Origin of the sequence: Anaeromassilibacillus sp. An172 (assembly GCF_002160515.1) — a bacterium.
GTDB classification, from domain to species: Bacteria; Bacillota; Clostridia; order Oscillospirales; family Acutalibacteraceae; genus Limousia; species Limousia pullorum.
The window spans coordinates 1-57,671 of the sequence record NZ_NFKS01000011.1 but is presented as its reverse complement, the minus strand read 5'-3'; the positions used below and the strand labels follow the sequence as shown (position 1 = coordinate 57,671).

Annotated in this window: 54 protein-coding genes, 3 tRNA genes, 1 other RNA gene and 1 other annotated feature (1 of these 59 running past the window's edge); of the genes, 41 read left to right on the top strand and 17 right to left on the bottom strand. The window is 39.7% G+C overall.

Annotation, left to right across the window (positions count from 1 at the left end; all coding sequences use genetic code 11):
* The 15 genes from B5F08_RS06950 to rplL all read left to right on the top strand — a co-directional run.
* A protein-coding gene (locus B5F08_RS06950) for a PASTA domain-containing protein (protein WP_087377735.1) crosses the window boundary here: on the top strand, positions 1-504 show its final stretch. Its footprint begins 1,134 nt before the window's first position; the window shows 504 of its 1,638 coding nt (coding positions 1,135-1,638); its start codon lies off the left edge, out of view; the stop codon is at positions 502-504.
* 125 nt (positions 505-629) lie between these two features.
* Positions 630-1,727: a 2-aminoethylphosphonate--pyruvate transaminase gene (locus B5F08_RS06945; protein ID WP_087377733.1), complete on the top strand. Its 1,098-nt coding sequence runs from the start codon at positions 630-632 to the stop codon at positions 1,725-1,727.
* Entirely contained in the window at positions 1,724-2,869 is a 1,146-nt protein-coding gene (aepY, locus tag B5F08_RS06940) for a phosphonopyruvate decarboxylase (protein ID WP_087377731.1), read from the top strand. The genes B5F08_RS06945 and aepY overlap by 4 nt, the downstream gene beginning before the upstream one ends.
* Before the next feature lie 71 nt (positions 2,870-2,940).
* Complete coding sequence (aepX, locus tag B5F08_RS06935; protein WP_087377729.1) at positions 2,941-4,245, top strand: phosphoenolpyruvate mutase; 1,305 nt, start codon at positions 2,941-2,943, stop codon at positions 4,243-4,245.
* A 205-nt stretch (positions 4,246-4,450) separates the two neighbouring features.
* Positions 4,451-5,263 carry a glutamate racemase gene (murI, locus tag B5F08_RS06930; RefSeq protein ID WP_087377727.1) on the top strand — a complete coding sequence of 271 codons (813 nt, stop codon included), beginning with the start codon at positions 4,451-4,453 and terminating at the stop codon, positions 5,261-5,263.
* Between the two features lie 21 nt (positions 5,264-5,284).
* Positions 5,285-5,734 (top strand): DUF1934 domain-containing protein, encoded by a 450-nt coding sequence (locus tag B5F08_RS06925; protein ID WP_158096243.1) that lies wholly within the window; start codon positions 5,285-5,287, stop codon positions 5,732-5,734.
* Between the two features lie 35 nt (positions 5,735-5,769).
* On the top strand, positions 5,770-7,509 hold the full coding sequence (gene argS / locus B5F08_RS06920) for an arginine--tRNA ligase (protein ID WP_087377723.1): 1,740 nt from the start codon (positions 5,770-5,772) through the stop codon (positions 7,507-7,509).
* Between the two features lie 149 nt (positions 7,510-7,658).
* Entirely contained in the window at positions 7,659-8,453 is a 795-nt protein-coding gene (locus tag B5F08_RS06915) for a DUF7674 family protein (protein ID WP_087377721.1), read from the top strand.
* Between the two features lie 199 nt (positions 8,454-8,652).
* Positions 8,653-8,802 carry a 50S ribosomal protein L33 gene (gene rpmG, locus B5F08_RS06910; RefSeq protein WP_021912267.1) on the top strand — a complete coding sequence of 50 codons (150 nt, stop codon included), beginning with the start codon at positions 8,653-8,655 and terminating at the stop codon, positions 8,800-8,802.
* A gap of 18 nt (positions 8,803-8,820) precedes the next feature.
* Positions 8,821-9,090, top strand: coding sequence for a preprotein translocase subunit SecE (gene secE / locus B5F08_RS06905; RefSeq protein WP_087377719.1), 270 nt, complete (start codon positions 8,821-8,823; stop codon positions 9,088-9,090).
* Between the two features lie 49 nt (positions 9,091-9,139).
* The gene (gene nusG / locus B5F08_RS06900; protein ID WP_087377717.1) at positions 9,140-9,664 is read left to right on the top strand and encodes a transcription termination/antitermination protein NusG; all 525 of its coding nucleotides are present in this window, start codon (positions 9,140-9,142) and stop codon (positions 9,662-9,664) included.
* 118 nt (positions 9,665-9,782) lie between these two features.
* The gene (gene rplK / locus B5F08_RS06895) at positions 9,783-10,208 is read left to right on the top strand and encodes a 50S ribosomal protein L11 (RefSeq protein WP_087377715.1); all 426 of its coding nucleotides are present in this window, start codon (positions 9,783-9,785) and stop codon (positions 10,206-10,208) included.
* A 63-nt stretch (positions 10,209-10,271) separates the two neighbouring features.
* A complete protein-coding gene (rplA, locus tag B5F08_RS06890) occupies positions 10,272-10,967 on the top strand; it encodes a 50S ribosomal protein L1 (protein ID WP_087377713.1) in 696 nt (231 codons plus the stop codon).
* A gap of 149 nt (positions 10,968-11,116) precedes the next feature.
* Positions 11,117-11,269, top strand: a sequence feature (ribosomal protein L10 leader region).
* Positions 11,270-11,300: 31 nt separating this feature from the next.
* Positions 11,301-11,819, top strand: coding sequence for a 50S ribosomal protein L10 (gene rplJ, locus B5F08_RS06885; protein WP_087377711.1), 519 nt, complete (start codon positions 11,301-11,303; stop codon positions 11,817-11,819).
* A 111-nt stretch (positions 11,820-11,930) separates the two neighbouring features.
* Positions 11,931-12,305 (top strand): 50S ribosomal protein L7/L12, encoded by a 375-nt coding sequence (gene rplL, locus B5F08_RS06880; RefSeq protein ID WP_087377709.1) that lies wholly within the window; start codon positions 11,931-11,933, stop codon positions 12,303-12,305.
* A gap of 135 nt (positions 12,306-12,440) precedes the next feature.
* Here the strand turns inward: rplL and B5F08_RS06875 are convergent, their stop codons facing one another.
* Positions 12,441-13,268, bottom strand: coding sequence for a YdcF family protein (locus B5F08_RS06875; protein WP_087377707.1), 828 nt, complete (start codon positions 13,266-13,268; stop codon positions 12,441-12,443).
* Positions 13,269-13,447: 179 nt separating this feature from the next.
* Here B5F08_RS06875 and B5F08_RS06870 point away from each other — a divergent pair, with 179 nt between their 5' ends.
* Genes B5F08_RS06870 through B5F08_RS06855 form a run of 4 tightly spaced genes read left to right on the top strand, consistent with a single transcriptional unit; the run spans position 13,448 to position 15,484 of the window.
* The gene (locus B5F08_RS06870; RefSeq protein WP_087377705.1) at positions 13,448-14,332 is read left to right on the top strand and encodes a hypothetical protein; all 885 of its coding nucleotides are present in this window, start codon (positions 13,448-13,450) and stop codon (positions 14,330-14,332) included.
* A 9-nt stretch (positions 14,333-14,341) separates the two neighbouring features.
* Positions 14,342-14,971: a GOLPH3/VPS74 family protein gene (locus B5F08_RS06865; RefSeq protein WP_087377703.1), complete on the top strand. Its 630-nt coding sequence runs from the start codon at positions 14,342-14,344 to the stop codon at positions 14,969-14,971.
* A 1-nt stretch (position 14,972) separates the two neighbouring features.
* Positions 14,973-15,239: a helix-turn-helix domain-containing protein gene (locus tag B5F08_RS06860; protein WP_087377701.1), complete on the top strand. Its 267-nt coding sequence runs from the start codon at positions 14,973-14,975 to the stop codon at positions 15,237-15,239.
* 14 nt (positions 15,240-15,253) lie between these two features.
* Positions 15,254-15,484, top strand: a complete 231-nt coding sequence (locus B5F08_RS06855; protein ID WP_242968331.1) for a DUF4318 domain-containing protein — start codon at positions 15,254-15,256, stop codon at positions 15,482-15,484.
* Positions 15,485-15,648: 164 nt separating this feature from the next.
* Here the strand turns inward: B5F08_RS06855 and B5F08_RS06850 are convergent, their stop codons facing one another.
* On the bottom strand, positions 15,649-15,996 hold the full coding sequence (locus B5F08_RS06850) for a helix-turn-helix domain-containing protein (RefSeq protein ID WP_087377699.1): 348 nt from the start codon (positions 15,994-15,996) through the stop codon (positions 15,649-15,651).
* Positions 15,997-16,381: 385 nt separating this feature from the next.
* Between B5F08_RS06850 and B5F08_RS06845 the strand changes: the two genes are divergently transcribed.
* Entirely contained in the window at positions 16,382-17,077 is a 696-nt protein-coding gene (locus B5F08_RS06845; protein WP_087377697.1) for a helix-turn-helix domain-containing protein, read from the top strand.
* Positions 17,078-17,369: 292 nt separating this feature from the next.
* On the top strand, positions 17,370-19,226 hold the full coding sequence (locus B5F08_RS06840; RefSeq protein ID WP_087377695.1) for a DUF2079 domain-containing protein: 1,857 nt from the start codon (positions 17,370-17,372) through the stop codon (positions 19,224-19,226).
* 62 nt (positions 19,227-19,288) lie between these two features.
* Here B5F08_RS06840 and B5F08_RS06835 read toward each other — a convergent pair whose 3' ends face one another.
* The 3 genes from B5F08_RS06835 to B5F08_RS06825 all read right to left on the bottom strand — a co-directional run bounded on the left by B5F08_RS06835 (position 19,289) and on the right by B5F08_RS06825 (position 21,589).
* The gene (locus B5F08_RS06835; protein WP_087377693.1) at positions 19,289-20,008 is read right to left on the bottom strand and encodes a hypothetical protein; all 720 of its coding nucleotides are present in this window, start codon (positions 20,006-20,008) and stop codon (positions 19,289-19,291) included.
* A gap of 30 nt (positions 20,009-20,038) precedes the next feature.
* Positions 20,039-21,208 (bottom strand): NAD(P)-dependent malic enzyme, encoded by a 1,170-nt coding sequence (locus B5F08_RS06830; protein WP_087377691.1) that lies wholly within the window; start codon positions 21,206-21,208, stop codon positions 20,039-20,041.
* Between the two features lie 135 nt (positions 21,209-21,343).
* Positions 21,344-21,589, bottom strand: coding sequence for a helix-turn-helix domain-containing protein (locus B5F08_RS06825; protein ID WP_087377689.1), 246 nt, complete (start codon positions 21,587-21,589; stop codon positions 21,344-21,346).
* A 360-nt stretch (positions 21,590-21,949) separates the two neighbouring features.
* Between B5F08_RS06825 and B5F08_RS06820 the strand changes: the two genes are divergently transcribed.
* The gene (locus B5F08_RS06820) at positions 21,950-22,600 is read left to right on the top strand and encodes an isochorismatase family cysteine hydrolase (RefSeq protein WP_158096242.1); all 651 of its coding nucleotides are present in this window, start codon (positions 21,950-21,952) and stop codon (positions 22,598-22,600) included.
* A 15-nt stretch (positions 22,601-22,615) separates the two neighbouring features.
* Positions 22,616-24,070: a nicotinate phosphoribosyltransferase gene (locus B5F08_RS06815; protein WP_087377684.1), complete on the top strand. Its 1,455-nt coding sequence runs from the start codon at positions 22,616-22,618 to the stop codon at positions 24,068-24,070.
* A gap of 411 nt (positions 24,071-24,481) precedes the next feature.
* Here B5F08_RS06815 and trpB read toward each other — a convergent pair whose 3' ends face one another.
* The 3 genes from trpB to rnpB all read right to left on the bottom strand — a co-directional run bounded on the left by trpB (position 24,482) and on the right by rnpB (position 26,758).
* Positions 24,482-25,738 carry a tryptophan synthase subunit beta gene (gene trpB, locus B5F08_RS06810; protein ID WP_087377682.1) on the bottom strand — a complete coding sequence of 419 codons (1,257 nt, stop codon included), beginning with the start codon at positions 25,736-25,738 and terminating at the stop codon, positions 24,482-24,484.
* A 41-nt stretch (positions 25,739-25,779) separates the two neighbouring features.
* Positions 25,780-26,301: a peptidylprolyl isomerase gene (locus B5F08_RS06805; protein WP_087377680.1), complete on the bottom strand. Its 522-nt coding sequence runs from the start codon at positions 26,299-26,301 to the stop codon at positions 25,780-25,782.
* A gap of 96 nt (positions 26,302-26,397) precedes the next feature.
* An RNA gene (rnpB, locus tag B5F08_RS06800) (RNase P RNA component class A) lies at positions 26,398-26,758 on the bottom strand.
* A gap of 106 nt (positions 26,759-26,864) precedes the next feature.
* Between rnpB and B5F08_RS06795 the strand changes: the two genes are divergently transcribed.
* Entirely contained in the window at positions 26,865-27,959 is a 1,095-nt protein-coding gene (locus B5F08_RS06795) for an AI-2E family transporter (RefSeq protein ID WP_087377678.1), read from the top strand.
* Here the strand turns inward: B5F08_RS06795 and pdxR are convergent.
* A complete protein-coding gene (gene pdxR, locus B5F08_RS06790; RefSeq protein WP_087377676.1) occupies positions 27,932-29,305 on the bottom strand; it encodes a MocR-like pyridoxine biosynthesis transcription factor PdxR in 1,374 nt (457 codons plus the stop codon). The genes B5F08_RS06795 and pdxR overlap by 28 nt on opposite strands.
* A gap of 156 nt (positions 29,306-29,461) precedes the next feature.
* On the opposite strand from pdxR, the gene murD reads away from it, so the two are divergent.
* The 7 genes from murD (at position 29,462) to spo0A (ending at position 37,419) form a co-directional block, all read left to right on the top strand.
* Positions 29,462-30,850, top strand: a complete 1,389-nt coding sequence (murD, locus tag B5F08_RS06785) for a UDP-N-acetylmuramoyl-L-alanine--D-glutamate ligase (RefSeq protein WP_087377674.1) — start codon at positions 29,462-29,464, stop codon at positions 30,848-30,850.
* A gap of 11 nt (positions 30,851-30,861) precedes the next feature.
* Complete coding sequence (locus B5F08_RS06780) at positions 30,862-31,905, top strand: M20/M25/M40 family metallo-hydrolase (RefSeq protein WP_087377672.1); 1,044 nt, start codon at positions 30,862-30,864, stop codon at positions 31,903-31,905.
* The gene (locus tag B5F08_RS06775) at positions 31,898-32,956 is read left to right on the top strand and encodes a M42 family metallopeptidase (protein WP_087377670.1); all 1,059 of its coding nucleotides are present in this window, start codon (positions 31,898-31,900) and stop codon (positions 32,954-32,956) included. Before B5F08_RS06780 ends, B5F08_RS06775 begins: the two co-directional genes overlap by 8 nt.
* Complete coding sequence (locus B5F08_RS06770) at positions 32,953-33,726, top strand: GNAT family N-acetyltransferase (protein WP_158096241.1); 774 nt, start codon at positions 32,953-32,955, stop codon at positions 33,724-33,726. Before B5F08_RS06775 ends, B5F08_RS06770 begins: the two co-directional genes overlap by 4 nt.
* 122 nt (positions 33,727-33,848) lie before the next feature.
* The gene (locus B5F08_RS06765; protein WP_087377666.1) at positions 33,849-35,105 is read left to right on the top strand and encodes a methionine gamma-lyase family protein; all 1,257 of its coding nucleotides are present in this window, start codon (positions 33,849-33,851) and stop codon (positions 35,103-35,105) included.
* Positions 35,106-35,175: 70 nt separating this feature from the next.
* Complete coding sequence (locus B5F08_RS06760; RefSeq protein ID WP_087377664.1) at positions 35,176-36,399, top strand: aminopeptidase; 1,224 nt, start codon at positions 35,176-35,178, stop codon at positions 36,397-36,399.
* A 252-nt stretch (positions 36,400-36,651) separates the two neighbouring features.
* Entirely contained in the window at positions 36,652-37,419 is a 768-nt protein-coding gene (spo0A, locus tag B5F08_RS06755) for a sporulation transcription factor Spo0A (protein ID WP_087377662.1), read from the top strand.
* A gap of 477 nt (positions 37,420-37,896) precedes the next feature.
* Here spo0A and B5F08_RS06750 read toward each other — a convergent pair whose 3' ends face one another.
* Both B5F08_RS06750 and B5F08_RS06745 read right to left on the bottom strand, forming a co-directional pair.
* The gene (locus B5F08_RS06750) at positions 37,897-38,814 is read right to left on the bottom strand and encodes a cation diffusion facilitator family transporter (RefSeq protein WP_087377660.1); all 918 of its coding nucleotides are present in this window, start codon (positions 38,812-38,814) and stop codon (positions 37,897-37,899) included.
* A gap of 33 nt (positions 38,815-38,847) precedes the next feature.
* Positions 38,848-40,197: a uracil-xanthine permease family protein gene (locus B5F08_RS06745; RefSeq protein ID WP_087377658.1), complete on the bottom strand. Its 1,350-nt coding sequence runs from the start codon at positions 40,195-40,197 to the stop codon at positions 38,848-38,850.
* A gap of 252 nt (positions 40,198-40,449) precedes the next feature.
* Between B5F08_RS06745 and B5F08_RS06740 the strand changes: the two genes are divergently transcribed.
* Positions 40,450-41,823 (top strand): CCA tRNA nucleotidyltransferase, encoded by a 1,374-nt coding sequence (locus tag B5F08_RS06740; protein WP_087377656.1) that lies wholly within the window; start codon positions 40,450-40,452, stop codon positions 41,821-41,823.
* Between the two features lie 61 nt (positions 41,824-41,884).
* On the opposite strand, the gene B5F08_RS06735 is transcribed toward B5F08_RS06740, so the two are convergent.
* The 4 genes from B5F08_RS06735 to B5F08_RS06720 form a co-directional block, all read right to left on the bottom strand.
* Positions 41,885-42,952, bottom strand: a complete 1,068-nt coding sequence (locus tag B5F08_RS06735) for a lipid II:glycine glycyltransferase FemX (protein WP_087377654.1) — start codon at positions 42,950-42,952, stop codon at positions 41,885-41,887.
* Positions 42,953-43,071: 119 nt separating this feature from the next.
* A complete protein-coding gene (locus tag B5F08_RS06730) occupies positions 43,072-43,848 on the bottom strand; it encodes a hypothetical protein (protein ID WP_087377652.1) in 777 nt (258 codons plus the stop codon).
* The gene (locus tag B5F08_RS06725; RefSeq protein WP_087377650.1) at positions 43,835-45,265 is read right to left on the bottom strand and encodes a sensor histidine kinase; all 1,431 of its coding nucleotides are present in this window, start codon (positions 45,263-45,265) and stop codon (positions 43,835-43,837) included. Before B5F08_RS06725 ends, B5F08_RS06730 begins: the two co-directional genes overlap by 14 nt.
* A complete protein-coding gene (locus B5F08_RS06720; protein WP_087377648.1) occupies positions 45,262-45,924 on the bottom strand; it encodes a response regulator transcription factor in 663 nt (220 codons plus the stop codon). The genes B5F08_RS06725 and B5F08_RS06720 overlap by 4 nt, the downstream gene beginning before the upstream one ends.
* A gap of 249 nt (positions 45,925-46,173) precedes the next feature.
* Between B5F08_RS06720 and B5F08_RS06715 the strand changes: the two genes are divergently transcribed.
* Together B5F08_RS06715 and B5F08_RS06710 are read left to right on the top strand one after the other, a co-directional pair.
* Positions 46,174-46,247: transfer RNA gene (locus tag B5F08_RS06715), tRNA-Gln, on the top strand.
* A 34-nt stretch (positions 46,248-46,281) separates the two neighbouring features.
* Positions 46,282-46,358, top strand: a tRNA-Pro gene (locus B5F08_RS06710).
* A 92-nt stretch (positions 46,359-46,450) separates the two neighbouring features.
* Here the strand turns inward: B5F08_RS06710 and B5F08_RS06705 are convergent.
* The gene (locus B5F08_RS06705; protein ID WP_204245164.1) at positions 46,451-46,696 is read right to left on the bottom strand and encodes a DUF378 domain-containing protein; all 246 of its coding nucleotides are present in this window, start codon (positions 46,694-46,696) and stop codon (positions 46,451-46,453) included.
* A gap of 77 nt (positions 46,697-46,773) precedes the next feature.
* Complete coding sequence (locus tag B5F08_RS06700; protein WP_087377646.1) at positions 46,774-48,234, bottom strand: helix-turn-helix domain-containing protein; 1,461 nt, start codon at positions 48,232-48,234, stop codon at positions 46,774-46,776.
* A gap of 463 nt (positions 48,235-48,697) precedes the next feature.
* On the opposite strand from B5F08_RS06700, the gene B5F08_RS06695 reads away from it, so the two are divergent.
* The 7 genes from B5F08_RS06695 to B5F08_RS06665 form a co-directional block, all read left to right on the top strand.
* Positions 48,698-48,781, top strand: a tRNA-Leu gene (locus tag B5F08_RS06695).
* 124 nt (positions 48,782-48,905) lie between these two features.
* Positions 48,906-49,790 carry a dockerin type I repeat-containing protein gene (locus B5F08_RS06690; RefSeq protein WP_087377644.1) on the top strand — a complete coding sequence of 295 codons (885 nt, stop codon included), beginning with the start codon at positions 48,906-48,908 and terminating at the stop codon, positions 49,788-49,790.
* A gap of 299 nt (positions 49,791-50,089) precedes the next feature.
* A complete protein-coding gene (locus B5F08_RS06685; protein ID WP_087377642.1) occupies positions 50,090-50,560 on the top strand; it encodes a YbaK/EbsC family protein in 471 nt (156 codons plus the stop codon).
* 60 nt (positions 50,561-50,620) lie between these two features.
* Positions 50,621-52,273 (top strand): putative polysaccharide biosynthesis protein, encoded by a 1,653-nt coding sequence (locus B5F08_RS06680; RefSeq protein ID WP_087377640.1) that lies wholly within the window; start codon positions 50,621-50,623, stop codon positions 52,271-52,273.
* Positions 52,274-52,573: 300 nt separating this feature from the next.
* Positions 52,574-53,629 (top strand): hypothetical protein, encoded by a 1,056-nt coding sequence (locus B5F08_RS06675; RefSeq protein WP_087377638.1) that lies wholly within the window; start codon positions 52,574-52,576, stop codon positions 53,627-53,629.
* A gap of 22 nt (positions 53,630-53,651) precedes the next feature.
* Entirely contained in the window at positions 53,652-56,084 is a 2,433-nt protein-coding gene (locus B5F08_RS06670) for a discoidin domain-containing protein (RefSeq protein WP_087377636.1), read from the top strand.
* A gap of 19 nt (positions 56,085-56,103) precedes the next feature.
* Positions 56,104-57,671, top strand: a 1,568-nt coding sequence (locus tag B5F08_RS06665) for a DUF5123 domain-containing protein (RefSeq protein ID WP_242968329.1), incomplete at its 3' end; no start/stop codon positions are given.

The window sequence follows — 57,671 nt, the reverse complement described above, 5'->3', positions numbered from 1 at the left end:
CACAATAACGAGATATCCGTGTCCACAAAAAACACCGCTCTTATGGAGCAGCTTACTGTCACAGATTCTGCTGCGTCAACAGAGGCGGGAGAGGTCGCTTTGAGCAATTTTGTAGGACTTGATTATGAAAGTGCGTCGGACGAAGCGGAAAACACCGGAGTAATCCTGTATAAGTCCTCAGAGCCGGTATATAACGATGAAGTTCCTATGGGAAAAATAATTTCTCAATACCCTGTGCAGGGTACTTTGGTTGACAGTAAATCGGGAAATGTAGCGGTTTACGTAGAGGTTAGCAGCGGTTCTCTTATGAGGGAGCTTCCCGATATTGAAAACCTCACCTTAGAAGAAGCGGCGCAGAAAATTGCGGATGCAGGATTGCTGGCAACAGCCAAAAGAGTTGAAGACAGCGAATATGAGTCCGGTACGGTTTTAGGTTATGACGGATATAAGTCAAAAGATAAAATCGAGGTTGGCTCTACAGTTACCATAATTGTTGCCCAATGATATGTTTTTTTACATAAAAATTACTTTTTCGCAAAGTTGTAAGCTGATTTATTTACTTTAATTAAGATATGTGATATTATAAACATCAGAACGACTGTCTTTAAATTTTTTAGGGGTGATAAGAAATGAAATATTCACAGAAGCTTTTGTTTACTCCCGGTCCTTTGTCCACCACAATGTCTGTAAAAGAGGCAATGCTCGTGGATTTGGGAACAAGAGATATTGAATATCAGAATGTTACAAAGAGTGTAAGGGAAAAGCTCCTTAAAATAGCATTGGCAAGCAAAGAAGAATTTTCTGTTGTTTTGCTTCAGGGAAGCGGTACATATGCGGTTGAGTCTGTACTTAATTCATTTGTTTCAGCAAATGATAAGCTTCTTATTTTGGCAAACGGTGCTTACGGCGACAGAATGGCTCAGATTGCCACAATGTCCGGTCTTAATTTTGAGAAAAAAGATTACAGCATGATAAGAAGCCTTGACCTTGCAGAGGTTGAAAAGGCTGTTTCCGAAAGCGACGCTACAATAGTTTCTTTTGTGCACGATGAAACTACAGCGGGCGTTTTAAACGATATAAAGGGAATCTGCGATATTTGCAGAAGATACAATAAGAAGATAATCTGCGACGCAATGAGCAGCTTCGGCGGTATAGAGATAAATCTCGAAGAAGTAAAGCCTGATTTCCTTGTTACAAGCTCAAATAAGTGCATACAGGGTGTTCCTGGTTTCGGTATAATCTACGGAAGAAGAGAAGCTTTTGAAGCCTGCAAGGGCAACTCAAAGTCACTTGCTCTTGATTTGTACGACCAGTGGAAATACATGGAGGACACAGACGGCGGTTTCCGCTTTACATCTCCTACTCATGTGCTTTTGGCTTTTGACCAGGCTCTTGATGAGCTTGAAGCAGAGGGCGGAATACCTGCAAGAGCAAAGAGATACAGAGAAAATCAGAAGCTTATAGCTGAGAAGATGACAGAGCTTGGCTTTGAACTTCTTGTAGACCCAGATGAGCAGGCTCCTATGATTACAACACTGCTTGTTCCGGAGGGCTTGGACTTTGCAGATATGTATGAAAAACTCAAGGCAAAGGGATTTTTGCTTTACTCAGGAAAGCTTCCAAAATACAATGCTTTCAGAATAGGAAATATAGGTGACCTGCATGCTCAGGATTTCATCGATTTGGCTCAGGCTGTTAAGGAATATCTTGAGGAGGCAAAGAAATGAGAGCAAGCTATTTTTGTAAAAAGCTCAGCGAGCTTGGAATAGATACAGTTTCAGGCGTGCCTGATTCACTCTTGAAGAATTTTTGTGAATATCTTGATAAATCTCAGAACGGTGAAACCGACGACGGTATAAGGTTTAAGCATTTTACCGCTGAAAACGAGGGCGGAGCCGCCGGCATATGCGCAGGCGCTTACCTTGCCACAGGCAGACCTGCATGTCTTTATATGCAGAACAGCGGAATAGGAAATGTTGTAAACCCTATTTGCTCACTGTTTCACCGTGATGTTTATGATATACCTTTACTTATGCTGGTAGGCTGGAGAGGCGAGCCGGGTGTTAAGGACGAGCCTCAGCACGTTTTCCAGGGAAAAGCCACCATTAAGCTTTTGGAGGATATGGATATAGAAACCTTTGTTGTATCAAAGGATACCACAGACGAAGAGGTAAACGAACTTTTTGAAACACTGGGAAAACTCTTGAAGGACAACAGACAGTGTGCTGTAGTTGTAAAGAAAGGAACCTTTGTTGACGAGAAGTCAAGAGCAAAAACCAACGGCAGAGATTATGTGAGAGAAGAAGCAATAGGCGATATTTTGAAGCTTATCGGAGAAAACGACCCTGTATTCTCCACAACAGGAAAAATCTCCCGTGAGGTTTACGAGCAGAGCGACAAAATTTACGGAAACCACAGCAGATGCTTCCTGACAGTTGGCTCAATGGGTCACACATCAATGATTGCTTTCGGATACAAGGCAAATCATCCGGAAAAGAGAGTTTTCTGCATTGACGGAGACGGCGCAGTGCTTATGCATATGGGCTCAATGGCATTTATTGCAGAGCAGCAGCCGGAAAACTTTGTCCATATAGTTATCAATAACAACGCCCATGAATCCGTCGGCGGTATGGATACAGCCGCAAAGCACGCTGATTTTGCAGCTATTGCAAAGGACTGCGGATATAAAAACGTTTACATTGCAGAGAATAAGGAAGAGCTTGAAAAGGCTTTTGCAGCAATCGAAAATAATACAGAACTTACCTTGATAGAGGTTCGTGTGGCTTTGGGTGCAAGGGATGACCTTGGCAGACCAAAGGAGACACCGAGAGAGAATAAGGCTGTATTTATGGGAAAAGTAAACGGCTGATTTGAATATAAGAGATTTTATAATAAATATGTTGAAATAAATGGCTGATGTATGCAGAAAGGAGAGCGGTCATGAGCGAAAATAAAGTGGTTTATACATGCTTTTCCACCGATGTTATCCATAAAGGACACCTGAACATTGTCAACAAGGCAAAAGAGCTGGGAAAAGTTATTATAGGCGTAATGTCCGACGAAGCTGCTGTTAAGTATGACAGATTTCCAACTATAAGCTTTGAAGAAAGACTTAATATGATTAAAAATATAGATGGTGTCAGCGAGGCAGTTCCTCAGGAAACTGTAAGCTATAAGGACAACCTTCTTAAATATAAACCTGACTATGTGGTTCACGGAGACGAGTGGAAGTATAACTACATGGCTCCAATCCGCCAGGAGGTTATAGATGTTATATCCCAGTGGGGCGGCCGGCTTGTGGAAGTTCCATACACAAGGGATGACGAGGTTAGAAAAATAGACAGACAGACAATGGAGAAGCTCTCCATGTCCGAGTTCCGCAGAGGCAGACTGAGAAAGCTTTTAAAGCTCAGACCGGTTGTAAAGGCTATTGAGGTACACAGCGGTCTTACAGGACTTATTGCGGAAAAGACAGTTGTGGAGAACAACGGCGAGGTTGACCAGTTTGATGCAATGTGGATATCAAGCCTTTGCGACAGTACAGCAAAGGGTAAGCCGGATATCGAATTGGTTGATATGTCCTCAAGAATAAGAACCATTGAGGATGTTCTCGATGTTACCACAAAGCCAATTATCTTCGACGGAGATACAGGCGGAAAGACAGAGCACTTTGTTTATAATGTGAGAACCCTTGAAAGAATAGGTGTTTCCGCAGTTATTATCGAAGATAAAGTCGGACTTAAAAAGAATTCTCTTTTCGGAACAGAGGTTGAACAGACTCAGGACACAATAGAGAATTTCTGCAATAAAATCAAAGCAGGAAAGAATGCTCTTCTCACAGATGATTTCATGATTATCGCCAGAATTGAGAGCCTTATCCTTGAAAAGGGAATGGAAGACGCTTTGGAGCGTGCAAAGGCTTTTGTTGGAGCCGGCGCAGACGGTATTATGATTCATTCAAGAAGAAAAGAGCCTGACGAAATCTTTGAATTTGTTGATAAGTTCAGAGAGTTTGACAAGGAAACTCCGATTGTTGTAGTTCCAACATCCTTCAATACCGTAACAGAAGAGGAATTTGCAAAGCACGGTGTAAATATCGTTATTTATGCAAACCAGCTTACAAGAACAGCTTTCCCGGCAATGAAAAACGCCGCAGAGCTTATTTTGAAGAACCACAGAGCAAAGGAAGCGGACGATATCTGTATGCCGTTTAAGGATATAATCACACTTATCGACAGCATTTGATTTTTCTCACAGTAATTAGTAAAGCTATTAGACTGCCTCAGGTTGTCTAATAGCTTTTATTTTGGTTTTTCAAAATTTATATAGGCGGCAAAAAACTTGACTGTAGCAAAGTCTTTGTGGTATTATAAAATATATGTGTAGAAGGGAATTTTTACCCTATATATCTGAAAATATGTGTCACAGAATGAAAGTGGAGGCGCAGAGTATGTCTAATTCCGCAATCGGTATCTTTGATTCAGGCTTGGGCGGTCTTACTGCCGTAAAACAGCTCAAAAAAGTAATGCCCAAAGAGAACATAGTGTATTTTGGCGACACGGGAAGAGTTCCTTACGGAAACAGAAGCCGTGATACAATAATAAAATACGCCAGACAGGATGCATCTTTTCTTTTGACCCATAATGTAAAGATTGTAATAGCAGCCTGCGGAACAGTGAGTTCTGTGGCGGAGTGTTTGAAAGAGGAGCTTCCGGTGCTTTATACCGGCGTTGTAAGACCTACGGCATTTGCGGCGGTTGCAGCTACAAAATGTAAAAAAATAGGCGTAATAGGAACAACAGCCACAATAGGAAGTCACAGCTATAAAAAGGAGATTATGAGATTTAATCCTGATATTGAAGTTGTAGAACAGGATTGCCCGCTTTTTGTTTCTTTGGTGGAAAGCGGATTTATCTCAAAGGATGACCCCATTGTTTCCCTTACCGTTGAAAGATATTTAAAGCCGGTAAAGGAAGCGGGAGTAGATACCCTTATTTTGGGATGTACTCACTATCCTATTTTAAGCGAGGCTATTTCAGAATATATGGGCGACCATGTAGCTTTGATAGATTCCGGAAAGGAAACCGCCATATACGCCGCAAAGATTTTAAAGGAACATTCACTTTTAAATACAGATGACGACGGGCACACCTGTGAGTTTTATGTAAGCGATACGCCTGACGGATTTTCAAAGGTTGCGGGACTTTTCCTGGGAGAAGACGTTGGCGACTGCGTAAAGCAGATAGATATAGGCTGTTATTAATTTTTTATGAAGGGAAAAAATATGGAAAGCAATTACCTGATTTCTATAGTGGGAAAACAGAAAATAGACGGTGAAACCGATACGGTGGAGGTAGTCACAGAGGGGAGCTATGTTTTCCGCAACGGAAAATATTTTATCACCTATGAAGAATACGACAAGGAAAATCCCAGCGAACACTATACATCCGTTGTAAAGGCTGAGGGGGAGAAGATGGTAACCATTATGCGTGCCGGCGGAATTTCCTCAAGACTTACCCTTGAAAAAGACCGCAGACATTACTGTCATTACAGCGTTCCCGTAGGGGAAATGATGATAGGTATTTATACATCCCAGATAAATTCCACATTAAGTGAAGAGGGCGGGGAGCTTTTTGTAAAATATACAATAGACTTTAATGCGTCCCTTGCCAGTGAAAACGAGTTTCACATCACCGTTAAACATAAAAACGATAGTGCCGAATTGGTATTGTAATATAAAAGAAGAGAAAGAACAAAAGGGGAATAGATATGTCACAGACAGCAATAAACACAGAATTGCAGCTTAAAGAAATTATCGTAAAGGCAATAAAGCAGGCTCAGGAAAAAGGCGAACTTCCAGCGGCAGAGCTTTATGATTTTATAATAGAAACACCGGCAGACAGAACAAACGGCGACTTGGCAACAAACGCCGCAATGGCAGGCGCAAAGTCTTTCAGAATGCCGCCTTTCAAAATTGCAAAGGCAATTACAGATAACATCGACCTTACAGGTTCTGTTATAGAGAGATGCGAAACTGCCGGCCCCGGATTTATAAACTTTTTCTATTCTCCAATGTACTATGCAAATGTTTTGAAAGAGATAGAGGAAAAGGGCGCAGACTACGGTAAAAGCAATTACGGTCAGGGCAAAAAGTATATGGTTGAATTTGTTTCAGCCAACCCTACAGGCCCTATGCACATGGGAAACGCCAGAGGCGGAGCTTTAGGCGACTGCCTTGCTTCCGTGCTTGACGCCGCAGGCTTTGACGCATACAGAGAGTTCTATGTAAACGACGCAGGAAACCAGATTGAAAAGTTTGCCTGCTCTTTGGAGGCAAGATATCTCCAGATATATAAGGGCGACGAGATTATTTTCCCTGAGGACGGATATCAGGGCGCAGATATTATCGACCTTGCAAAGGAATATGCTGACCTTAACGGCGACTGCCTTGTAAATCTCGATTCAAGAGAGAGAAAGGATAAGCTTGTAGAATACGCTCTTCCAAAGAACATAAAGAAAATGCAGAGCGATATCGGCAAATACGGTATTGTTTACGACAACTGGTTCTTTGAAAGCACACTCCACGAAAGCGGAGCGGTAAAGGCAGTTGTAGACCTGCTCACTGAAAAAGGTCTTACCTATGAAAGCGATGGCGCACTGTGGTATAAAAACGCCCAGGTTGTAACAGAAAGACTTTTGAAAAAAGGCAAGAAGCAGGCTAATATTGATAAGCTTGAGCTTAAAGACGACGTTATCATCCGTAAAAACGGAACACCAACCTATTTTGCGGCTGATATCGCATATCACAAGAATAAATTTGACAGAGGCTTCGACACATGTATCGATATTTGGGGAGCCGACCACCACGGCCACGTTATGCGTATGCAGGGCGCAATGGACGCTATTGGCTATGACGGCGACAAGCTTGACGTTGTTTTGATGCAGCTTGTAAAGCTTGTTAGAAACGGTGTTCCTGTAAGAATGAGTAAGAGAACAGGTAAGGCTATACAGCTTGCCGACCTTTTGGATGAAGTACCTCTCGACAGCGCAAGATTCCTTTTTAACACAAGAGAGGCAAACACTCAGATGGACTTTGACCTTGACCTTGCAGTTGCTCACGACAATCAGAACCCTGTATATTATGTTCAGTATGCCCATGCAAGAATTTGCAGTATCCTCAAAACCCTTGAAAACGAGGGAATAAAGCTGAGAAGCTGCACAGATGAAGAGCTTTGTCTCCTTTCATCACCGGAGGAAAAAGAGCTTATAAATCATCTTGCCGAGTACACAAGGGAGATTATCGAGTCAGCAAAGAGCTACGACCCAACAAGAATTACAAAGTATGTAACCACATTGGCTACACTGTTCCATAAGTTCTACAACGCCTGCCGTGTTAAGGGCGACGACGAACACCTTACACAGGCAAGACTTAACCTTTGCATGGCTGTAAAGACCGTTATTGCAAATGTTTTGGGAATGTTTAAAATTTCATGCCCCGACCATATGTAATATTTTGTGAGTAAATTGTGAAAATAATTGACAAGGTATAACCTTTAATATATAATTAAGTGGTATAATTTTGACTTTATGAGTTTTGGCTTATCCTGCCAAAGAAAAATATAAAATCTGCACGGCAGATTTGAGAGGATGTTAATTTGATGGTAAAGTTGGAAACAGCGTTTGAGTCAATATCTAATAAACTTCAGAAAGTTCTGGAAGGACAGGGCTTTAAAAAGCAGAAGATTGCGGCTTCAACATCAGAAGAGATGGCTGCTCTTTTCACCGGCGAAGGTGTTGCATATTCCGTGGTTTACTTCACCGATAAAAAGCACATGGTTTTGAGAAGCTGTGCTATGACAGATGAAGGCCCGGACAACAAGTGGAGAGTTTTGGCTACATGGATGTTTGACCCTGAAACAGATACAATGAAAGAGGCGGACAGCATCGCAAACGACTTTGTTGAGATGGTTACAGCGGCAAAGGTTGTAAAGAGAGTTGCTCAGACAAAGAGAAAGAAAAGCGAGGACGAGGGCAACGCAGACCCAAAATTCTTTGCAAAAAGACTTGTGGGACTTTTCCCGGAGCTGAGAGAGGAAATTAAAGAGGAAGAGAACTCATACTATCCATTCAGAGGCGTTACATTTACAGAGGAAAAAATTCTTCCGAAAATCAACAGACTTTTGGAAACAGGTTCAAAGCCTGAAATCACAAAGCTTGTTTCAATTCTCGGCGCTCAGTACGGAAACGGAAATAAGGACACACGTTCAATAATTACAATCGTAATACTCAATGCTCTGGATGATAAATACAGAGAAATCCTTGAGGAGACAATGTCCGATAACCTTAAAAAGTCATGGGAGGGCGCAAGACACTACAAAGGTAAAAAAGTAAAGCCTGAAAAGATTAAGAAAAAGAAGAAAGGTTCAGACGAGGGATACACTCTCAACGACTGATAAAACTATTAAAATTCAAGTGCGGAGCGAAAAAAATCGCTTCGCATTTTAATTTTCCTGTCAATAAAAACAACAAAAAAGTGTTGACTTGAAAAGATTATTATGATATACTTGAAATACCTCAGAAAAAGGGGTTTATTTTTTTGTGCCCTTTAGAGGGAGGCTAAATTATTCCGAAAAATACCGGGAGGTGCCGTCAATGAGAGTAAAAATCACACTAGCCTGCACAGAGTGCAAACAGCGTAACTACAACACAATGAAGAACAAGAAGAATGACCCTGACAGGCTCGAAATGAACAAGTACTGCAGATTCTGCAAAAAGCATACTCTGCACAAGGAAACAAAGTAATTGGTGGAGGATTAGGCTATGGCTGACAAGAATATCGACAAAAAAGTCGAAGGCAAAAAAGAGAAGAAGGACTCAAAAGGCAAAGTTGGCTTCTTTTCCAAAACAGCTAAGTTCTTCCGCGAATGCAAAGGCGAGTTGAAAAAAATCACATGGCCTACACCAAAGGCAACAACAAAGAACTTCTTGGTTGTTATTGCAGTAATTGCAATTATGGGCGTATTTATTTTCGCACTCGACCGAGGACTCTATGCTTTGTTGAACTTGGTTATGGAAACAGCAGCCACATAATTAACTTTAGGGTTCAGCTTTTACTTTTTAAGAGAGGATGAAAGTTTAAATGCCCGATGAAGCAAAGTGGTATGTTATTCATACCTATTCAGGTTACGAAAACAAAGTAGCGTCCAATTTAAGAACCACAGTTGAGAACAGAAATCTTCAGGACCTTATCCTTGAGGTAAAAGTTCCCACAGAAACAGTTACAGAGGTTAAAGACGACAAGACCAAAGAGGTTGAAAGAAAGCTTTACCCCGGTTATGTTTTTGTAAAGATGGTTTATACCGATGAAACATGGTACGTTGTAAGAAATATCAGAGGATGTACCGGATTTGTCGGCCCATCGTCAAAGCCTGTGCCTCTTTCAGACGCAGAGGTTGTACGTATGGGAGTAGAAACCCGCAGCGTTGAGGTTTCATATTCGGAAGGCGACACAGTGCGCATTACAGAAGGACCACTTGAGGACTTTGTAGGCGTAGTTGAAGAGCTTATAACCGATAAAAATTATGTCCGAGTAACAGTATCAATGTTCGGACGAGAAACACCGGTTGAACTTGAATTGCATCAGGTTGAACCTATTGAAGAATAAGGAATAATTAGCAAAAGCTATTATTTGAGGGATTAAAATTTTTTCAGTAATCCCTTGTGGGAGGGAACCCAATAGTTGTTTCCCGCAACTGACCACGAATTTTGGAGGTGCAAACACAATGGCTCAAAAGGTAACAGGTTTTATTAAACTGCAGATACCTGCCGGAAAAGCTACTCCGGCACCACCAGTTGGACCGGCTCTCGGTCAGCATGGTGTTAACATTGTTGCGTTCACAAAGGAATTCAATGAGCGCACAAAGAACGATGTAGGACTTATCATTCCGGTAGTTATTACAGTATACGCAGACCGTTCATTTACATTTGTAACAAAGACTCCACCAGCAGCTGTTCTTATTAAGAAGGCTTGCGGAATCGAAAGCGGCTCAGGCGTACCAAACAAGACAAAGGTTGCCAAAATTACCCGTGAGCAGGTTAAGGCTATCGCAGAGCAGAAGATGCCAGACCTCAATGCTTCATCAGTAGAGACAGCAATGAGCATGATCGCCGGTACTGCAAGAAGCATGGGTATTGAAGTTGTTGATTAAAATGTAATCCGGGTGGGAGGAAGTTTTGATTTCCGTATGACCACCTAAAATGGAGGAAAAGCGATGAAACATGGTAAGAAGTATGTTGACAGCGTAAAGCTTGTTGACAACACCAAATATTACGATTCTAACGAAGCACTCGATCTTTGCGTAAAAACTGCAAAAGCTAAGTTTGATGAAACAGTAGAGCTTCATGTTAAGCTGGGCGTTGACAGCCGTCACGCTGATCAGCAGGTTAGAGGCGCTATTGTTCTTCCTAACGGTACAGGTAAAAACGTAAGAATTCTCGCAATCTGCAAAGGCGAAAACGAGAATATTGCTAAAGAAGCAGGCGCAGACTATGTTGGTGCAGAGGACATGACACAGAAGATTCAGTCTGAAGGCTGGATGGACTTCGACGTTCTCATCACAACACCAGACTGCATGGGTCTTGTTGGACGTCTCGGTAAGATTCTCGGACCGAGAGGCCTTATGCCAAACCCAAAGGCCGGTACTGTTACTCCTGATATTGCTAAGGCTATCAAGGAAGCTAAGGCTGGTAAGATTGAGTATCGTCTTGATAAAACAAATATCATTCACTGCCCAATCGGCAAGGTAAGCTTCGGCGTAGAGAAGCTTGGCGAGAACCTGGATGCTCTTATGGGAGCAATCGTTAAGGCAAAGCCAGCTGCTGCAAAGGGTCAGTACATCAAGTCCTGCACAGTAACATCTACTATGGGACCTGGCGTGAAGATTAACCCAAACAAGTTTGGCGCTTAATTTTCTGATTACTTTATATTTGTATTTAAAGCCCGACATTTCGTCGGGTTTTTTAATTTATTTTTAAAATATAATTAAAAAAGTCTTGACATAGATATTAGTGTATGGTAAAATATAAAAGCTCGATAAATCGAGCTGTTTTTCTGTATGAAAAACAAATCGCTGTTCTAAAGACAGCAGGCGTTTTACGTAAAGGCCTTGTGCCTGCCTGCCGAGGAAGAAGCATGATACAATTTCAGTAATTATTTTATGATTGTATAATACCGCCTCTTCCGATTGGGAGAGGCTGCTTTTTTTGAACTGCGTTATGAAAAATTAACGGAGGTGAATATCTTGCCAAGTGAGAAGATTTTAGAGCAAAAGAAGGCTGTTGTTGCTGAACTTTCTGACAGACTTAAAAATTCAGTAGCAGGTGTTATCGTAAACTATAAGGGTATCACAGTTGCCGAGGATACAAAGCTCAGAAAAGAGCTTAGAGAAGCTGGCGTTAAGTACACTGTAGTTAAGAACACACTCCTTAAGAGAGCTTGCGAAGAGGTTGGTCTTGAGGGACTTACTCCTGTTCTCGAGGATACAACAGCTATCGCTACAAGTGCAGAAGATTATGTAGCAGCTGCAAGAATTCTTTGCGGTTTTGCAGAGAAAAACAAGAAGTTCGAAGTTAAGAGCGGTTACCTTGACGGTGAAGTTATTGACATGGATAAGATTATTGGTCTTTCCAAGCTCCCATCAAGAGAAGTTCTTCTTGCAAACGTATTGGGCGCATTCCAGGCACCTATCGCAAGTTTTGCAAGAGCTGTACAGGCTATCGTGGACAAGCAGGAGGCTCCTGCAGAGGCAGCAGCAGAATAATTTTAATTTCTGTATGTGCGTTTAGTGTCATAGGACACACTTTAAAAGGTCAAGAGAAAATTAAGACCGAAGTTAAAATCTAAATTCAACAAAATATTGGAGGTTATTAAAATGGCATCTGAGAAGATTACTGCTATTATTGAAGAATTGAAGACTCTCACAGTTCTCGAGCTTTCTGAGCTTGTACACGCTGTTGAGGATGAGTTTGGTGTATCCGCAGCTGCTGCTGTTGCAGTTGCTGGTCCTGTTGCAGCTGCTGCAGCAGAGGAAGAGAAGACAGAGTTCGACGTTATCCTTAAGGCTGCTGGCGGCAACAAGATTGCTGTTATCAAGGCAGTTAGAGAGGCAACAGGTCTTGGTCTTAAAGAGGCTAAGGAAGTTGTTGACAACGCTCCTAAGGCTCTCAAAGAGGGTATCTCTAAGGACGACGCTGAGGCTCTCAAGTCCAAGCTCGAGGCTGCAGGCGCAGAAGTTGAGGTTAAATAATTTAGGCTTTAGCCCGATTATTTCATTTTCAATAATTAGAAACATAGAAGCTGCCTTTCCTGGAAAGGCAGCTTTTTTATATTAAATTTTTAACTAAAAAAGACATCCATTTTCGGATGTCTTTTTGTATTTATATTAAAATATAAGTTCCTTCATTATAGCAAACCATTCACGAACTATGTATGTTGGTGCGAATAGAATGTTTGTATTGGCGTTTACAGAGCCTATGCTGCCATGATAATCATTTTTCTGTAGAATAAGTCTTGCTCTTAACTGATGGAAAAAGTCGGTGACTATTGCTACATTTGGCTCAAGTCCGTAATTGTCAATTATTCCAATGGAGTTTTCAATGTTTTCTGAAGTATTGCTTGAGTTGTCTTCGAGGTACATTCTAAGTCTTTTTATATTGTCTTTCTCAAGCTCTGTAATGATACATTCGGCTTCGCTGATATCCTCGCCTTCGCCTTTTCCGCCTGAAGCTATAAGTCGGGCGGCGGTATTATCTATCATATAATCCGAGGCGGCGTTAATTCGTTCTTGAAGCATTAAACTTGGTTCTCTGCCTCTTACCTGACAACCCAGAACAATAGCCGTTGAATTTTGAGCAGGAGGGATGAAGCTGACTATCATCATAAAAGCAGTAATAACTATAGCATAAATCAGAAAAAAGGTTATTGCAATTTTGCCGCAGTGCCAGCATACGGAAAGAACTCCGTGTTGGCTGAAATAGTGCTTTATTCTCAAAAAGGTTCTGCGAAATCCATAGGTGAAGATAAAAAACAGACATAAAAATATGCCAAAAATATTTCCGAAATTTAAAATACCAAAACCGATTGGGATTATAAACCATATCAAAAATATAAAAGAAAGCATCAGTGTTATTATTCTGGCAATACGTGTGAATTTGCTGATATGTTCAATTTTATAAAGGGTATTGATATCTATAGGTTCAGGCAGCCTCATTGAATTCCTCCTTTTCTCATCAATTTATATATTCATTATACATATATATATGCTTTTTTTCAAGCATTTTATTTTTTATGAACAGTCTATTGACTTTTGTATATTGTATGCTATAATTAAATCGTAAGTAATAAGTAGTAAGTAGTAAGTAGATAAAATTCACATAAGGAGGTATACGTATGTCAGAATTGAGTTTGCATGAGCGATTTGCTATAATAGCCTTAAACGGGTTGCAGGTAGAAACAATGACTGTGGCAAAAAAGCTTGCGGTTCGTGGTATAATGGCGGCAGAGATTTTGGAAAAATATCTCAATGAAGAGAGTCTTTCAAAACAGGTTGATATGGATTTTAGAAAAATCCTGATAAGCTCAAAAAGAAAATTAAAATCCTCAGAGGAAAGATTTACAAAAGAGCTGAAAGAAAAAGGACTTTTAAGCGTTATTCCCTCTATTTTAAACTGTGATATGTACTATGTCACCTCGGGAGTGGAGGTATCTGAGTATCTCTGTGACGGCGCTGAATACACACGTCAGACAGAGGGAATAAGAGCAGAGCTTTTGGAGGACGGAGAGATTTCCTCAGAGATAATTTTTCTTTGGTGGCTTATGAGGGAGAGCAGTTGTTTTTATGATTTGTTTTCACCTTTAGAGATTGATAAAATAACACAAAGACTCAATGAAATTCATCTCAATTCAAAAATCGCAAAAGAGCTTTTTAATTTAAAACTTCAAAGAAAAACAGAGCAGATTTATGCAAAATATTTAAAAAAGAAACACGAAATATTCACTACAGCTTTGGGAACAGGATTTCTGTTTATAGTTCCTTTTTTTGAGAGAAAAGAGTCGGTTTTTATCGATGTTGAGCAATGGTTTTCCGATAAGGATAAGCGCCTTTCAAGCGTGCTTGATAGATTTGCATTAAAGGGACATGTTGTTTCAGTTATAAGAACAGGTCAGACGCCATTGATTAAGGTTGATAATATTTATTATGAATGTATTCCTACACAGGTAGTTGTAAAGGTCCCGATTCAGGGAGTAAGGCTGAGAAGATATGTTATGACATGAGGTGATTTTATGAAGGATTTGACCATTTCTGAAAAATACTTGATTGTTTCTTTGACCGACAGGGGAAAGCTTCCGTTATTGGGAGTAGAAGTTCCATCATGCCTTGTAGTAGCCGGACTTTTTGATATGGTTTTTGATGGCGTAGTGGAAATAGGAGTTAAGAAAAGACTGAAAGCCGTAAAAGAGCTTCCGGATAATCTTAGTTTTTTAAGATGTTTATATGATATGATAGTGGAAAAGGAAAAACTTACGCCTGATAAATTGGTTTCGGAGTTTGTTTTGACTTTTACGGGAAAGCGTCTTACAAACTATCTTAAAGCAGTTGCGGGAAGCCTTGCGGAAAAAGGCTTGGCAGATTTGGAGAAAGACGGAGAGGTTTGTTTTCCTAAAGAGGGAGAGAAAGATAAAATAATCCAGGAGATACGTGCGGAGCTTCTGGAGGACGGAGTGGTTTCAAAGGAAATAGTGCTTCTTACAGCCCTTATGTATAAGGGACAGCAGATAAAAAAATACTTTTCAAAATATGAGGCTGATTGTCTGAAAAAGCGAATTAAAGAAATAAAAGAGACAGAGGTAGGAGAGCTTGTTTCCGAAGCCGTCGATTATATAACCTGTCTGATAGTGGTTGCGGCGACTTAATATGTCAAGACAAAGAAGTATAGAAAAGATAATGGCCTCTGAATACGTGACTATAGGCGAGCTTGTGAGGATTACAGCTAGCCGTTACAGCACGTTAAAATTTTATACGGAAGAGGGAATGCTCCCCTTTGAGCAGGAGGAGGAAAACCTTACGAGAAGATACAAAAGGGAAGAAACCGTAAAACGCATAGAAGAAATTAAAAGATTGAAAAGTGAAGGGAAATCAATTCCACAGATAAAAGAAATATTATCTAATGAAAAATACTGAGGAGGAATTTGCTTATGCTAAAGATGTTTAGAAAATCTTTTTGGGTTCCATATGAAGACGGAACATCATATCCAACAGTGTCCAAAGCGAAAGAGGCGATTTCAAAGTATTGTGAAGAAAGCGGAGAAACCTGTGTTTTTATAAGTGATGAAGAAGTAAAAATAGGTGAAAAGCTTTACGAAATTTACAGAGGATATGAAAGTGGAAGCAGGGGAAACTACGGAATAAAGTGTACGGAAAAGTAATAATACAAATCAAAAAGACTTGCACCCTAAAATCAGGAGCAAGTCTTTTTTGTATTGATTGTAGATAGTTAGAGAGCCTATCGTTCAATGATACTGTGTGAATCGTGTTATTTTTTAAGTTGTGAATTAAAAAATCGAAAAATCATGTGTACTCAAAACTAATGTCATTCCTTGGAGTTGCTTTTATTTTCACCGAAAGACTGAGCTAAGAATAATTTTCCCTGAGCTAAATAAAAATCCTTTTGCTGATCGCTTAGGGCACGAAATATTCTCAGCAGTTCGTCTTCTCTATGATTTTCAGCTATGACTTCTTCACAGTGATAATCAAGGAGATAATCGGTAGATACGTTAAAATACGATGCTATTTGTTTTAATGTCTGGTAGTCTGGCTCTCTTAAATTACGTACATAGTTTCCGATTGTTGATGGTGCAATATTAAGCTGATTTCCAAGTTCTTTTTGGGTTATGCATTTTTCTTCAATAAGATTCCTTAAAATGTCACCAAAAACCATTTTGTTCATCCTTTTCTTACTAATGTGTGAATCTACAATTGTGTAAGTATTATTTTAGCAAAAATAGCCTTTTTTTTGATAAAAAACAACAAAATGAATTTACGATTTTTACTAAAAAATTTACAATAAACTATACGGACAAAATTTTATAAAATAATAAGGTTTATTTGTTGAAATATTTCTATTTAAACACTGTATGATCTGCCATGTTTTAGATAATATGTAACAATATAGATGTAAATGTTATATTTGTTAAACAAAACAATAAAAACGCTATTGACACATGGCAATAAATATTTTATAGTATCTATAATGCGAATAAAAGTAAGTACTATTTAATATGATAAGGTTTTATAAGCCCGTGTGTTGTTTGGGGGTTTTTTGAATGAAAAAGGGATTTGGAAGAATTATAACAATGCTTCGTAAAGAAAAAGGTATAAGTCAGTGCCAGGCAGCAAAAGACCTTGGTGTTTCCCAGGCTTTGATGTCACACTATGAAAACGGCATAAGAGAATGCAGCCTTGAATTTGTGGTTAAAATTGCCGACTATTATTCCGTTTCCTGCGATTATCTTTTGGGAAGAAGCGCCAACAGAAACGGAGGTGCGGTATATCAGGAAGAACCTGATGAAAAAGATTCTTTCCAGGATTCAAAACCGAAAATCTCTGTTATTCATGCGCTGAACCGAAAGATTATAACAGATTCAGTGAGCATTTTGTATGAGGCTTTACCTCAGTTAAATTCAAAAGCTGTGTCAGCAGATGTAACATCCTACTTTACCGCATCTGTTTACAAGATTTACAGAATGTTGTATGAGCTTTATGTACCCGGAACAGGAAAGACATTTTCAATTCCTTCGGAAATATTTGAAGGATACTGCAATTCAATTATGGAGATGTCATGTGCAAAGATAAAATACGAATCAAAATTTTATCAAAAAAAAGGTCAGGAAAACGGAGGAAAAAAGCATCAGAATTTACTTAATCCTGAGTCGATTTCTGAAGTTTATCCGGAACAATACACCTCACTTTCTAACTTAATACAGAATGCAGAGAGAAAAATGAATTATAAAATAAAATAAATTGTTTAGAGATCGGCTTTTCAAAGGAAAAATGCCGGTCTTGTTTTTTCTGTTACATTTTATCTATAAATAAATTTATATTATAATTATAACACATTTTAGAAGTAATATAAATATGTTAATTGTTATTTTATATCTATATAAATAAAAAACGGTATAGTAAAATAGAACTGAATTGTGTATCATAGTTCGACAAAAAAGCCTTTTATTGACTATATGTTTTTGATATAGTATAATCAAATATAACTCTTAAGGTTAATGACTGTTTTTGACTGAAAGGAGAGATTATACTATGGATATGAACGATAATGAAAATAAAACGTTCATGAGAGAGGAGGAGAACGCTAATAGTAAAGAAGGCAGAAGAATTTTACGAAATAGAGCTGTGGAATTAAAACCGAATTCCATACAGAACCTGTTGCTTAGATTGCTTTCAGCCTGGCTTTTTGCTTCAGGAATCATGGCTTTTACAGTCAGCGGTCAATCCTTGCTGACTGTGAAGTATTCTTCACGTGTAAATGTGCTTGTCATGATTATGGTAATGGCACTGGTATTTTTTGTTGTCACAGCAGTGGTAATATATTTAAAAAGCAGATATTTTGACAGCGGATTTCTTTTGCTTTCTCTTCTTGTGTATACAATAATTGTTGTTGCAGGTTACAATAACAAAACCGAACTGCTTGCGGGAGTTTTGGTATTTTGGGCGTTTGTGCTTTATTTCACGGTGAAATATCGTGTAAAGATGTTTGAATTATTAAGCATAAGCGACAGTATGTTAAAAGTGTATATAGCATTAGGGGCAGCTGCCTTTGTGGCGTTTGTGGGAGGATTTGGAGTATTCAGATATCTCACATACAGCGCTCCCAACTATGACTTCGGTTTGTTTTCTCAGATGTTTTACTATATGAAGGAAACATTCATGCCTTTGACAACCTCAGAGAGAGGAACGCTTTTATCCCATTTCGCAATACATGTTTCACCGATTTTCTATCTGTTGCTTCCGGGATATTTGATTTTCCCGAATCCAATGTATCTGCAAATTATGCAGGCGGTGATTTTGGCAAGCGGAGTAATTCCCTTGTATTTGCTTTGCAGACATTATCAGCTTTCCAATAAATACACAATTTGCATTGCCACAGCGTTTTTGTTTTTCCCGGCAATTTCAGGCGGATGTTTTTATGATATACATGAAAACTGTTTTCTGCTGCCGTTGCTGCTTTGGTTTTTCTATGCGGCGGAAAAGAGGAAAGTTCCGCTTTTCTATCTGTTCGGAATTTTAGTTCTGATGGTAAAAGAGGACGCTTTTATTTACCTGTTCTTTGTCTGTGTATATTTTATAATAACAGGAAAGATGCGCTTTCACAGTTCGCTGATGATGGCAATATCAATATTCTACTTTGGTTTTGCTTTGATGCTTTTGTATTTTCAGGGATACGGAGCAATGACGAACCGTTTCAGTAATTTTATGACCAACAAAAACGGAAGTCTGCTGGAGGTTGTGAAAAACGTTCTTGTAAACCCGGCGCTTGTTATTTTCGAGTCTTTTGAGATTGAAAAACTGCTGTATGCGATAATGATGCTTGCGCCCTTGGGATTTTTGCCTGTATTTTGTAAAAAGCCCCAGCAGCTGATTTTAATTATGCCCTTTGTGCTGATAAATTTGATGCCTGACTACAATTATCAACATTCTATTTACTTCCAGTACAATTTCGGCGTTATAGCTATTTTCTTCTATCTGGTTGTTATAAATCTCAAAAGGTTAAAAGGCAGATTTAAAAAGTTTATGGCGTTGTTTATTGTGGCGGGAACTGTTGCAGGATTTTTCTGTACAAGCGCAGGATTTGCATCCTACTTTGTAAAGTATTTTGACAATCAGGAAACTATAAATACAATAAACATGTACCTTGACGATATCCCGTCGGATGCTTCTGTGATTTCCGATACAATGTTTGTAGCCAGATTATCTCAGAGAGATGAAATATATGAGAGAAATTACACTGACGTTACAGATGTTGATTATTATATCTACGATATGAGAAATGCTTCTCAAAGAGATAAAAAGCAAGAGGAAATAGAGCAGCTGATAAATGAAGGATATGTAAAAGTGGTTGATGAGGAAAACATAATCGTTATTCTCTCGGCTAAATAGAATTTAAAATTTACAATAAAAATCCCCGATGACAACTTCCCATTGTCATCGGGGATTGATTTTTAATTTTGATTGTCTGTGGAATTGTTATTTGGATATCCTTCATTTGGTTCGGAGTTAGACTGTGTATAATTTGCATTGCTGTAATTATAATTCTGGTTTTCTCCGTTTCCATAATTTGGGTTTGGATTATAACCGCCGTTATATCCGTTGTTTTCGTATCCGTTAGGCGGATAGTAACCGTTGTTGTTATAACCTTCGTTTGGATTGTAATAGTTGTTGTATGGAACGTATCCGTAATTTGTACTTGTGCTGATAGGTTTTCCCTGTTTCATAGTGTAAGCTCCGATTAGATGAAGAACAGGAGCTACCATTTGGAAAATAAACCATACAAACAAAAACGGAATAAGAGGCAAAACACCTACAGCCAACAGAACAAAGCCGATTACTGTGATGATAATTGAGGAGATGGCAAAAATCATATTTTTACCTGCTTTTTCCTGAACCTTCCAATTTTTCAATCCGTAAGCACCGCCGCATATTCCCACAATAGCTGCTATAATATTTATAACCGAACCTGAAATAGCCGCTGCCAAATTAAACATTATAGACATAGATGAGGAAGAGTGGTAGGAATAGGATGAAAAATAGTAAGTGGCGTGGGAAGTAGCCAAAGAAGATACCATTGCAATGATAAAAAATACCAATGAAAAGAATATCATAATGGCGCTGAACACAATCATCAGAATAGAAGTGATTTGTAGAAATCTTGACTTTACCATATTAAATCCTCCTTAAAGACTATTAAATTTTTATTTTGCGGCACCTGATTTCTTGGCGGCTTCTGTTACTGCCTGAGCAACAGCCTTTCCGATTCTCTTATCAAGTGCGTTAGGGAGTATGTACTCGCTGGAAATATCCTCGTCGCTTACAAGTCCTGCTATTGCGTAGGAAGCGGCAATTTTCATTTCTTCGTTTATTTCCTTAGCACGGCAGTCCAGTGCTCCTCTGAAAATACCGGGGAAAGCCAAAACGTTGTTTATCTGATTTGGGAAATCGCTTCTGCCAGTTCCCACAACAGCGGCTCCTGCTTCCTTGGCAAGGTCAGGCATAATTTCAGGAGTTGGGTTTGCCATAGCAAATACGATTGGTTTTTCAGCCATGGAAGCTACCATCTCTTTTGTTACAATATTCGGAGCGGAAACGCCCAGGAACATGTCAGCGCCTTTCATAGCGTCCGCAAGAGTTCCTTTCATGTGCTCTTTATTTGTAATTGTTGCCATATAAGCCTGCTCTGAGTTAAGCTCTTCCATACCCTCGCAGATAATGCCGAAACGGTCAACCATGATTACATTCTTAACACCAAGGTTTAAAAGATGCTTTGTGATTGCAATTCCTGCGGAACCTGCGCCGTTTACAACAACCTTAATGCTGTCCATAGTTTTGCCAACAACTTTGAGAGCGTTGATAAGAGCTGCGGCAACTACAACAGCTGTGCCGTGCTGGTCATCGTGGAAAACAGGAATATCGCAGATTTCCTTGAGCTTTCTTTCAATCTCGAAGCATCTTGGAGCGGAAATATCCTCAAGGTTAATTCCTCCGAAGCTTCCGCTGATGAGATAAATAGTTCTTACAATCTCGTCAACGTCCTTGCTTCTTACGCAGATTGGGAAAGCGTCAACGTCTGCAAATTCCTTAAAGAGAGCGCATTTACCCTCCATAACAGGCATACCTGCTTCAGGGCCGATATCTCCAAGACCTAAAACAGCTGTACCGTCTGTTACAACAGCTACAAGGTTGTTTCTTCTTGTAAGCTCAAAGGATTTCTCGTAATCTTTGTTTATCTCAAGGCATGGTTCAGCAACGCCCGGGGTGTAGGCGAGGGACAAGTCCTCGGATGTGTTTACTTTAACACGGGAAATTACCTCAATTTTGCCGTTCCATTCGTAGTGCTTTTTAAGTGATTCTTCTCTGATATTCATTTACAACACCTCAAAATTTGATTATTGTCTTTGAAAATTATAATACTTATTCCTCTTTGTGTCAAACAGATTATAATTATTTACAAAATAAAAACGGACACCAATGTGTCCGCAAATTTTTAAAATATAGTTCGATTATTCTCTGCCCAAAAGGTAATCTACAGAAACCTCAAGTATATCAGCTAAAGCGACAAGTTCAATATCTGTGACAAATCTGATTTGACCTTCAAGCTTTGAAAGACCGGAAGCGTTCATATCGACACCGTTAACCTGAAGCTGAGCTAAAAGTTCTTTTTGTTTCATACCCTTTTTCTTTCTGGCTGCTTCTACCCTTGCTCCCACAAGATTTCTGTCGCCTAAAGACTGTTTCCTTAATCTCATTTTTTGCACTCCCTGTAAGCGGATTTACCGCCTATTTTTTGGTATTGTAAAATAAAAACAGGAATCGTCAAGCCGATACCCCGAGAAAACTGCTATTAAGAAAGTATATAATCACGATAATTCTTTCTAAGAAAATAAATAGCGAGTAAATACATTATAATACTCTTAACGAAAAAAAACAAGTGTTTTTCGATAAAAAATTTAAAATTTTGATACAGTTTCCCTTTAATATTTACAATATTTTAATTTTTTTATGACATTTCGTTTTATTTAGGTTCATTTACAACTGAATATTGGAATATATTATTATTGCTATAAAGAAAGGGGCAATTTCATATGTTTAAAGATTTTTCGGAGGTTATGAAAGAAAACACAGCTTCCGTACTTACAGATATGTTTAAAGAGCTTGGCTTACAAGCTTCGATACAGCTAAGCTCTTTTGAAAATGAAAAAACCGCCTTGATAATAGTTGATATGGTCAACGGTTTTGTAAAGGAAGGAGCGTTGTCAAGCCCGAGAGTTCTGGCTATAAATGAAAGAACCGCCGAGCTTGTAAAAGCCTGCAATGAAAATAAAATTGAAATGCTGGCTTTTTGCGACAGCCATAATAAAGACTGTCAGGAGTTTGCTTCCTATCCGCCACACTGTATCTGCGAGACCCAGGAGGAAAAAATTACCTCAGAAATCCGGAAACATTTTGTGGGCACAGAGATAAAGAAAAATTCCACCAACGGATTTATCGAGCCGGAGTTTCAAAAATGGCTTGAAAACCATAATAATATTGAAAACTTTATCATATGCGGATGCTGTACCGACCTTTGTGTTTTGCAGTTTGCTTTAAGCCTTAAAACAGATTTCAACAGAAGAAATCTCAATAAAAGGGTGATTGTAATTCAAAGCCTTTGCGAAACCTATGACGGCGGTTCACACGGCGGAGATATTTCAAACCTGTTTGCTTTTTATAATATGAAAACAAACGGAATAGAAGTTCCGAAGGATATAGTTTTTTAAAAGGAGACGAATTAAGTGTATAATCTTGATAAACAGAGAAATTTAACATTGCTTACAGACTTTTACGAGCTGACAATGGCAAACGGATATTTTAACAACGGAATAGGTGACAGAATAGCCTATTTTGACATGTTTTACAGAAAAAATCCAGACAAGGGCGGCTTTGCTATAATGGCAGGCGTTGAACAGGTGGTTGAGTATCTGAAAAACCTGAAATTTGACGATGAGGATATAGAGTATCTGAGAAGCAAAAAGATGTTTTCAGAGGATTTTATTAAATATCTCCGTGACTTTGAGTTTAAATGCGACGTGTGGGCAGTTCCCGAAGGAACACCGATTTTCCCGGGTGAGCCTATTGTAACGGTGAGAGGTCCTGTTATTCAGGCACAGTTTGTTGAAACCATGATTTTGCTTTCAATAAACCACCAGACCCTTATTGCCACAAAGACAAACAGAATTGTGAGAGCCGCAGGGGAAAGAGCGGTAATGGAATTTGGTTCACGCCGTGCCCAAAGCTACGACGGCGCTATTTACGGAGCAAGAGCCGCATATATCGGCGGAGCCATAGGAACAGCATGTACCTGCGCAGACAGAGATTTCGGTATCCCTGCACTGGGAACAATGGCACATAGCTGGATACAGATGTTCCCGTCAGAGCAGGAGGCTTTTGACGCATATGCAAGACAGTACCCAACAAACTGTACATTGCTTGTAGATACCTATAATACATTAAAGTCAGGTGTACCACATGCAATAAGCACATTTGACAGAATATTGAAGCCTCAGGGATTAAGACCTTCGGGAATAAGAATAGACAGCGGAGATATAACCTACCTTTCAAAGAAAGCAAGAAAAATGCTGGACGAGGCGGGATATCCGGATTGTAAAATCTGCGCTTCCAACTCTCTTGATGAATATATAATAAGGGATATGCTTTTGCAGGGGGCAAAGGTTGACTTGTTCGGAGTAGGCGAAAGACTTATAACCTCATCATCAGAACCGGTGTTCGGCGGTGTTTATAAGCTTGCGGCTATTGAAAATCCAGACGGAACAGTAACTCCGAAAATTAAGATAAGCGAAAATGTTGAGAAGATAACAAACCCATGCCGTAAAAACCTTTGGAGACTTTATGACAGAGAAACAGGAAAAGCGCTGGGCGATGTGCTGACATTGTTTGATGAAAAAATTGACGACAGTAAGCCATATGAGATATTCGACCCTAACGCCACATGGAAGAGAAAGACAATAACAAACTTCTATGCAAGAGAACTGAGAGTTCAGTATTTTAAGGACGGAAAACTGTGCGTAAAGATGCCGGGTCTTGAACATATCAGAGAATACTGTAAACAACAGCTTGAAACCCTTTGGGATGAGGTTACAAGATTTGAAAACCCACATGAGTATTATGTGGACCTTTCTCAGAAGCTCTGGGATATCAAGCACGATTTGTTGAAATCATTGTCATATTAAGTTGTATTAGAATTTGATAGAGGAATTTAGTTATATAAAAAATAACCGTGGTTCAAAATTTAAAGAACCACGGTTGTTTTTATATTTATTGAAATAGTGTTTATTTCCAAACTAAAATTAGTAAAGCGGAAATAAAAAAGTTAAATGCAAGAGAACCATTCCAAAGATTAAGCAGAAGGTCTCTCACGTCTTGAAATGAATTTTATTTCCAATCCAAACTCTTACAATCCGGAAATAAATAAGTCGGATGAGAGCGAACCATTCTAAAGACTAAGCAAAAGGTCTCGCCCGACCTGTACAGACGTTAATTTACTTGTAAGACTTTTCAGGTCGGAAATAAAAAAGTCAAATGTAAGCGGACCATTCTAAAGACTAAGCAAAAGGTCTCGCCCGACCTGTGCAGGTGCTAATTTATTTGTCAGACTTTTGCAGGTCGGAAATAAAACATTCGCCGGTGCCGTATTTTTCGTAGACGTAGTCGATGTCCTTGTCGCCACGGCCGGAAAGGCATACGAGGATTGAACCTGTGTCGTGTTCCTTTGCGTATCTCATTGCGTAAGCGAGAGCATGAGAGCTTTCGATTGCAGGAATGATACCCTCGTAACGGCTGAGCATGAAGAATGCTTTCATTGCTTCTTCGTCGTCAACTGATACATAGTTTACTCTGCCGCAGTCGTGGAGATATGCGTGCTCAGGGCCTACTGACGGATAGTCAAGTCCGCTGGCAATGGAGTAAACAGGAAGAGGCTCGCCATTTTCATCCTGGAGAAGATAGCTTTCAAAGCCGTGAAGAATACCCTTTTTGCCGTAAGCAAGGCTTGCGGCGTGGTCGCCGATTGCACTGCCTCGTCCCAAAGGCTCAACACCGTAAATGTCAACAGGGTCGCTTAAAAATCCTGCGAACATGCCCATAGAGTTGGAGCCGCCGCCGACACAGGCGGTAACTGCGTCAGGAAGAATTCCTGTCATTTCAAGGAACTGCTCTCTAGCCTCAAATCCCACAACAGACTGGAAATCTCTTACGATTTTCGGGAATGGGTGAGGGCCTACAACTGAACCGATGCAGTAGATAGCGTCCTTGTATTCTTTAAGATATGCATCAAAAGCGGCGTCAACAGCTTCTTTAAGGGTTTTAAGTCCGTGAGTAACAGGAATAACCCTTGCACCCAGCATTTTCATTCTGATAACATTTGGGTGTTGTTTTGCGATGTCAACTTCGCCCATGTAAATGTCGCACTCAAGGCCGAAATATGCGGCGGCAGTGGCAAGGGCAACACCGTGCTGACCTGCGCCTGTTTCAGCGATGATTTTCTTTTTGCCCATGTACTTTGCAAGAAGTCCTTCACCCATGCAGTGGTTGAGCTTATGAGCGCCTGTGTGGTTCAAATCCTCACGCTTGAGGTAAATCTGAACCTTACCAAGCATTCTGGAAAGTCTTTCACAGTGGTAAACAGGAGTAGGTCTGCCCTGAAACTCTTTTCTTATTCTTCTCAGCTCGCTGATAAACTGGGAGCTGTGGCAGATTTCCTCGTATGCGTCGTCGATTTCCTTGAAAGCAGGGATAAGCTCAGGTGGCAGGAACTGTCCGCCGTACTCGCCGAAGTAACCGTTTTTGTCAGGATATCTTTTTAAATAGTTGTCGAAATCCTTGTAAGTTTTCTTTTCCAATTTTTGTCACCTCTTGTTTTATTATTTATATAAAATCAATATCAAACTTTTTCAGGCTCGCCGTACTCTGCACCAAAGGTTTCAGCTGTAACAGTTTTCATAACCTGTGGGTCTAAAGGCTTGTCACGGAAGTCTGTGTCGCACTCTGCGATGGCGTTTACAACGTCCATACCCTCGATTACTTTACCGAAAGCGGCATAGCTTCCGTCAAGATGAGGAGCGTTTTTGTGCATGATAAAGAACTGAGAACCGGCTGAATCAGGGTTCATAGCTCTTGCCATAGAGATAACACCCTCTGTGTGGTTGAGGTCGTTTTTAAAGCCGTTGCCGGAAAATTCGCCCTTAATTGTGTAGCCGGGGCCGCCCATGCCTGTGCCTTCCGGACAGCCTCCCTGAATCATGAATCCGTAAATAACACGGTGGAAGCAAAGGCCGTTGTAGTAGCCCTTGTTTACAAGGCTTAAAAAGTTTTTAACTGTGTTTGGTGCGATTTCCGGATAAAGCTCCAAAACAATTTTGTCGTCGTTTTCCATGGTGATTGTAATCTGTGGGTTTGCGCTCATGGTATTCTCTCCTTTATAAAAAATTAAAATTTGCAAAAGTATAAAAATCTATCGGGTAAACAAAGTGACGTAAAGCCTCTTTGCCTACCCGATAAATATGCGAGTAAACCTATAAGCCGGGTTTTGTCGTGAACAGCCATCTATCTTGGCAGTGCGTTGCCGACACTGCTCAACGCCACCTCCATTGGAACACGCCGAGCAGACGTATATGTTCCTTTCCACGGTGTTGCTCCGAATAGGGTTTACACGTCAGCTGCGTCTCCGCAGCCACGGTGAGCTCTTACCTCGCCTTTCCACCCTTACCCGACAATCAAAAGATGATCGGGCGGTTGCTTTCTGTTGCACTTTCCCTAGGGTCGCCCCCGGCGGCCGTTAGCCGTTATTCTTGCTCTGTGGAGCCCGGACTTTCCTCGGGCAAAGCCTTTCGGCGTTTGTCCGCAGCTGTTCAGCTTACTCGTATAATTGATTTTAATACATTTCTAAGCTCTTGTCAATTTATTTTAATTTTTTTAAGGAAATAGGGCATACTTATTGGGAAATAAAAGGAAAGCAGTGAATAAAAAATGAGATATTCTTTTGTTTACAGGATTAAAAACAGCTTTTTATATGAGCGTTTTGCGCCTGCTGTTAAGTTTACAATCATTTATACAGTTTTGTTTTTGCTCTTTGTTTGGACTTTTCCCTGCACAGCGCCCTTTTTCATAGGTTTTGTTTTTGCGGCTATAATGCAGCCGGTGTACCGCTTTTTGAAAAATAAACTTAAATTTCTGGGAGGATTTTCTGCGGCGGTGATAACTGCGGTTATATTTTTGTCCGTTGTTGGTCTTTTGATTTGGGTGATAATTTCCCTTGTGCAGGAGATTTTCGATATAATAAATTTTTTGCAGAAAGAAAACTACATCGATCGCTTTATGGAATGGTATAACGGAATTTTCACTTCGGAGTTTCTTCAAAGAAACATGAACAATGTTATGGATTCCGCAGGCAGGGCGGTGGAAGCGGCTTCGGCGGCATACGGATATATAGCGAATCTTTTCACCGTTATACCAATAGTGTTTATGGGATTTTTAGCTTCAATTCTTTCCACCTACCATTTTACCCACGATTTTGAAAAGCTGAAAAAAGGCTCAAAAAATATCCTGCCTCCGAAGTCCGAAAAAATAATAGGAACTCTTTTCGGAGAGGGCGGCAGGATGATGAAATCGTTTTTTAAATCCTATATGATAATTTATCTTGTGACCTTCTTGGAAACTTTGTTTATATTTTTCGTGTTGGGGATAAAGTACGCCTTTCTCTTTGCTGTTTTAAGCGGAGTGGCTGATATAATCCCAATACTGGGCCCGGGACTTATATATCTTCCTTTGGCGGCGGTAAATCTTATTACGGGCAATTATTTTGTAGCGGGCGCACTGTTTGTAAGCTGGCTCTTGATTTCAATTATAAGAGAAATCGCAGAACCTAAAATAGTTTCCGTGTCACTTAAAATACATCCCCTTTTGGGAATGGCGGCGGTTTTTCTTTCTTTACAGCTTAAAAGCTTCTGGGTGTTTTTGTTTTTCACCTTTTATTTTCTTCTGTATAAACTTTTGGTTATGCTGAACCTTTTAAAAAGTCCTTTTTACGAAAATAATCACAAAGAGGTTAAAAGCGATGAGTAAATGCAGTCTACAGCCTCTTCAATTTTTTCAAGGTCGATACCGGAAAAGCTTAATGTAAGGTTGAAGTCGTCACGCTGTTTTACCGTGTTTATATCCTGATTTAAAAGCAGGGTATAAATATCGGTTTCCGATAAGCTTGTGTTTAAAAGAAAGTCGGCAGTAAGAGAGGTTTCGTTGATTCTGTATTTTAAAAGCTTGTTTTTAAAACGGCTTTTCATACATTCGCAGAGCTTTTGGCTTTTCAGGCTGTACTGTTTTCTCGCCTTTCTGAGATGTGCCTCAAGCTTGCCCTCGTCAATATATCTGCTTAAAGCCAACTGTTCTGTTTTTGATGCGGTTTGATTGTAGTAGGCGGAAACTGTTCTGTACTTTTCCAAAAGAAAATGGGGAAGAACCATGTAACCTATACGCACGCCGGGGAGAAGAATTTTTGAAAATGAACCAATGTATACAACCTGATTTGAGTCAAGACTCTGCATTGCGGGAATAGGTCTTGTGGTGTATCTAAGCTCGCCATTATAGTCATCCTCAACTATTGTGCAGTGAACTTCCTTTGCGGCTTTAATAAGCTTTATTCTTCTTTCAATGGGCATGGCTTTTCTGTCTTTTCCGGTGGAATTTGGGTTTAACACAAGAAAATCGGGCTTTTCGTTTTTAATAAAATCCGGAATAACGCCGTGTTTGTCCAAGGGACAGTAAACTATATTGTGCCTAAGGTCACGGAAAGCCTGTTCCGCCTGAATGTATGCACCTTTTTCTATGGCGATTTTAAGCTCCTTTCCCATAAGACCGCAGAGAATATACAGAAGAAGCTGTGTGCCTGCGGCGATTACAATGTTGTTTTCAGAGCAGTTGACGCCCCTTACGCTGAAGCTGTATTTTTCAAGTGACTTTCTAAGGGACAGTTCTCCCTGAGGTTCTCCGTATGTGTTCAAAAGGTATTCACGGTTTAAAATATCACGGACATATTTTTTCCATACTTTAAGGTTTGCGGTGCTGTTGTCTACCGCCTTTGTGCCGAAATCAAAACGGTAAATTCTGTGCTCCTGTTTCGGATTTGTGCTTTCAGACCGGAAAACATTTCCCTCTGTTTTTGTTATTTCTGCGTTTACCCTGTAGCCGGAGCGTGGCACATTTCGTATATAGCCCTCGGCGCAAAGCTGGTGATATGCGCTTTCAACAGTTGTCTTTGAAACAAGCAGAGAGTCGGAAAGCTTTCGTATTGATGGAAGCTTTGTGTCCTTGCTTAATGCCCCCTGTTCAACAGCGGTTTTAATGGAATTATAAATCTGCTGATAAAGAGGGACAGAGGAATTTTTATCTATCTGCAAATAATCGTAGAGCATAGTCTTTCTCCTTTAACCGTGACTTTAAAAGAATAATACTATTTTTCCCCTTTAAATACAAGTTTTTCTGAAAAAACATTGATATTTACCGAGAATAAAAGTATAATTTTATGATAGGGTTTTAACAATAAACTATTTTTATACGGAGGTTTTATTATGAACCGTCAGGCAGATAAATTTTTTAACGATATAAAGGGCAAGAGGGTGGCTTTCTGCGGAATAGGCACAAGCAATCTCCCTCTTATTAAAATGTTTGCAGACCGTGGCGCAATAGTTACCGCCTGCGACAAGAGAACAGAGGAACAGCTGGGCGAAAATGCACAGCTTGCAAGGAAATGCGGAGCACAGCTGAGCTTAGGCGAAAATTACCTTAAAGATATTCACGCAGACATAGTTTTCAGAACTCCGGGTATGCGTTTCTATATGGATGAACTCAACGAAATGAGAAAAAAAGGCGTTGTTGTTACATCCGAAATGGAGGTTTTCTTTAAGCTCTGTCCATGCAAAATAATTGCAGTTACAGGCTCAGACGGAAAGACAACAACCACAACCATTATTTCCGAGATTTTAAAGGCCAGCGGCAAAAAGGTTCACTTGGGAGGAAATATAGGAAATCCCCTTCTTCCTGAGATTTACGATATAGATGAAGAGGATTACGCTGTGGTAGAGCTTTCAAGCTTCCAGCTTATCTCAATGAGAAAATCACCGGATATTGCCGTTGTGACAAACTTAGCGCCTAACCACCTTGATGTACATAAGGATATGCAGGAGTACATCGACGCAAAGAAAAACATAATTCTCCATCAGGACGGCTTCTGTAAAGCTGTTTTAAATAAAGACAACGATATTACAGAGGGTTTTTCAAAGGATGTAAGAGGAGCGCTTGTTAAGTTCTCAAGAAATAGCAAGGTTGAAAACGGTGCTTATCTTGAAAACGATATGATAAAATACAGCGACAACGGAATTATAACACCTGTTCTGGATATAAAGGATATAAGAATCCCGGGTATGCACAACGTTGAAAATTATATGACAGCAATCAGCGCAGTGTGGGGAATTGCCGATGTTGAAACAATAAACAAGGTTGCAAAGGAATTTAACGGAGTTGAACACAGAATGGAGTTTGTCCGTGAATTGGACGGCGTTAAGTACTACAACGATTCAATCGCTTCAAGCCCTACAAGAACAATTTCCGGAACACTTTCCCTCTATAAAGACAAAATTATCGTGATTGCCGGAGGATACGACAAGCATATACCTTATGCACCTCTCGGCCCTGTTATCTGCGACAAGGTAAAGTATCTCATACTTTTGGGAGCAACAGCGGACAAAATAGAAGAGGCTGTAAAAAATTCAGATAACTACAGCGAAAACAATCCGGTAATATTCAGAGTAAACACAATGGAAGAAGCAGTGCAGAAGGCAAAAGAAGTTGCAGTCAGCGGCGATATAGTTTCAATGTCACCGGCAAGCGCCAGCTTCGACCTTTACAAAAATTTTGACGAAAGGGGAAAGCACTTTAAGTCCATAGTTATGGGACTTTAATGTGATTTCATATGACTGTTAATAAAGAATTTATAAAAAAGCTTCTTTTTGAGCTTACCGCAGCCGGTGGAACAGCCGGCGAGGAAAAAGAGATTTTCAGCGTGATTTCGGAAAATCTTCCGGAAAATATCAGACCTGAAATCGAAACAAGAAACGGAAATATGAGAGCCTTTATAGGCGATAAAAATAAAGCCTCTGTGCTTCTTGACGCCCACACGGACAAAATAGGCTTTGCAGTGGTGTCGATAGATTCAAAAGGATTTTTAAAGCTTGCCAAGGTTGGCGGCTGTGACATGAGAGTTATGCAGGGTTCTCCCCTTATAATAAAAGGAGAGAGAAACATTATGGGCGTGGTGTGCAACACACCTCCTCATCTTTCCGACGGCAGGGAGGACAGAGCCATAAAAGAGGATAACCTCTGGGTGGACTGCGGACTTTCCAAAAAAGAGATAGAAAAAATAGTTTCAATAGGCGACAGAGCTGCATTCTTTTCAAAGCCCTGCGAGCTTTTGGGAGATAAAATCGCTGCACCGGGACTTGACAACCGTGCGGGAGTTGCCGCTCTTATCTGCTGCGCCCACATTTTAAATGATATGGGTTATCAGGGAAATGTAGAGTTTCTTTTCAGCTCAAGGGAGGAAACAAACGGGGCAGGAGCAATAACAGGGGGATTTGAAACAACAGCCTCAACAGCCGTTGCAGTAGACACAAGCTTTGCTGAACAGCCGGATAATTTAAAGGGCTGTAATCCGGGAGCATTGGGAAAAGGCACAATGATTTGCTATTCCTCAACCCTTGATAAAAAGGTCACAAATAAGCTTGTAAATATATGCGAGGATAAAAGTATACCTTATCAAAAGGAAGTATGGACAATGCGCACAGGCACAAACGCCGATAAGCTGGGTGTTTCAAAGGGCGGAATAAAGTGCGGACTTGTTTCGGTTCCTTTGAGATATATGCACACAGCCTGCGAGGTTATCAACATCAATGATGTAAAATACACAGCAGAGCTTTTGGCGGAGTTTGTAATTTCCGGAGGTGTTAAAGATGAATGAAAGATATGAGCTTTTAAAGAAGCTTTGCACCTGCTCGGGAATTTCCGGAGATGAAACCAAGGTAAGGGATATTATAATTTCAGAGATTAAGGACTATGCCGTTGATATAAAAACCGACAATATGGGAAACCTTATAGTTTTTAAAAAGGGGCTTAAAACACCTGATAAAAAGCTTATGATTTCCGCCCATATGGACGAGGTCGGTTTTATGGTCACATATATAACGGAAAGAGGTTTTCTGAAATTTGACCAGGTAGGTGGTATCGACAGACGTGTGGTTTTCGGAAAGCGTGTAACCGTTGGTGAAAACTCCATAGACGGAGTTATAGGAGTAAAGCCTATACATCTCTGTTCTGAGGATGAAAAAGAAGCAGTTCCGAAAATCTCCGACATGTATATAGATATAGGAGCCGAAAGCCGTGAAGAGGCTGAAAAGTATGTAAGTATCGGCGACAGCGTGTGCTTTTACTCACCTTTTGAGATAAACGAGGACGCAGTAAGCCTGGGCACAACATTAAAAGCCAAAGCCATAGACGACAGAGCAGGCTGTTTTATAATGATTGAGCTTATAAAATCACAGCTTGAATACGACTGCACCTTTACCTTTGTGGTGCAGGAGGAAGTGGGATTGCGTGGGGCTAAAACCGCCGCCTACACTGTTGACCCGGATTACGCCATAGTTTTGGAGTCCACAACAGCTTCCGATATACACGGCTGTGAGGACAGCAAAGCTGTGTGCCATGTGGGCGACGGCGTTGTGGTTTCATTTATGGACAGAAGCACAATCTATGACAAGGAAATGTTTAAGGAAGCCTTTAAAGCTGCAAAGGATATAGGCGTTAAAGCTCAGGTAAAGTCTGCGGTTGCAGGGGGAAACGACAGCGGAGCAATCCACACAAGCCGTGGCGGCGTGAGAACCTTGGCTTTGTCACTTCCATGCAGATATATACACTCGGGACTTTCCCTTGTGTCTTTAAGCGATATGGAAGATTCTTTGAAGCTCACAAAGAAGCTTATCTCAAGATTTTTAAGAGGAGCCCAAAGCGTATGATAAAAATACATGAGGGCGATTTTGATATAAAAAATTATCTTGATAAATTCCCCGGCGACGACCCTTTTGTTTGCAGAATAGCTTCCCTGTTTAATGCTTACAGGGAGCTTATTCCCTTTGCGGATTTTTGGGTTCAGCTTGATAAAAATAAAGAGGCTGTTGCCGCTTTGTCAAGGCTTGGGACCCAGTTTGTGCTGTATCTCACTGATAAAGCGGACCTTGAGGAAATAGCGTCTTTTATAAGGGTTGCCGGAGCCACAAGTTTGCTGATGGACGGAAAATACTCCCTTGATTTGGAATGTAAAAAGGAAACCACAGGAAAAATCATGAGATATATTTTCCCGAAACCTCAGCTTGCAGAAAACGACAGAGTAATAAGCCCGAAGCTTAAAGATGTTTACAATCTCCTTGCGGAAAACTTTTCCAATAACAGCAATCTTCCGGACTGTGAAAGCTTTTGCCTTGATATCTCATTTAAACAGAGGAGAAACACCTCAAGGGTCTGCGGCATAGAGGATAACGATGGGAACCTTGTGTCCTGCGCCATGACAGTTGCGGAAACTGAAAACTGCGCCATAATCGGTGCGGTGGCAACGGGAAAGAAATACAGAAACAAGGGCTTCGGAACATATATGACTAAATATATAACAAGTCAGCTTTTCCGTGAAAAGAAAAAGATTTATCTATACAGAGAAGAAAATAAAAACGAAAAGTTTTATAATACCGCCGGTTACATAAATTGCGGAACGTGGAAAGAAATATATTTTTAAATTGTTATCACAGATGGGAATGTAACAGAATTATAGCTGAAAGCTTTGACCCGCCGTTTAAGAATGTTAATTGAAAATAAAACCTTTCCAAAAGCGGAAATAAAAAATAAAGGATGAAATGAATGGCAGTACCGTTTTTTGATATTGATGAAAGAATTGTTGAAGCCTCAAAAAAGGCTATGGAGCTTTGCAAAGACGAATTTGCAAGAATTGACGAAATACAGGAATTTAACCAGCTTAAAATGCTGAAAGCTTTTCAGGAGGCAGGAGTAAGCGAATCACACTTTGCCGCCTCTACAGGCTACGGAATAGGGGACAGAGGAAGAGATATTTTAGATAAGGTTTACGCCTATGCCTTTGACGCTGAGGACGCTTTGGTAAGACATAACTTTGTCTGCGGAACTCACACCCTGGCGGTTGCACTTTTCGGTATGCTCAGACCGGGAGATACAATGCTCAGCGTTACAGGAATACCATACGACACAATAAGAAGCACAATAGGAATTGAGGGCAATTACCCCGGCTCTTTAAAGGATTTCGGAATTAAATATGACGAGGTTGAGCTTAAAGAGGACGGAACAGTGGACTTGGAAGCTATAGAAAACAGAGTTACCGAAGACTTGAAAATGGTCTATATCCAGCGTTCCCGTGGCTACAGCCTGCGCCCGACTCTCACCTGTGCCGACATAGAGAAAATCTGCCGTGCAGTAAGAAAAAAATCAAGAAAGACAATTATAATGCTTGATAACTGCTACGGCGAGTTTGTGGAGAAAAAAGAACCTCTTTCCTGCGGCGTTGATATAATGGCAGGCTCCCTTATTAAAAACGCCGGCGGCGGAATTGCCCCTACAGGCGGATATATCGCCGGAAAGAAAAAGCTTGTGGAGATGTGCTCTTACCGCCTTACAACTCCGGGAATAGGCAGAGAACAGGGCGCAACCCTTAATCAGAGCAGAGAGCTTTTCATGGGCGCATTCCACGCACCCCACGTGTCAGGTGAAGCACTGAAAACAGCGGTTTTTGCCTCCGCTCTCTTTGAAATTTTGGGATATGAAGTAACACCTAAGTACAACGAAAGAAGAGGGGACATAATTCAGGTATTGAAGCTGGGGGACAGCGAAAAGCTCTGCGCTTTCTGCCGTGGAATACAGAAGGGCGCACCGGTTGACAGCTTTGTATATCCAGAACCATCAGATATGCCCGGCTATGACAGCAAGGTTATAATGGCAGCAGGCGCATTTACTTTGGGTTCATCAATAGAGCTTTCCGCAGACGCACCTTTAAGAGAACCATATGCCGTATGGATGCAGGGAGGACTTAACTTCCACAGCGGAAAAATGGGCGTAATGCTCGCCGCAAACTCAATGCTTAATTCATAAACCTTGAATATACTTTTAAAAAATGTATATAAATAACATATAATGTATTTAATGCACAGAGGTGTAATATATGAAAAAAACAGTGATGAGAAGCTATGCAAATCTTATAGCTTCCGTAGGAGTAAATATTAAAAAGGGTCAGGAAGTAATTATAAGAGCCGACCTGGACCAGCCGGAATTTATCGCAATGCTTGTTGAGGAGTGCTACAAGCTTGGCGCAAAAAAGGTTGAGGTTGAATGGAATTTCCAGCCTCTTACAAAAATTCATGTGCGCTACAGAACACAGAAAACTCTGTCAACAGTGGAAAACTGGGAGCTTGAAAAGGTAAAGTACCGTCTTGAAAGACTTCCTGCAATGATTTATATTCTTTCCGAAGACCCTGACGGTCTTGCAGGAATGAAGCAGGAGAAATACGCAAAATCCCAGCAGGCAAGATACAAGGTTTTAAAGCAGTATCTTGACGAGATGGACAACCATTACCAGTGGTGCATAGCCGCAGTTCCGGGCGTTAAATGGGCTAAGAAAGTGTTCCCGAACCTCAACAAGAGCCAGGCAATGGAGAAGCTCTGGGAGGCAATACTTTATACCTCAAGAGCAGACAAAGACCCGATAGAAGCATGGAAACAGCACAACGAAGAGCTTGAGCAGAGATGCAATTATCTCAACTCATTAAACCTGAGAAAGCTTGTATATAAATCCTCCAACGGCACAGACCTTACAGTGGGACTTATGGAGCAGGCTCTCTTTATGGGCGGCGGAGAGTATTCCCTTGAGGGCAATTTCTTCAACCCCAATATCCCCTCAGAGGAGGTTTTCACAACTCCAAAAGCTGGAGAAGCCGACGGCATTGTTTATTCCTCAAAGCCACTTTCCTATCAGGGTCAGCTTATTGAGAATTTCAGCGTGAGATTTGAAAACGGCAAGGTTGTTGAAGTAAAGGCGGAGAAAAATCAAGAGCTTTTACAGCAGATGGTTACAATGGACGAGGGAGCCGCAATGCTGGGTGAGTGCGCTTTGGTTCCTTACGATTCACCGATAAACAACAGCGGTTTGCTTTTCTACAACACTCTGTTTGATGAGAACGCCTCATGCCATCTTGCCTTGGGAAGAGGATTTACAAACTGCGTAAAGGATTACGACAAGTACACCTTGGAAGAGCTTAGAAATATGGGTGTAAACGACTCAATAATCCATGAGGACTTTATGATTGGCACAAAGGATTTGAATATTTACGGAATTACCACCGACGGTCAGGAAATCCAGATTTTCAAAGACGGCAACTTCTGTATCTGATTTTACACAGCAAAATTTTATCATTAAAACCGGTTGGATTTTTTGTTTCAGCCGGTTTAATTTTTTGTTTTTGCAAATGTTGTTTTATAAAAGTATAAAAGATTTTAATCTGTCCCACGGTGTTTTTTAAGAGGAAAAAAGAGTTTTTCCTGTCGATAAAAAATTAAAAAAAATGAATGTAAAGTATTGCTATAATTACCAATTTATGGTAATATAGTTACATTAAATAAAACAGTACGGGGGATTTTCACAATGGACAATAAAATATCGGTAATAATTACGGAAGAAGCGTCGGAATTTTCAAAAGAAGAGCTTTTAACCCTTGAACAAATGAATATGCTTGTTGATTTCTGTCAAAAAGACGGGGATGAACTCATCAGAAGAATACTTTCCGACTCGCCAGATGTGGTTATTATGGACTCGCTTATGACACATACTGACTCTATGGGCGTTTTAAAAGCCATAACAAAAAATCAAAACATAAAACAGCCGCTTTTTGTAGTATTTTCAAGCTTTCACAGCTCGCTTATCGAGCGTGAAATAATGTCCGCAGGTGCTTCATATTATGTACTTAAACCTTTCAAACTTCAGGATTTGGCAGACAACATACAAAGACTTATAAAGCTCAACAAGGACAAAAGCGCAATGCTTTCTGGCGGTGACAACGGAATTGAAGTGAGAGTAACTGAAATTCTTCATCAGATAGGCGTACCTGCACACATAAAAGGCTATCACTACCTGAGAGATTCAATAATCATATCCGTCGAAAAGCCTGACATAATAAATGCCGTTACAAAGCAGCTGTATCCCACAGTTGCCAAAAAATACGAAACCACCTCATCACGAGTTGAAAGAGCCATAAGACACGCCATAGAGGTCGCCTGGGACAGAGGAGATGTGGACGTACTTAATTCCTATTTCGGCTACACAATCCACAACGGAAGAGGCAAGCCCACAAACAGCGAATTCATCGCCATGATTTCCGACAAGCTCCGTCTCCAACTAAAACACGCCAGCTAATTTTAGTTCCGCCATGCAAAGGTTTGGCTATGAAATAGACTTCATCGCATGGCGGGCGAGACCTTTTCCTTAGTCTTTGGAATGGCTCGCTCTCGGTTGACTTTGATTTTATTTTTTATTTTTACTATGCAAGGATTTATCTATGAAATAGACTTCATCACATAGCGGGCGAGTTTTTTATATCCGCCATGCAAAAGTTTGGATAATAAATTAACTTTATTACATGGCGGGCGAGACCTTTTCCTTAGTCTTTGGAATGGCTCGCTCTCGGTTGGCTTTGATTTTATTTTTTATTTTTACTATGCAAGGATTTAGCTATGAAATAACTTTATAGTATGGCGGGTGATACCTTTTTCTTAATTTATGGCTTGCTCTCGGTTGACTTTTGTTTATTTTACTTAGGGACGCTCTATTATAATCTTATAAAAATAAAAAAACTCAGCAGACGCTAAAATCTGCTGAGTTTTATTTTAAAAATCAATGTGGGTTAACGTGGACCATACAATGTTTTACGTCGGGAAAATCCTTTTCCATAAGGTCGTGAACATCCTCGGCGATGTCATGAGCTTCAAAAAGAGTCATATTTCCGTCGGCAGAAATTTCGATATCCACATATATCTTATTTCCGAAAAGTCTGGTTTTAATATCGTCTATGTGCATAACGCCTTTAACGGATAAAACCTTTTCTTTCATTTCATCTATAGTTTTTTGATCGCAGGATTTATCAACCATTTTGTCGATAGAGTCCTTGAGAATATCGAAAGCGGCTTTAAGAATAATTACACAGATAACGATACTCATAATCGGGTCAGCGGCAGGGAAACCAAGTCTTGCACCCAAAATACCGATAAGGCTTCCTACAGAGGAAATAGCGTCGCTTCTGTGATGCCATGCATCGGCTTTTAAAGCCCCTGAATTGATTTTTTTAGCACCGTGCATAGTGTAATGGTACATCCATTCCTTAACGGCTATAGAAACCACAGCGGCGATAAGAGCCAAAATACCGGGGACTTTGATTTCTGTTTCCTGAGAATTGAGAATCTGCATAAAACCGCTGTAGCCAATTCCAAAGCTTGTTACCATAAGAATAGCCGCCAGCACTACAGAGGCAACACATTCCATTCTTTCGTGACCGTAGCGGTGGGAATCGTCAGACTCTCTGCCGGAAATCTTTACACCTATTATAACGATGAAGGTGCTGAAAACGTCCGAAGCGGAGTGAATAGCGTCGGAAACCATAGCTCCGGAATTTGCAAATATACCTGCAAAGAATTTAAACAAAGATAAAATTACATTGACGATAATACTAACCACAGAGACCTTATAAGCGATATAGGTTTCTGACTCAGTGTTCTTTGTTTTAACTACAGCGGGCTTTGAGTTTTCGTTTTTCACAGTAAAGACCTCCTTATAAAAAAGGTTAAGCAATTAGTTTTCTGATGCTTTTGATTTATCAGGCAAAATAAGATTTAAAACTATGCCGGCAATAATGCTCAGACCGATTCCGGAAAGTGAAAAATCAGGGCCGCCCATTACTGCGCCGCCGATAGCAAGCACAAGCATTACTGCGGCAATTGAAAGATTTCTGTTGCTCTTGAAATCAACCTGGTTTTCAACAAGTGTTCTCAGACCAACGGAAGAAATCATACCGTAAAGGAGAATACATGCGCCGCCCAAAACACAGGTAGGAAGTGTTTCTATTGCGCCGATTCCTTTTCCGAAGAAGCTTACTGCGATTGCAATAACAGCGGCAATTCTAAGGTTTGCCGGGTTATAGTTGCCTGTTGCGGCAAGAACAGCGGTGTTTTCGGAATATGTTGTGTTGGATGGACCGCCCATAAATCCGGCAGCCATAGTTGCAAGACCGTCGCCCAGCATTGTTCTGTGAAGTCCGGGATCTTTTGTGAAATCTCTGCCTACAACAGCACCGTTTGCATAAACGTCGCCCAAATGTTCAACACAGGTTACTATTGCAACAGGGGCTACTATTATAATTGCGCCTAAATCAAATCTTGGCAGTACAAAGTTTGGAATTTCAAAAAGATTTCTGTAAATTCCTGTACCTGCCGCCGGGTCGCCGAAGCTCATAAGCTCTGACGGTGCAATTCCTGTGCCTACAGCGGTCATGGTTACAATATAACCGCCCAAAAGGGCAATTACAATTGAGGACTGTTTTAAAAGTCCTTTTCCGTAACAGGAGAGAAGAATAGCTGTGAGAAGTACGAAAATAGCTATACCCCATCTCCAGTAGTACAAAGCGTCAAAATAAGGCGCTCCGGTTTCAGGGTTGATTGACTGAATGTTTGAAATAGCAGAGCCGGAAAGACCCAGACCTATAATTGCTATTCCAACGCCACGAACAACCGGAGGGATAAGCTTTTCAATAAAACCGCTTCCTATAAGCTTTATTATCAAAGCGATTACAACATAGATACCGCCTGCAACGATTATACCTCCGCAGGCTGCGGCTATTTGCTCTTCCTTGGTGTTTCCGAATGCGGAATTTCCGATAATGGATGAAAGAGCGGCGATAAAGGCAAAGGAGCTTCCCAAAAAGGTCGGCATCTTGCCCTTTGTACAGATATGGAAAATAAGTGTGCCGATACCTGCGGCAAACAGTGCAACGCCTACGTCAAGTCCGGTGGCAAGCGGTACAAGAATTGTAGCGCAGCTCATGGCAAAGGCGTGCTGTAGTCCAAGAATAAGAGCTTTACCCGCAGGAATCTGTGGATACTCCTTGTGACCCGGGAACAATACGTCGTTGATTTTTGAAAACATACCATCATTCCGTTTCTATAAAAATTCATGCGGTTCTCGGGAAACTCAAACACACATTCTTTAAATTTTATAATTTGAAAAAGCATTTGTCAATAGAAACCTAAAAGAAAAATACAATAAATTTTTTAGCATTTTTAAAGTAAAAAATATTAGCTACAATATAAAACTATTCCGTTACCTCTTTATTGTGAGTATTGTTTTGTGGTATAATTAAATATAAAAATATTACATGAAATTATACAAGAGGATGTTATGGAAAATAATATAAAAATCCATCTTCCGGTGGAGGTGGAATATATAATAGATACCCTTTATTCAAAGGGATACGACTGCTATGCAGTCGGCGGATGTGTAAGGGACAGCCTTATGGGTAAAAATCCTCAGGACTGGGACTTAACCACAAATGCTCCGCCCCAAAAAACCAAAGAGATTTTTTCAGATATGGAAACGGTGGATATAGGAATCCAGCACGGAACCGTGGGAATAGTTATAAATAAAAAAGTATACGAAACCACAACCTTCCGCAGTGAATCAGGCTATGAAGATATGCGCCACCCTGACAAGGTGGAGTTTGTTTCCGACTTAAAAGAGGATTTAAAACGCCGTGACTTTACCATAAATGCAATGGCGTATAATAGAAAAGACGGACTTGTAGATTTTTTCCACGGACAGTGTGATTTGCAGTATAAAACAATAAGATGTGTCGGAAACAGCCGTGAGAGATTTTCTGAGGACGCTTTGAGAATTTTAAGATGTCTGCGCTTTTCTTCCACTCTTGGATTTTCAATAGAACCTGAAACCGCCGCAGGCATGAGAGAAAATGCAGCAGGGCTTAAAAAAATTTCAGCCGAGAGAATATCCTCAGAGTTTTTCAAGCTCATCTGCGGAAAAGACGCTAAATATGTTTTGAGAAGATACAAGGATATCTTTCTGGTTATTCTTCCAGAGATAAAACCCCTTATCAATACAAAGATAAAATACCGTGATTATAAGGGAGAAATAAAGGAGAGAACATTGTGGCAGTACTGCGCCACCGCTCTTGGTTATGTTCAAAGCTATCAGGAGAAAAACCACGAATACGCTTTGAGAGGCGCAATACTTTTTCATTGCCTGGGAAGTCCGGTTGTTGAGATAAATAAGCTTACAGACTGCGGCTTTGAAACTCTCTGTGCAGCTGTTGCCGAAAGAATTTTTGAAAGGCTTCGCTGTTCAAACTCTGTGTCTGATATTGCGGTGTGCCTTATCAAAAACAGAAGCCTTGAAGTGCCGGAAAGCAAACCGGCTGTAAAAAAGCTTTTGAACAAGCTGGGCTATGAAAAGACGTTTTTGCTCTTTGATTTCTGGAAATGCATATACCGTGGAATAAATGTTTATGAAATAAAGAAAAGATATTTGGCGGCCCTTTCAGCCTCCGAGCTTTTGTATGAGGTTGTAAGAAACGGTGAATGTTACCGAGTAAGGGACTTAAACATAAACGGAAAAGACCTCATTTCCTCAGGCGTGACCGACGGAAAAAAGATAGGGGATATTTTAAACTCCCTTTTAAATAAGGTTATTGAAGAAGAAATACCCAACGAAAAGGGTATACTTATCGAAACAGCACAGGAATATATTTTAAACAATTAAAAAAGACAAGCGTTGAGCATATCGCCGACGCTTGTCTTTTTTCGATAAGTATATAGAGAGTTTAAAGATTATTCTTGAATAATTTTGCAAACCTGTATATCAGCGGGTTTGCCACAAAATCAAATTCCCCTGCATATCTCTTAACATAACCGTTAAATCCCTTTTTAAACCTGTATACACCATAGTTGGGATGATTTTCATCGTCGAAGTGTGGAATACCCTGAAAATCGTATATTATACATCCTGTTTCAATGGCCCATTTTATCATAGTCCATTGCATAAGATAGTTTGGCATGAGCTCTCTGTGCTGATTTGAGGAAGCTCCATAAACATAGGCGGTTTTTCCGCCATAGTTTATTGCAATGGCTCCGGAAAGAGGAATATCATCTTTATAGCACATATAAAGCCTGCAATGCTCACCGAAAGCGTTCATTATTTTTTCAAAATATTCCATACTCCTTGTGCAGAAGCCGTCACGTTTTCCTGTTTCCTCCATAAGCATACAAAAATCCTTGAGCTTTTCTTTTCCGTAAAAACGGCAGTCAACGCCTTTTTTAATTGCAAGCCTTATGTTATATCTCCATTTGGAATGAAAACCTGCAAAAACCTCATCTTCGGTTTTGTTTTCAATATTTAAAAGATAATAACTTTTACACTGTACGGTTTCATCCTCCGACTTGTTTTTGTTGTAAATAAATCCCAGCTCTGTGAGATTTCCAATGGCTTCATCGTCATTTTCGTCGATGTATGGGTCGGCTTTGAATAAAAATGCTCTGTGTTTTTTGCAAAGCTTTTTCACTTCTTTAGAAAACTGTTCAAGGGTCTCTTTGTCGCTAAAATCGCACAGCGGTCCTCTGGGGGCATAAAGAAAAGTGAAGGGGAGAAACGGCAGTTTTTTAATCAGCACAAGACACTGACAAACTGTGTTCTTGCCCTTGTCCTCAATAACTATAGTGTCATAATCCCACCAGTCTTTTACCTTAGTCCACATAAGGGACTGGGTAAAACTGCTTGACTCTTTATATTGAGAGGAAAACCTTTCAAAATCATAGGAGAAAAAAGGTGTTTTCTCTTTAGCGTCTGCTTGAAAAACATATTTTATATCAGAATAATAATCACTGTAATACATATAAATTCGCTCCGTATCATTTAATACAGATAAATTTTATAATAGTTTTGTATCATAGTGGTATCTATATGGTATCAGAAAGGTATCCTTTATGTAACATTTTAATTACTATAATTTGTTTAATAATATTCTCCGGGAGTATCAGTGATATATTCACTGTCATATTCGTTACTGTTTTTATTCAAATACGATAGGAATAATTCGTTGATTTTCAAATAGTTTCCGTCTGTACTGTATTCATACCAGCCAGATTCATCTGTATAATTAGAAAGAATATTTCCCATGGTATTGTTATTCATATAATAGAAAGAAAAAATATTTTTCAAATCTGGACTGAAACAAAAACAATACTGTTCCCATTGTGGATATTCAACTGTAATGGTTACCTGATAAAAAAATACGGTGGTAATATTGTTATCCTGATTGTAACAGTCTGTAGTGATTATGTCCGCAGTTATTTCAATTTCTCCGGAATCTATATATGATTCGTTATAAGAGGAAAGTTTTTTGGAAGTATCTCTTATTACATCTAAATATGAGGATGTTGCTCCGTTGAACTCTAATTGAAGTCCTCTAAGGGCAGTTTGTGATTTTTTTAGTATTTCATTTTTTATATCATCACTTATGACAACTGTATTGCTCTGTGAGTTCGTCCTTTCAAAAGACATTAAATATTTATTTATTTCATCCATTGACTTTGCCTCAATTTCGTTTCCTACAGAAACTTCATATTGGGAGTTTTCTGGAAGAGATTTAATGTAATCATTTTGTATCTTTTGAGGAAGATTTATTATAAAAACTGTTGCGCAGACAAGTACGGTCACAAGAGCTATGCGAAATATGATTCTTTTTGCTTTTGAATGATTTTGGGAGATTTGTTTTTCAAGCTTCATCATTTTTAGCCCCCGTTTCGTTGCTTGTCTCCGCTCTTTTTAATTTAAAGCTTACGGTTGTGCCTTTTCCTAATTGACTTGTTATTTCAAGGCTTGTGCCGTGTATAAGGGCTATTTTACTGCACAGAGCAAGTCCTAAGCCGGTTCCCCCTTGTTTTCGGGCACGTGATTTATCCACCATGTAAAAGGGTTCTGTAATTTTCTTTATTTCATCTTCCGGAATACCCATTCCGTGGTCAATGACCTGAATTACATAAAATCCCTGTTCTCTTTTGCCCACAACCGTTACACGGCTGCCTTTTTCCGAAGCTTTGCATCCGTTGTCCATAAGATTTATAATCAAGGTTTTCAGCAGCGACGGTTCACAGATTACACTGTCTTTTTCTAAATAAAAATCAAGGCTTACGCCGTATTTTTGTGGAAGAAAAGCTGTGGCAGATTTTAAATCATATGCCAGCACCTCTGTTTTAACCTCGCTTAAAGTAAAGCTTTGATTGTTCATAACAAGGAGATTTAAAAGATGTATGGATAATGACTCAAGTCTTTTTCCCTCTTTATATATGTATTCTGCGTACATTCTTCTTTCATTTTGAGGCAGGTCGTAGGTTCTTAAAAGGTCTGAATAACCGATTATGGTTGTCAAAGGAGTTTTAAGCTCGTGAGTAAAGCTTCCCGTAAATTCTTCCTGTTTTTTGTATTCCTCTTTAAGCTGGGAAATATATTTTTCGTTGCATTCAGCCATGTTATTAAAGCTGTCTGCAAGCATATCTATTTCCTTAATGCTCTTTTCAAAACGGTTGAGCTTTATTCTTTCCGTTATGTCGCCCTTAGCAATTTTAGCGGAAAGACTGGTGAGCTTGTTTAAAGGCTTTGAGATAAAATGAACTGTAATCAGAATAAAAACGGTACTTACAGCAAGAATTGCCGCAGACCATATTTGAATTTTTTTAACGTGATTTGAATACTCAGTAAAAATAGGGGATATATACTTGGTTGTTTCAATAAATATGTTTTGTCCCATCTCGGAAATATTAGTAACTGCCGTTACATAGATTTGATTGGGTGTTCCGGCGTTATACACAGCCACCTGCTGTGTGTTTGACATAATGCCTGAAAACTCCGCTCCGTAAAAAGAAACATATAAATATTTGTCACCGGTCGAAAGTTCCGTGTACATATCATTAAAATTTGTAAAGGATTTGAATTTTTCAAAATAGCTGTCAAAATCCGAGGTGGTGGGATTTACAAGATAGTAGGCATGAAAAAGCTTTGCGGTGTTTGTGTTTTGTTGGATAACGCTGTTTACTTCTGCGGATTTCATACTGTCAAGCCAGGAGGACATAATCACAGAGGTGAAAATTCCATAAGCTACAATAAGTACAAGGTATGTTACCAGAAAAATTCTCCACTTGAGTTTCATCGTTTCAGCTCCTCATATCTGTATCCAACTTTATAAACAGACACTATCCTGTTTTCAAGATGCATCTTTTTTCTAAGCCTTTGAACATGAAGGTCAACGGTGCGAGTGTCGCCCATAAAATTTTCATGCCAAACACGTTCGTATATGGTTTCCCTGTAAAGGGCAATATTTTTATTTCTCAGAAAAAGAACCAGAAGCTCGTATTCCTTAAGGGTGAGAGATATTACAACACCGTTTTTCTTTACGGTTCTTGAGTTTAAATCAATCTCAATGTCGTCTACAATTAAGGTGCTGATATTTTTGTTAAAGCGTCTTAGAACAACCTCTACTCTTGCTAAAAGCTCCGATGTGTCAAAAGGCTTTGTTATGTAATCCTCTGCGCCCTGTTTTAAACCTTTTACTTTATCTGAAACACTGCTTTTTGCTGTGATAAATATTACGGGGATTTTATAAGCTCTTATGAACTCAAGAAGTTCATATCCGTTTATTTTGGGCATCATTATGTCAAGGAGAGCAAGGTCAAAATCTTCCTTTTCAACCAGTTTTAATGCTTCTTCTCCGTCTTCCGCTGTTATACAGTTATATCCAGCCTGGGTCAGGCTTATTTTTATAAGATTAGAAATGTAAAATTCGTCTTCTGCAACAAGTATGTTAATCATTTTCTTTCCCCCTTTAAATAGGTTCTTATGTTATTATACTATAATAATACATATTTGTATCATACTTGTATATTTTTCGTGCCTGTGAAAAAATTTCCTAAAATACCAAAATAGACAAGTTATCGGAAATAAACATATAAAAAAGAAGTGGAAATAGGGAAGAAAAAATTTTTTTGAAAAAAATTAAAAAAAGTTTGAAAAAAGGCTTGACATTTCCCTATAAATGAGTATAATAGGTTATGTTGTCAGTGCGGAATTGTGTAAGGGTAGCACGACAGACTCTGACTCTGTTTGTCTGGGTTCGAATCCTAGTTCCGCAGCCATCAGCCCCGAGCTTATTCGGGGCTGTTTTTAAATCGAGGTGTAGCGCAGTTTGGTAGCGCACATCGTTCGGGACGATGGAGTCGCAAGTTCGAATCTTGTCACCTCGACCAGTAAAGACGGTACTTATGTATCGTCTTTTTTCTTTACATAAAAGAAAACGGGAACAGGTATTAGCTGTTCCCGTTTTTGGTAAATAAAATTATCAGTCTGTATATATGCCGTTGTTGTTATCGTCGGTATCATCTCCGCTGGACAAGGCGTTATCTCTGAACAATAGGGATATGCACCACACGGCGCAAAGACCTACTATAACAAAGATAATTCTGCTGATTGCAGATGACTGTCCGCCGAAAAGGCTTCCGACTATGTCAAAGTTAAAAATTCCGATACTGCCCCAGTTTATGCCTCCGATTATAAGAAGTGCAAGGGCAATCTTGTCAATTATCATTTCAAAGCCTCCATACATTTATTGGTTCAACCATAGTATGGGATGATAATCTGTTTATATTCATGAATTGATAATTTTTATTTTTCAAAATCAAGTTTGCAGTTGAGAATTTTTTCGGTTTCATCAACTATTATCTGCATACTTTCTTCGGTGCTGAAAACCAGGTTTGTTTCCGGCAGACTTTGAACAAAATCGTAAAAATGCATAGATAATCCGCTTTCGTTCAAAGATAGTGTGTTGAACATATCGTCTTTGTCTGTAAGTGTAATAAAAAAGTAATCGTATATAGTTCCGGAACCACTGTACCTGAAATTTTTTGGGAAAGTAAAGTTTGCGCTGTTTATCAGATGTGGTGTATATATGCCCTTTTTGTATGCGCCGCACATATTTTTAATTATTCTGATTCTCAGTTCCTCGTTTAACGGAGTATAATAATCCTTTGGTATACCGAAAAGAATACCGGTATTCAAGAAACTTCTCAATCCGTCGAGGGTGAAATTTGATATTAAGTTTACATGATTTTGAGAATAAATAGAGCTGTACATTTCAATCAGCTTTACAGCCTTTGGATTTTCTTTGTTTATGGAGCTTTCCAGGATATACTGGTCTGTGAGAACTGTAACGCATGGTTCATAATCCATTGAATACAAAGTAAATGACTTGGCTTTATTCTGTTTAAACATAGAATCCAGAATATGTAAAATGCTTTCGTCAAGGTTTAATCGTGTTACGAAATTTTTTCCGTTTGGAAAAACATCGCAGAAAATCTGTTTTGTTGATTGTATTATTTTATTAGCCTTAGTAATGATTGCACTTTTTTTATCATGTGAAATGCTGATAAGATAATGTGAAGTGACTATGTTGTGGGGGAAAAGGGAGTTGCTGTTAGAAGTTACTTTTACATACTTGGCTTCTAAATTTTCTCCGATAAGCAAAAGCGGATAAATTTTAGAAATGGACAGAATACTGTCTGTGTAAAAGTTCTTCTCAACGGACTTTTCCGGAGATTTAAGGGAAATAAAAATCTTGGTTTCAAGTGAACGATTGTAGTTTATTTGAAATGCAAGCTCATCAAAAATGAAATCGAAAGACAAATCCGACTGAATATATATGAATCCGTTTGTAGCATTTTCCAGAGACATGACGTTTCTGATAAAATTGTTTATATTAGTTTTTCCCTGCAGGGTTGTGGATTCTTCGGTTAAATCGATTTCGCTTTTTGTCAGCATTACGACATTTTCGTTTTTGCTGTCGTAAATACTGCTCAGGGTTTCCAAAAACTCTTTGGTTCTCTCTCTGCTATAAAACTTTTCTTCACCGACACTTGAAATTTCATAGGCACGCCATAGCCTGTCCGCTGTTTCTTTGGTTATGGACAACGCCTTTACAATTTTTGAAAATTCTTCAAATGTAGGTTTTTTAGTTCCGTCTTTAAGTCGATAGATTGCACGCCTGTCTATACCTGTGGTTTTTGCAAGGGTATAAATGGTGATGTTTGACTGTGCCAAGACGTTTGAAAACTCCTCAGAAAAATTCAAAATTATCTACCCCTTCTTGTTTTTAAACATTTAGGAATATATTATATAAAAATTCAGTGATATTGTCAATGAATTACTCAGTTATATGTGCGTTTTTTTTCACAAATAAGAAAAAATTAAGGCACAGAAAACCGCACATATTGAAAAAGTATTTCTTTTGTGTTATATTATGAAAAAACACGGAATAACGTAAAGACATGATATTCCTTGAAATTTTACAGGGTGTTTTCAAACCCGGAAACCTAACAATCTCTTTTTGAAAAACTTTAAAGGCAATAACTCATATGTCTTATGACACTCATCATCAATCATCATCAATCATCATAGTTTTTAAGGTTTAATAAGCAGTTTTGTTTCCGAGTTTGGAAATGCCCTGTAAATATTTTAAAAAACTATTGACAAACACTTTTTTTGGTGGTATAATACCAATCGTTGAGTTCGCAAGGCTCAAAATTAAATAAATGCGAGTGTGCTGGAATAGGCAGACAGGCACGTTTGAGGGGCGTGTGTCCATGACGTACGAGTTCAAGTCTCGTCACTCGCACCAGTATAAAATCCCAAAAAGATGTATAGTCTTTTTGGGATTTTTTCTTTTATATTCGGCTTTTGCGGCAGATATGTTTTGCCGATTTTTAATTATTATATTTTTTAAAGAGGAGAGGCGGTTAATCGTGAAAAACAGAACAAAAAAATTAGTGTCCTATTTGTTGTGCATGGCTATGCTTTCAGGCATGATGTGTTTTGCATCCACAAATGCAGGAGCTGTACCGGCGGAGGTGCAGGGGAATACCTTGGCGGAAGTTATAGGAATGGACCCGGAAGTCTATATGGACTGGCTTTATTCCCATGAAGATGACAACTATTATCTGGGTACTCCGTATAAGTCGGGAGATCACAGAAACCCCAACGGCGACTGCGAAGGCGCTAACGGCTCACTTGACTATTACGGTGTAGCTTCTATGAACTGTACAGGCTTTGTGTGGCATGTTTTATCAACAGCTACAGATATGAGCGGTGGAAACTCTTCAATGATTCCGGCAATGAGCGGATGGGTTTCATTTTATAATAACAATAATATCTCAAGAAAATATTTTTCAACAAAAGAAGAGATGCTCAGTTCCGGTTATCTTGAAAAGGGCGATTTAATATGGATGTTTGAGGGTTCAGAGTATGCACTGAGCAACTATAACCATATTGGAATTTATTGGGGAGATGGTTCTTCCGATGTTTTGTGGCATTCTTCAAGTCAGGGCTATGTTGATGGAAACAGAATAAACTCAAATGTAATCTCAACCATAATTCCTGCTGCGCCAAAGGCAGAATTATATGTGGTGTTAAAGGTCGGAGTTCCCCAGGAGGAAAAGATTGACTATGACTTCAACTTGGACGGAGTTGTTTCCGTGTCGGATGTCACAATTCTTCAGGAGTATATAGCCAATCTGATATCCAAGGACGACTCATCCTATAACATGTCTGTAACAGATGTAAATAACGACGGAGTAACTGATATTGCGGATGTAACTTATATTCAGAATGTTATAGCAGGTACAGCGTAATACGTGGATTTTTTCTGATTGTTTTTAGTTTGTTTTTTGAAAAAAATTATTGCTCTAGTTACTTTTGGTACAATAGCTTATAAAAGAATTATAAGTAAAATATGTGTTTTAAAAATAGATTGCTGTTTTTAAGGTATAGATACTATTTTTGTCTGTTTTTTAAGAATACTATCTGTATTGAATTTTGCTGTGATTTTGAGAACAATCCTTACATAAATCAATCGGTGTTGAATAATTCTCCTGAATATGGTATAATTTCTAATCAAAGATTTTTATATTTATGTAAGGAAGTGATACCGATGTCCATAGAAAAGGTCAGAGAATATTTAAAGAAATATGACGCTGACAACAGAATATTGGAGTTTGATTCTTCAAGCGCAACTGTAGAATTAGCCGCAGTTGCAGTAGGCTGTGAACCTGCAAGAATTGCAAAGACTCTTTCTTTCGATGTAAACGGAAAGTGTGTTTTAATTGTAGCGGCAGGGGATACAAAGATTGATAACAGCAAATACAAGGCTCAGTTTCATACAAAGGCAAAGATGCTCAGCTTTGATGAGGTTGAGGAGAAAACAGGCCATAGAGTCGGCGGAGTTTCCCCATTTGCGGTAAATCCGGGAGTTGAAATCTACCTTGATGTATCATTAAAAAGATTCGATACCGTATTTCCTGCATGCGGAAGCAGCAACAGTGCAATAGAGCTTTCCTGCGATGAACTTGAAAAGTTTTCTGAAACGGACAAGTGGATTGACGTCTGCAAAGGCTGGCAGTAATATTACGCCAAAAACTACAAAAAACAATACTGTAAATAAATCGGAAGAAAAGGGAATGCAATGAGTAAAAAGATTAAAAAGGATACCTTCGTGCAAGGTACAATGATTGCATATTTGGCTATTATAATTACCAAGGTTATGGGTGCGCTTTACAGCATACCTTTTTATGCGATAATCGGTGAAGAAGGAGGAGTTATCTACTCCTGTGCCTACAACGTATATAACCTTTTTCTAAACATTTCCACCTCGGGTATACCGGTGGCAGTAAGTATTATAATCAGCGAGTACAACTCTCTGAGAATGTTCAAGGCTAAAGAAAAGACTAACCGAGTTGCCACAAAGGCGGTTTTCCTGTTTTCGGTGTTTGCGTTTTTAATAATGTTTATATTTGCCGAATCCATAGGAAGATTTTTCATGACCGATTCAGGCGGCGGAGTTTCCGGCTCAGATATGGCTATTGCCATAAGGACTGTTTCCTTCTGTCTTTTGGTAATTCCGTTCTTGAGTATGAAGAGAGGTTATCTCCAGGGACATGAGTTTATCTCTATATCCTCATACAGCCAGGTTATTGAGCAGTTTGTAAGAATATTCGTGGTTCTTGTGGGTTCATACCTTGTTATAAATGTATTGGGAATGAACATAACTCTCGGTGTTGCAGCGGCTTTGTCGGGAGCACTGTTCGGAGGAGCGGCAGCTCTTTGGTATCTTTCAAGAAAGATAAGCAAAAACAGAGAAGTTTTTGACACTGCCGACGGCCCTCTGGATAACAGAAATGTCAGCACAAAGACAATACTTAAAAAGATATTAAAGTGCTGTATTCCTATTATAATAGTATCTATTGCCAGCAACCTTTATGATCTTACAGATATGAAGCTGGTTATGATGGGACTTGAGCAGCTTCATTTCCCGGGAGCAGAAAGCCAGATTATCGCCAGTGTAAAGGCTACATGGGCACCTAAAATTTGTATGATAATCAATTCCTTGGCTATAGGACTTTCCTCCAGCGTTGTTCCTTATATAGTAAGCAGCTACGTTAAGAAGAGAAAAAGAGAGGTAAACAAAAAGTTTAACCATGCCATAAATACGGTTATTATAGTTACTGTTCCGTGTGCAATAGGTATAATGATGCTTTCTCATGAAGTTTATTATGCATTCTATGGTGAGAGCGCATACGGCGGTCCAATTCTTGCCTTGCAGGTTATTATAAATGTTATAAGCAGTATTACAATGGTTGCAAGTATGGCTCTTCAGAGTATCAACAGGGCAAAGCTTGTGTGTGTAACAACTGTTATAGGACTTTTAATCAACGCAGCGCTTGACTTGCCTTTTATGTATCTGTTCAGCTTCCTTGGATGGGAACCATACCTTGGAGCTTCTGTTGCAAGTATAATCGGATATTCAATCTCATTGTATATTATGTTCAGAAACCTGAAACACACAATGAAGTTCCGCTATACTTCAATATACAGACTTCTTCTCAGAATGGCGATACCTCTTGTTGCTATGATTGCCGTTGTATGGCTTTTGGGATTTGTTCTTCCGGGAACAAGCAACGGATACTTCATGCTGATTGTTTCCTTGGCGGTATACGGTACAGTAGGCGCAGCGGTTTATTTGTTCCTTTGCTATAAAATCGGATGCTTGCAGGATGTTTTCGGCGATGGAGTTGACAAAATATTGATAAAGTTCCATTTAAAGAAAAAGAAAAACTGAAAGATATAAACATTATTTCAGCTATATAAATAAAAATTGTAAATCTACAAAAAAAGGAAAAAACTTCAGGAAACATCTTGAGGTTTTTTCTTTTTTGCTTTAAATTACATGTCATTTCTAAAATGTATATTTTATTCTTTTTTGTTTTGGGAAGTATGGTTAAAAATAGCTCATGGTTTTTGTAACTATTATTGTATTGTTTTATGTTGTATTTTGTGTTAGTATTGTTTAGGAATAGCTATTTAATGCTGGACGTATAATAATTTTTAATGAATATTTTGAAAAACAAAGGTGTTTGTTATGATTATAAAAAAAAGAAATAGAGCGAGATTATTAGTTGGCCTGACGGCACTTTTAGTTGTCTCGGCATTGATTTTTACCGGATGCAGCAAAAAGCTTGAACTTTCAATAGGAAGTGAAAAAATTACAGATGAAGAATTTTTAAATACTATGAATAGTATAAAGCTGGATGTTGCCAATGAAATTACTAAGGGAAGCAATGTAAATATTGATGAATCCTTTTGGAAAACCGAGCAAAACGGAGAGCTTCCTTATGAGGTTCTTGCCGACAGGGTTATTGAAGAGTTAAAGCAGGTTCATGCAGTGTATGAATTGGCAATGGAGTATGGTTATATAGATTCTGCTTCTTATGATGAAATATATAAAAGAATGGAACAGGAAAATCAAAGCCGCTCAGAGGCCATTGAAAACGGCGAGGTTGTTTACGGTCTGTCATCATTCAGCTATAACGTATATTTGGAATATGAAATGGACAGTCTTCAGAAGGCCTACTGTGAGGATTTGACAAATCCAGGTATGGAGGTTACCGAAGAGGAAAGCAAAGCCTACTATGAAGAAAACAAAGACACAATGTTTTATATGTATGACGACTTTACAATTCAGTATGTAAGGGTTCCATATGACGGCTATCTTACCGACGAAGAGAAAAATGAGATATATTCCCAGATGATGAGTCTTTACTCAGAAGCCGATACAAATATCGGAGATTATATAGACTCATATCCGGAATTAAAAGAATATTACGGAGAAGAGGAGATACTCTCCGACGAGGCTGACTACATGTCCAAAACCATAGGTGATGTTATGGAAATCGGATATGACCTTGATGCAGGAGAGAAAAGTGCTGTAATTGACCAAAACGGATATCTGTTTTTAGTTCAGTGTCTTTCAAAAACAGAGCATGACTATAAACCCTTTGAAGATGTAAAAGTAAACATTGAAAAAATCCTCCGTGAAGAACATTACGACCAGGTTGTAGAAGAAAAAGCGGAAAGCTTGCAGGTCGATTGCAATTATGAAGACATTTATAGTTTCACTCTTGAAAATATAAATTAAATCTAAGAAGGAGGTTAAAAACATGACCAAAACCAGAAAAGGAGGAAAAACAATGAAACGCTTGCTGGTTATGCTGCTCAGTATTAGCATGATTTCAGGGTTGTTCACTTTTGGACTCGGAAATGCATCAGCTGATGAAGTTGACACAACGGCAGATGTAGGAACAACTTACTATATCAGCTCATTGAACGGCGATAACAACGCAGACGGAACATCACCTGACACTGCATGGGAATCAGTTATGAAGATTAACGATATCACATTGCAGCCGGGCGATAAGGTATTGCTTGAAAGGGGTTCTGTATTTAATTATCAGTATCTCCATATCAAGGGAAGCGGCTCCGCTGAAAATCCAATTATTATTGGAACATACGGCGACGAGGCTGCTGCTAAGCCTGTAATCGATGCAAAGGGCCAGGGCATCTGGTATCAGGATTACGGTATAACCCTTGACAATGCACAGCATGTAAACAAAGGATATGTTTCATCAACAATCCTGCTCTACGATGTAGAGTACATCGAGATTAGCGGTCTTGAGATTGTAAACAATGTAAGCTTCGAAAATGAGGACTACAGCCTCAGAGAGAAGATGAACAGAACAGGTGTGGCAGTTGTAGCACAGAATGCCGGTACAATCGACCATATTGTTCTTGATGACCTTTATATCCACGATGTAAAGGGTAATGTTTACGACAAGCACATGAACAACGGCGGTATTTACTTCACAGCATTTATGCCTGAAAATGAAGCAGAAACAGGAATTGCAAAGTACGACGATGTAATTATCAAGAACTGTACTGTTGAGAATGTAAGCAGATGGGGTATCGCTCTTGCTTATACAGCTTATCATGCTCAGTTTAATGCAGCAGAAATTCCTGACGATATCTGCCAGAAATACGGAGCTACAAATGTAATTATCAGAAACAATTACATTAAGGACGTAGGCGGCGACTCTATCACAACAATGTACTGCTTCAGACCTGTTGTTGAGTACAATGTTTCCGACGGAGCTGCAAAGGAAATCAATGAGGAAATCTATAATGCTACAAGCTTCGGACGAGTAGCAGCTGCTGTATGGCCGTGGAAATGCAAGGACGCCGTGTTCCAGTACAACGAAGTATTCGACACCCACTATAACGGCGACGGTCAGGCATGGGATGCAGACTGGGGCGATGGCGCAATCTATCAGTATAACTACAGCCATAACAACGAGGGCGGCTGTGTAATGATCTGCGGCGTACAGGCAGTTAACACAATATTCAGATACAATATCAGTTATAAGGATCTTATAGGTGCTTTGGATCTGCCGGGTAACCCGAGAGCGGATTTCTACAACAACGTATTCTACATGGCAGAAGGAGTTCCATTTATCAGAGAGCGTTCCTCAGGCGGTGTAGCAGTTCTTACAAATAACATTATCTATAATGCAGGCGAAACAAAGACAGAAGACTGGAGCAATAACTGCACAGTTACTTATGACCATAACCTGTATTACAACTACAATGAAATACCTGCTGATGATGAAAATGCAGTAACAGGCGATCCTATGTTTGTAAATGCAGAGTCTGCACCAACATCTACAACTGGTGTTGTACACGACAGAACTGCTTTTGACGGATTTAAGCTTCAGGACGGCTCACCTGCAATCAATGCCGGTGTTTATGTATCAGGAAGCACAGGATATGACTTCTTTGGAAACAAAGTAGGTCTTGTACCTGATATCGGCGTATACGAGTCAAGTGTAGAAGATACAATGGTTGAAGGCGTATTCTCAAATGTATATGAAGTTACCGACACATGGATTAACGGAATTGCAAAGGGAACAACAGTTGAAACATTGCTTTCAAACCTCATCTATGATGAAAGAACAACTGTAAAGGTATACAACGAGGACGGTACAGAGGTTACCGAAGGCGTGCTTACAGATACAATGGTATTGAAGGCAACATATAATGATTCCGTTAAGGAGTACAAGCTTGGTATTGAAAAAGTATACACAGAGTACTCACCAGAGGGAATGACGGCTACAGTAGGAAGCTACCAGCCAAATAATACTACAGAAGGCGGCGGCAACTTGGCACTTGACAATAACTTGTCAACAATGTGGCATACAAACTGGAACGGCTGCGCTGAGGACGAGAGATGGATTGCAATCGATATGGGAACAAATCAGGATGTAGCCATGCTCAAGTATGTACCACGCAGCGCCGGAGGAACAAACGGAATTATCACAGAATATGAAATATATGTAAGTGATACAGGCGAAGACGGCAGCTGGACAAAGGTAGAAACAAGAAGCAATACATGGGCAGGCGACAGCACTGTTAAGTATGCTGAGTTTGACACTGTAAATACAAGATTTGTAAAGCTTGTTGCAACAGAGTCTTTGTCACAGAATGCAGGACTTATATTTGCCAGCGCAGCTGAGATTAGACTTGGCTACGAAGTAGAATAATAGGGAGGGTGCTGAAATCATGACAAAAAAATTAGTATCAATAATCTGTTGTCTGACATTGGTATTAACAGCATTTTCTTCTTTGTTTTCTGTATCAGCTGTAGAAGGCGAAACAGACAATAACGACGTAGGAACTACATACTATGTCAGCACATTGACAGGTAAGGACACAAATAACGGTACAAGCGAGGATACACCTTTTTACAGCCTTTCAAAAATCAATGAAATTACATTGCAGCCAGGCGACAAGGTGTTGCTTGAAAGAGGTTCTGTATTCGATTATCAGTACCTCCATCTTAAGGGAAGCGGCTCTGCTGAAAATCCAATTATAGTTGGAACATACGGCGATGAAAAAGCTGCAAAGCCAGTAATTGACGCAAAGGGCCAGGGAATCTGGTATCAGGATTACGGCAAGGCTCTTGACAACTCACAGCACGTTTACAAGGGATATGTATCCTCAACAATTTTGCTTTACGATGTAGAGTACATCGAGATAAGCGGTCTTGAAATCGTAAATGATGTTTCTTTCCTCAACGAGGACTACAGCCTCAGAACAAAGATGAACAGAACAGGTGTGGCAGTTGTAGCACAGAACGCAGGTACAATCGACCATATCGTTCTTGATGACCTCTACATCCACGATGTAAAAGGTAATGTTTATGACAAGCACATGAACAACGGCGGTATTTACTTTACAGTATTTATGCCTGAAGATGAAGCATCAACAGGAATACCAAAGTATAACGACGTAACAATTCAGAACTGCTACGTAAAAGACGTAAGCAGATGGGGTATTGCCCTTGCATACACAGCATACTACAACCAGTTCAATGCAGCTGAAATCGACGACACAGTATGCCAGAAATACGGCGCTACAGATGTAGTAATCAAGAATAACTACATTGAAAGCGTTGGCGGAGACGCAATCACAACAATGTACTGCTATCAGCCTCTTGTTGAATACAACGTAGCTGATGGAGTAGCAAAGGAAATCAACGCAGACATCTACAGCGCTACAGCTTTCGGACGAGTAGCAGCAGGTATCTGGCCATGGAAATGTAAAGATGCAGTGTTCCAGTACAACGAAGTATTTGACACATGCTACAACGGAGACGCTCAGGCATGGGATGCAGACTGGGGCGACGGAACAGTTTACCAGTACAACTACAGCCATAACAACCAGGGCGGTGCAGTTATGGTTTGCGGTATACAGGCAATCAATACAGTATTCAGATACAACATAAGCTATAAGGATCTCACTTGTGCTCTTGACATTCCGGACAATGCACCAAAGGCAGAGTTCTACAACAACGTATTCTATATGGCAGAGGGAGTTCCATTCCTCAGAGTAGCTGACAGAAACAACGGCGCAAACCAGACCGGTACAGCAGTTGTTAGAAACAACATCATCTATAATTCAGGCGCTGAAAAGTCAGAAAACTGGAGCGGTAAGAACAGCACAGCAAAGATGACATACAGCAACAACCTGTATTATAACTACACAAATACACCAACAAGCGATGCAAATGCTGTTACAGCAGATCCTCTCTTCTGGGGAGCAGAAGCAGCACCTACTACAACAACAGG

What these genes read in the sequence shown, in the direction of transcription:
- B5F08_RS06740 (WP_087377656.1), top strand. Translation starts at nt 40,450, where the DNA reads ATGGAAAATAATATAAAAATCCATCTTCCGGTGGAGGTGGAATATATA.
- B5F08_RS06775 (WP_087377670.1), top strand. Translation starts at nt 31,898, where the DNA reads ATGAATGAAAGATATGAGCTTTTAAAGAAGCTTTGCACCTGCTCGGGA.
- B5F08_RS06705 (WP_204245164.1), bottom strand. Translation starts at nt 46,696, where the DNA reads ATGATAATTGACAAGATTGCCCTTGCACTTCTTATAATCGGAGGCATA.
- B5F08_RS06685 (WP_087377642.1), top strand. Translation starts at nt 50,090, where the DNA reads ATGTCCATAGAAAAGGTCAGAGAATATTTAAAGAAATATGACGCTGAC.
- B5F08_RS06670 (WP_087377636.1), top strand. Translation starts at nt 53,652, where the DNA reads ATGACCAAAACCAGAAAAGGAGGAAAAACAATGAAACGCTTGCTGGTT.
- aepX (WP_087377729.1), top strand. Translation starts at nt 2,941, where the DNA reads ATGAGCGAAAATAAAGTGGTTTATACATGCTTTTCCACCGATGTTATC.
- B5F08_RS06725 (WP_087377650.1), bottom strand. Translation starts at nt 45,265, where the DNA reads ATGAAACTCAAGTGGAGAATTTTTCTGGTAACATACCTTGTACTTATT.
- B5F08_RS06680 (WP_087377640.1), top strand. Translation starts at nt 50,621, where the DNA reads ATGAGTAAAAAGATTAAAAAGGATACCTTCGTGCAAGGTACAATGATT.
- murD (WP_087377674.1), top strand. Translation starts at nt 29,462, where the DNA reads ATGAACCGTCAGGCAGATAAATTTTTTAACGATATAAAGGGCAAGAGG.
- B5F08_RS06840 (WP_087377695.1), top strand. Translation starts at nt 17,370, where the DNA reads ATGGATATGAACGATAATGAAAATAAAACGTTCATGAGAGAGGAGGAG.
- B5F08_RS06915 (WP_087377721.1), top strand. Translation starts at nt 7,659, where the DNA reads ATGGTAAAGTTGGAAACAGCGTTTGAGTCAATATCTAATAAACTTCAG.
- spo0A (WP_087377662.1), top strand. Translation starts at nt 36,652, where the DNA reads ATGGACAATAAAATATCGGTAATAATTACGGAAGAAGCGTCGGAATTT.
- B5F08_RS06845 (WP_087377697.1), top strand. Translation starts at nt 16,382, where the DNA reads ATGAAAAAGGGATTTGGAAGAATTATAACAATGCTTCGTAAAGAAAAA.
- secE (WP_087377719.1), top strand. Translation starts at nt 8,821, where the DNA reads ATGGCTGACAAGAATATCGACAAAAAAGTCGAAGGCAAAAAAGAGAAG.
- rplA (WP_087377713.1), top strand. Translation starts at nt 10,272, where the DNA reads ATGAAACATGGTAAGAAGTATGTTGACAGCGTAAAGCTTGTTGACAAC.
- B5F08_RS06780 (WP_087377672.1), top strand. Translation starts at nt 30,862, where the DNA reads ATGACTGTTAATAAAGAATTTATAAAAAAGCTTCTTTTTGAGCTTACC.
- rplK (WP_087377715.1), top strand. Translation starts at nt 9,783, where the DNA reads ATGGCTCAAAAGGTAACAGGTTTTATTAAACTGCAGATACCTGCCGGA.
- argS (WP_087377723.1), top strand. Translation starts at nt 5,770, where the DNA reads ATGTCACAGACAGCAATAAACACAGAATTGCAGCTTAAAGAAATTATC.
- B5F08_RS06735 (WP_087377654.1), bottom strand. Translation starts at nt 42,952, where the DNA reads ATGTATTACAGTGATTATTATTCTGATATAAAATATGTTTTTCAAGCA.
- nusG (WP_087377717.1), top strand. Translation starts at nt 9,140, where the DNA reads ATGCCCGATGAAGCAAAGTGGTATGTTATTCATACCTATTCAGGTTAC.
- B5F08_RS06855 (WP_242968331.1), top strand. Translation starts at nt 15,254, where the DNA reads ATGCTAAAGATGTTTAGAAAATCTTTTTGGGTTCCATATGAAGACGGA.
- B5F08_RS06720 (WP_087377648.1), bottom strand. Translation starts at nt 45,924, where the DNA reads ATGATTAACATACTTGTTGCAGAAGACGAATTTTACATTTCTAATCTT.
- B5F08_RS06730 (WP_087377652.1), bottom strand. Translation starts at nt 43,848, where the DNA reads ATGATGAAGCTTGAAAAACAAATCTCCCAAAATCATTCAAAAGCAAAA.
- murI (WP_087377727.1), top strand. Translation starts at nt 4,451, where the DNA reads ATGTCTAATTCCGCAATCGGTATCTTTGATTCAGGCTTGGGCGGTCTT.
- B5F08_RS06870 (WP_087377705.1), top strand. Translation starts at nt 13,448, where the DNA reads ATGTCAGAATTGAGTTTGCATGAGCGATTTGCTATAATAGCCTTAAAC.
- aepY (WP_087377731.1), top strand. Translation starts at nt 1,724, where the DNA reads ATGAGAGCAAGCTATTTTTGTAAAAAGCTCAGCGAGCTTGGAATAGAT.
- rplL (WP_087377709.1), top strand. Translation starts at nt 11,931, where the DNA reads ATGGCATCTGAGAAGATTACTGCTATTATTGAAGAATTGAAGACTCTC.
- B5F08_RS06830 (WP_087377691.1), bottom strand. Translation starts at nt 21,208, where the DNA reads ATGAATATCAGAGAAGAATCACTTAAAAAGCACTACGAATGGAACGGC.
- B5F08_RS06835 (WP_087377693.1), bottom strand. Translation starts at nt 20,008, where the DNA reads ATGGTAAAGTCAAGATTTCTACAAATCACTTCTATTCTGATGATTGTG.
- B5F08_RS06820 (WP_158096242.1), top strand. Translation starts at nt 21,950, where the DNA reads ATGAAAGAAAACACAGCTTCCGTACTTACAGATATGTTTAAAGAGCTT.
- pdxR (WP_087377676.1), bottom strand. Translation starts at nt 29,305, where the DNA reads ATGCTCTACGATTATTTGCAGATAGATAAAAATTCCTCTGTCCCTCTT.
- rpmG (WP_021912267.1), top strand. Translation starts at nt 8,653, where the DNA reads ATGAGAGTAAAAATCACACTAGCCTGCACAGAGTGCAAACAGCGTAAC.
- B5F08_RS06805 (WP_087377680.1), bottom strand. Translation starts at nt 26,301, where the DNA reads ATGAGCGCAAACCCACAGATTACAATCACCATGGAAAACGACGACAAA.
- B5F08_RS06860 (WP_087377701.1), top strand. Translation starts at nt 14,973, where the DNA reads ATGTCAAGACAAAGAAGTATAGAAAAGATAATGGCCTCTGAATACGTG.
- B5F08_RS06825 (WP_087377689.1), bottom strand. Translation starts at nt 21,589, where the DNA reads ATGAGATTAAGGAAACAGTCTTTAGGCGACAGAAATCTTGTGGGAGCA.
- B5F08_RS06795 (WP_087377678.1), top strand. Translation starts at nt 26,865, where the DNA reads ATGAGATATTCTTTTGTTTACAGGATTAAAAACAGCTTTTTATATGAG.
- B5F08_RS06675 (WP_087377638.1), top strand. Translation starts at nt 52,574, where the DNA reads ATGATTATAAAAAAAAGAAATAGAGCGAGATTATTAGTTGGCCTGACG.
- B5F08_RS06850 (WP_087377699.1), bottom strand. Translation starts at nt 15,996, where the DNA reads ATGGTTTTTGGTGACATTTTAAGGAATCTTATTGAAGAAAAATGCATA.
- B5F08_RS06760 (WP_087377664.1), top strand. Translation starts at nt 35,176, where the DNA reads ATGAAAAAAACAGTGATGAGAAGCTATGCAAATCTTATAGCTTCCGTA.
- B5F08_RS06945 (WP_087377733.1), top strand. Translation starts at nt 630, where the DNA reads ATGAAATATTCACAGAAGCTTTTGTTTACTCCCGGTCCTTTGTCCACC.
- B5F08_RS06865 (WP_087377703.1), top strand. Translation starts at nt 14,342, where the DNA reads ATGAAGGATTTGACCATTTCTGAAAAATACTTGATTGTTTCTTTGACC.
- B5F08_RS06770 (WP_158096241.1), top strand. Translation starts at nt 32,953, where the DNA reads ATGATAAAAATACATGAGGGCGATTTTGATATAAAAAATTATCTTGAT.
- B5F08_RS06875 (WP_087377707.1), bottom strand. Translation starts at nt 13,268, where the DNA reads ATGAGGCTGCCTGAACCTATAGATATCAATACCCTTTATAAAATTGAA.
- B5F08_RS06925 (WP_158096243.1), top strand. Translation starts at nt 5,285, where the DNA reads ATGGAAAGCAATTACCTGATTTCTATAGTGGGAAAACAGAAAATAGAC.
- B5F08_RS06765 (WP_087377666.1), top strand. Translation starts at nt 33,849, where the DNA reads ATGGCAGTACCGTTTTTTGATATTGATGAAAGAATTGTTGAAGCCTCA.
- B5F08_RS06745 (WP_087377658.1), bottom strand. Translation starts at nt 40,197, where the DNA reads ATGTTTTCAAAAATCAACGACGTATTGTTCCCGGGTCACAAGGAGTAT.